The 57671-nt window shown below is 45.8% G+C and carries 39 protein-coding genes (1 of these 39 running past the window's edge); 15 read left to right on the plus strand and 24 right to left on the minus strand.

Features of this window, described 5'->3' with window-relative positions; translation table 11 throughout:
• The 4 genes from ACRBG0_RS02805 to ACRBG0_RS02820 form a co-directional block, all read left to right on the plus strand.
• Positions 1–802 (plus strand): Wadjet anti-phage system protein JetD domain-containing protein (locus tag ACRBG0_RS02805; RefSeq protein WP_431485409.1); only part of this gene is annotated, 802 nt, incomplete at its 5' end.
• The gene (locus ACRBG0_RS02810; protein WP_431485410.1) at positions 799–2010 is read left to right on the plus strand and encodes a hypothetical protein; all 1212 of its coding nucleotides are present in this window, start codon (positions 799–801) and stop codon (positions 2008–2010) included. The genes ACRBG0_RS02805 and ACRBG0_RS02810, both read left to right, overlap by 4 nt.
• Positions 2007–2540: a condensin complex protein MksE gene (locus ACRBG0_RS02815; protein WP_431485411.1), complete on the plus strand. Its 534-nt coding sequence runs from the start codon at positions 2007–2009 to the stop codon at positions 2538–2540. Before ACRBG0_RS02810 ends, ACRBG0_RS02815 begins: the two co-directional genes overlap by 4 nt.
• A 13-nt stretch (positions 2541–2553) precedes the next feature.
• Complete coding sequence (locus ACRBG0_RS02820) at positions 2554–2859, plus strand: hypothetical protein (protein ID WP_431485412.1); 306 nt, start codon at positions 2554–2556, stop codon at positions 2857–2859.
• Between the two features lie 58 nt (positions 2860–2917).
• Here ACRBG0_RS02820 and ACRBG0_RS02825 read toward each other — a convergent pair whose 3' ends face one another.
• Positions 2918–4090: a metallophosphoesterase gene (locus tag ACRBG0_RS02825; RefSeq protein WP_431485413.1), complete on the minus strand. Its 1173-nt coding sequence runs from the start codon at positions 4088–4090 to the stop codon at positions 2918–2920.
• A gap of 209 nt (positions 4091–4299) precedes the next feature.
• On the opposite strand from ACRBG0_RS02825, the gene ACRBG0_RS02830 reads away from it, so the two are divergent.
• The 3 genes from ACRBG0_RS02830 (at position 4300) to ACRBG0_RS02840 (ending at position 6795) form a co-directional block, all read left to right on the plus strand.
• Positions 4300–5463 (plus strand): sensor histidine kinase, encoded by a 1164-nt coding sequence (locus ACRBG0_RS02830; RefSeq protein ID WP_431485414.1) that lies wholly within the window; start codon positions 4300–4302, stop codon positions 5461–5463.
• Positions 5460–6155: a LytR/AlgR family response regulator transcription factor gene (locus ACRBG0_RS02835; RefSeq protein ID WP_431485415.1), complete on the plus strand. Its 696-nt coding sequence runs from the start codon at positions 5460–5462 to the stop codon at positions 6153–6155. The genes ACRBG0_RS02830 and ACRBG0_RS02835 overlap by 4 nt, the downstream gene beginning before the upstream one ends.
• Positions 6156–6567: 412 nt before the next feature.
• Positions 6568–6795, plus strand: coding sequence for a hypothetical protein (locus ACRBG0_RS02840; protein ID WP_431485416.1), 228 nt, complete (start codon positions 6568–6570; stop codon positions 6793–6795).
• Positions 6796–7117: 322 nt separating this feature from the next.
• Here ACRBG0_RS02840 and ACRBG0_RS02845 read toward each other — a convergent pair whose 3' ends face one another.
• The 4 genes from ACRBG0_RS02845 to ACRBG0_RS02860 all read right to left on the minus strand — a co-directional run bounded on the left by ACRBG0_RS02845 (position 7118) and on the right by ACRBG0_RS02860 (position 13816).
• Positions 7118–8704: a phytoene desaturase family protein gene (locus ACRBG0_RS02845; RefSeq protein WP_431485417.1), complete on the minus strand. Its 1587-nt coding sequence runs from the start codon at positions 8702–8704 to the stop codon at positions 7118–7120.
• Between the two features lie 422 nt (positions 8705–9126).
• On the minus strand, positions 9127–10596 hold the full coding sequence (locus tag ACRBG0_RS02850; protein WP_431485418.1) for a carbohydrate-binding protein: 1470 nt from the start codon (positions 10594–10596) through the stop codon (positions 9127–9129).
• A gap of 36 nt (positions 10597–10632) precedes the next feature.
• The gene (locus ACRBG0_RS02855; protein ID WP_431485419.1) at positions 10633–13044 is read right to left on the minus strand and encodes a TonB-dependent receptor; all 2412 of its coding nucleotides are present in this window, start codon (positions 13042–13044) and stop codon (positions 10633–10635) included.
• Positions 13045–13282: 238 nt separating this feature from the next.
• The gene (locus tag ACRBG0_RS02860; RefSeq protein ID WP_431485420.1) at positions 13283–13816 is read right to left on the minus strand and encodes a hypothetical protein; all 534 of its coding nucleotides are present in this window, start codon (positions 13814–13816) and stop codon (positions 13283–13285) included.
• Positions 13817–14101: 285 nt separating this feature from the next.
• On the opposite strand from ACRBG0_RS02860, the gene ACRBG0_RS02865 reads away from it, so the two are divergent.
• Both ACRBG0_RS02865 and ACRBG0_RS02870 read left to right on the plus strand, forming a co-directional pair.
• The gene (locus ACRBG0_RS02865) at positions 14102–16300 is read left to right on the plus strand and encodes a B12-binding domain-containing radical SAM protein (RefSeq protein ID WP_431485421.1); all 2199 of its coding nucleotides are present in this window, start codon (positions 14102–14104) and stop codon (positions 16298–16300) included.
• Between the two features lie 371 nt (positions 16301–16671).
• Positions 16672–17268: an FISUMP domain-containing protein gene (locus tag ACRBG0_RS02870; RefSeq protein WP_431485422.1), complete on the plus strand. Its 597-nt coding sequence runs from the start codon at positions 16672–16674 to the stop codon at positions 17266–17268.
• Between the two features lie 178 nt (positions 17269–17446).
• Here ACRBG0_RS02870 and ACRBG0_RS02875 read toward each other — a convergent pair whose 3' ends face one another.
• The 8 genes from ACRBG0_RS02875 to ACRBG0_RS02910 all read right to left on the minus strand — a co-directional run bounded on the left by ACRBG0_RS02875 (position 17447) and on the right by ACRBG0_RS02910 (position 24200).
• On the minus strand, positions 17447–17779 hold the full coding sequence (locus ACRBG0_RS02875; protein ID WP_431485423.1) for a low molecular weight protein tyrosine phosphatase family protein: 333 nt from the start codon (positions 17777–17779) through the stop codon (positions 17447–17449).
• Between the two features lie 13 nt (positions 17780–17792).
• The gene (locus ACRBG0_RS02880; protein ID WP_431485424.1) at positions 17793–18287 is read right to left on the minus strand and encodes a DUF4440 domain-containing protein; all 495 of its coding nucleotides are present in this window, start codon (positions 18285–18287) and stop codon (positions 17793–17795) included.
• Between the two features lie 112 nt (positions 18288–18399).
• The gene (locus ACRBG0_RS02885) at positions 18400–18699 is read right to left on the minus strand and encodes a hypothetical protein (RefSeq protein ID WP_431485425.1); all 300 of its coding nucleotides are present in this window, start codon (positions 18697–18699) and stop codon (positions 18400–18402) included.
• Between the two features lie 29 nt (positions 18700–18728).
• Positions 18729–19565 (minus strand): CvfB family protein, encoded by an 837-nt coding sequence (locus tag ACRBG0_RS02890; protein WP_431485426.1) that lies wholly within the window; start codon positions 19563–19565, stop codon positions 18729–18731.
• 123 nt (positions 19566–19688) lie between these two features.
• Positions 19689–21038, minus strand: coding sequence for a glycosyltransferase 87 family protein (locus ACRBG0_RS02895; RefSeq protein WP_431485427.1), 1350 nt, complete (start codon positions 21036–21038; stop codon positions 19689–19691).
• Positions 21039–21129: 91 nt separating this feature from the next.
• Positions 21130–21822 (minus strand): DUF4377 domain-containing protein, encoded by a 693-nt coding sequence (locus tag ACRBG0_RS02900; RefSeq protein WP_431485428.1) that lies wholly within the window; start codon positions 21820–21822, stop codon positions 21130–21132.
• Positions 21823–21897: 75 nt separating this feature from the next.
• On the minus strand, positions 21898–23472 hold the full coding sequence (locus ACRBG0_RS02905) for a cellulose synthase family protein (RefSeq protein WP_431485429.1): 1575 nt from the start codon (positions 23470–23472) through the stop codon (positions 21898–21900).
• Positions 23473–23501: 29 nt separating this feature from the next.
• Complete coding sequence (locus tag ACRBG0_RS02910) at positions 23502–24200, minus strand: glycosyltransferase family 2 protein (protein ID WP_431485430.1); 699 nt, start codon at positions 24198–24200, stop codon at positions 23502–23504.
• 357 nt (positions 24201–24557) lie between these two features.
• Here ACRBG0_RS02910 and ACRBG0_RS02915 point away from each other — a divergent pair, with 357 nt between their 5' ends.
• Positions 24558–24863: a hypothetical protein gene (locus tag ACRBG0_RS02915; RefSeq protein ID WP_431485431.1), complete on the plus strand. Its 306-nt coding sequence runs from the start codon at positions 24558–24560 to the stop codon at positions 24861–24863.
• A 203-nt stretch (positions 24864–25066) separates the two neighbouring features.
• Here the strand turns inward: ACRBG0_RS02915 and ACRBG0_RS02920 are convergent, their stop codons facing one another.
• A complete protein-coding gene (locus tag ACRBG0_RS02920; RefSeq protein ID WP_431485432.1) occupies positions 25067–25582 on the minus strand; it encodes a TrmH family RNA methyltransferase in 516 nt (171 codons plus the stop codon).
• Between the two features lie 10 nt (positions 25583–25592).
• Positions 25593–25793 carry a dodecin family protein gene (locus tag ACRBG0_RS02925; protein ID WP_044085587.1) on the minus strand — a complete coding sequence of 67 codons (201 nt, stop codon included), beginning with the start codon at positions 25791–25793 and terminating at the stop codon, positions 25593–25595.
• A 272-nt stretch (positions 25794–26065) separates the two neighbouring features.
• Here ACRBG0_RS02925 and ACRBG0_RS02930 point away from each other — a divergent pair, with 272 nt between their 5' ends.
• Positions 26066–32995, plus strand: a complete 6930-nt coding sequence (locus ACRBG0_RS02930) for a gliding motility-associated C-terminal domain-containing protein (protein WP_431485433.1) — start codon at positions 26066–26068, stop codon at positions 32993–32995.
• A gap of 114 nt (positions 32996–33109) precedes the next feature.
• Here ACRBG0_RS02930 and ACRBG0_RS02935 read toward each other — a convergent pair whose 3' ends face one another.
• The 4 genes from ACRBG0_RS02935 to ACRBG0_RS02950 form a co-directional block, all read right to left on the minus strand.
• Positions 33110–33955, minus strand: coding sequence for a hypothetical protein (locus ACRBG0_RS02935; RefSeq protein WP_431485434.1), 846 nt, complete (start codon positions 33953–33955; stop codon positions 33110–33112).
• Positions 33956–33986: 31 nt separating this feature from the next.
• Positions 33987–34562 (minus strand): methyltransferase domain-containing protein, encoded by a 576-nt coding sequence (locus ACRBG0_RS02940; protein ID WP_431485435.1) that lies wholly within the window; start codon positions 34560–34562, stop codon positions 33987–33989.
• Between the two features lie 29 nt (positions 34563–34591).
• Positions 34592–35482, minus strand: a complete 891-nt coding sequence (locus tag ACRBG0_RS02945; protein WP_431485436.1) for a DUF6175 family protein — start codon at positions 35480–35482, stop codon at positions 34592–34594.
• Between the two features lie 128 nt (positions 35483–35610).
• Positions 35611–36540, minus strand: coding sequence for a hypothetical protein (locus ACRBG0_RS02950; protein ID WP_431485437.1), 930 nt, complete (start codon positions 36538–36540; stop codon positions 35611–35613).
• A gap of 173 nt (positions 36541–36713) precedes the next feature.
• On the opposite strand from ACRBG0_RS02950, the gene msrA reads away from it, so the two are divergent.
• Entirely contained in the window at positions 36714–37430 is a 717-nt protein-coding gene (gene msrA / locus ACRBG0_RS02955; protein WP_431485438.1) for a peptide-methionine (S)-S-oxide reductase MsrA, read from the plus strand.
• A gap of 72 nt (positions 37431–37502) precedes the next feature.
• On the opposite strand, the gene ACRBG0_RS02960 is transcribed toward msrA, so the two are convergent.
• Together ACRBG0_RS02960 and ACRBG0_RS02965 are read right to left on the minus strand one after the other, a co-directional pair.
• Positions 37503–42110 (minus strand): S8 family serine peptidase, encoded by a 4608-nt coding sequence (locus tag ACRBG0_RS02960; RefSeq protein ID WP_431485439.1) that lies wholly within the window; start codon positions 42108–42110, stop codon positions 37503–37505.
• Positions 42111–42461: 351 nt separating this feature from the next.
• The gene (locus tag ACRBG0_RS02965) at positions 42462–43376 is read right to left on the minus strand and encodes a M23 family metallopeptidase (protein WP_431485440.1); all 915 of its coding nucleotides are present in this window, start codon (positions 43374–43376) and stop codon (positions 42462–42464) included.
• Between the two features lie 205 nt (positions 43377–43581).
• On the opposite strand from ACRBG0_RS02965, the gene ACRBG0_RS02970 reads away from it, so the two are divergent.
• Positions 43582–46548, plus strand: a complete 2967-nt coding sequence (locus tag ACRBG0_RS02970; protein WP_431485441.1) for a tetratricopeptide repeat protein — start codon at positions 43582–43584, stop codon at positions 46546–46548.
• Positions 46549–46582: 34 nt separating this feature from the next.
• On the opposite strand, the gene ACRBG0_RS02975 is transcribed toward ACRBG0_RS02970, so the two are convergent.
• Genes ACRBG0_RS02975 through ACRBG0_RS02985 form a run of 3 tightly spaced genes read right to left on the minus strand, consistent with a single transcriptional unit; the run spans position 46583 to position 55042 of the window.
• Entirely contained in the window at positions 46583–52036 is a 5454-nt protein-coding gene (locus ACRBG0_RS02975) for a hypothetical protein (protein WP_431485442.1), read from the minus strand.
• Positions 52027–53859, minus strand: coding sequence for a hypothetical protein (locus tag ACRBG0_RS02980; protein WP_431485443.1), 1833 nt, complete (start codon positions 53857–53859; stop codon positions 52027–52029). Before ACRBG0_RS02980 ends, ACRBG0_RS02975 begins: the two co-directional genes overlap by 10 nt.
• Positions 53852–55042 (minus strand): hypothetical protein, encoded by a 1191-nt coding sequence (locus tag ACRBG0_RS02985; RefSeq protein ID WP_431485444.1) that lies wholly within the window; start codon positions 55040–55042, stop codon positions 53852–53854. The genes ACRBG0_RS02980 and ACRBG0_RS02985 overlap by 8 nt, the downstream gene beginning before the upstream one ends.
• A 147-nt stretch (positions 55043–55189) precedes the next feature.
• Between ACRBG0_RS02985 and ACRBG0_RS02990 the strand changes: the two genes are divergently transcribed.
• Both ACRBG0_RS02990 and ACRBG0_RS02995 read left to right on the plus strand, forming a co-directional pair.
• Positions 55190–55837: a phosphatase PAP2 family protein gene (locus tag ACRBG0_RS02990; protein WP_431485445.1), complete on the plus strand. Its 648-nt coding sequence runs from the start codon at positions 55190–55192 to the stop codon at positions 55835–55837.
• Between the two features lie 234 nt (positions 55838–56071).
• Positions 56072–57671 carry the 5' portion of an ArnT family glycosyltransferase gene (locus ACRBG0_RS02995; RefSeq protein ID WP_431485446.1) on the plus strand. It continues 26 nt past the right edge of the window, so the window shows 1600 of its 1626 coding nt (coding positions 1–1600); it begins with the start codon at positions 56072–56074; the stop codon falls past the right edge of the window.

Consider the following 57671-nt stretch of genomic DNA (forward strand, 5'->3'; position numbering starts at 1 on the left):
TGAGCTCCGCACCTTTAGCCGATTGGCCGCTGGCGAGCAGTTGGCCTGGGGCAATGTGCCCAAATCGGTCAAAAATGGCAATTCCTTGAGCGAATTGCTGGCGACAGGTGTATTGACGAAAGTGAGACGCGGCGCCGGACAAGTACTGATGCCCGCCGACTTGGCTGCGTTGGAACGCTTTCTGGACAATCGTTTCCCTGGACGACACATCGCCACCGCCGGAGACGGTATTGCCAATGTAAAACGCTATCGCGACAGCAAAGGCGGCAAAAAAGAAAGTATTGGCGTGGTGCTGCTGCGCGGCTGGCAGGTGATCTCCGTCAATGGAGAACAGGTAGATTTGGCTTACTTCACGGAGCATTTTTCTAGCTTTTCGGTGGTAAAACCACAGTTGAAAGTGGAAAAATTATGCCTCGTTGAAAACCTTGACACCTTTGTAAAAGCAGAGCGACTATTGGGTAAAGAATGGATTTTCGCACACACCTACGGGCGCCTTGGTCTCAAAACCCTAGCAGGTTTGGATGCCAAAGAAATACTGCATTTCGGCGATTGGGATTTTACCGGACTGGATGAATATTTGCGTTTCCGCGAACAGTTTCCACAAACAAGGCTCTACCTCCCGGAAGATTTAGACACGCTGTGGGCAACCAAATCCAAACCTTTGAAAAAAGGAGCCGTGATCACCAAACGCCTGCAAGATAGTGATGATCCTGATGCACTTCGCATCTTGTCTTTATTGAGTAGAACCAACAAGTTTTTGGAGCAGCAAGCCGTATTTTCAATACAAAAACCAGCGCTATGATCTTGAAAGCAGAACCAAGGACGATCATGCGCTTTATCGAAGACAACTTCGAATCGTTGAGCCAATTGTACCGTATTCAACTGAAAAAAAACCTTATCCCCACCGAAAGTTTCGAGGAGATTACGCGCCACAAGGGAGATATTGTGACGCGACGATTATCGGCCTTCAAAATCCTGCGCCCAGTGGGTGACGACTACCGACTGGCAGAAGAAGTAGGTGCTTATTTGGGTTTCCTGATGCAAGAGTTTAAACCACTGCTGCCGGAACAGTTGCGGCGCTACCATACTTCGATTCAGGATGTTTATGAACTGCTGACCATTCGCCCAGATTTGGAGGACAAAACCCGCAGCTTGCGGCTCGAACACCTCTATAACGAGGTGCAGAGTTTTCTGGACAATGTGACCAACAACACCTACACCCTACTCAAACGGAGCCAGCGACTGAAGGTAAACCGCCAGCAGATGACCTACGCTGAGCGAGTCAAGGAAGCACGCTTGTTGATAGAGCAATACATCGACCCACTCAACCGGATTGTGAACCTCAATGATGCCAACTCCATTGCGTCGTTGCTACAAAACATCGGTCGCGATATCAACCTGGACCGGATGGCCAACTACCCACCCTCCGTTATTGAACGCTACGAGCAGCTGGACAACCTCTTGCGGCAAGTAAACACCCGCCTGCAACGCGAAAGCGATGTCATCCGCCGAGAGCTTACGCCCCTCATTGAGCGAATCAAGCGCGAGAGTGAAGTCCTGGGCGGTTGGCTGGTATTTTTAGAGCGTCCGCTCTTGCTTTCTGTTCCTGATTTCGCGAAACGGAACCCGCAAAACATCTTCGGTGACCAAACGGCTGCCGACCTCAAAATCTACATGGAGCAGTTTCAGCAACAACGGCAGGCTGCCCGTATCAAGTTATCGGACGGGCCTGTGGTGCAGGAAACACCCTTGCTGGATCGCCAACTGTACCGCAAGCGAATGAAAGCAGCCCTACCCATCAGCGACTTTTTCACCTGGTGCTTGAAGGCTATAGCAGACCATCCTGCCAGTCGGCAAGAAAGCGATCTTTTTGAACTAACCAGCCTCCTTTTTAGCGCTGAGGAACAGTACGAGTTGGTGTTTAGCGGCCAGCGGCAGCGCGTGAAACTCAATGAGCAACATTATATCCTACCGCTTTTCCAAGTGACGATAAAACCAGAAGAACAATGACCTATCCACCAGCACATTACGAGATTGTCAAGGCCTTACTCTCCGAGGGGCGTTTCCTGCTGGAGGGCGAAGCCGCTTTTTTGTCTTTGCGGGAAAACAAGGATTTTTACACCAAATTTTTCCACGAATCCTTCCGACTAGACGTGAGTATCACTGCCGACTATGCCCTATTGAAGAGCAGCAAAGACTCGGATAATGTCGCGCGTTCGATCTGTGTCTACCTCGCCATCCTCTGCTATGAATTGGATCATCAAGATGGCAACCTGTTGGAGATTTTGTCTTTCAACACCTTTTCCATCACCGAATGGGAAGACCGTTTTGAGCAATCATCCTACTACAATGTCATGGAAGCTACCGACCGCTTGCGCAATGCCAATCAGCGGCAGAAGTTTTACCAGCTGCTAGCCCGCCGTGGCCTCATCAAGCGTATTGATGACGATCAGTTTCAGTTTACACCAGCGCATAGGTATTTCCTGGAGTACGCGCGGGAGCTGAATATGCGGGAGATGATGGCGCAAAAGGAAGGGTAAAAAACAGCTGGACATGGACAAAAACGATGTTTTAGACGAGGACTTAAATGCAAAAAATGCAAGAATTATCCGTAAAGACCTTTATGTCGTCATTTTATCAGCAATTATTCTAGTGGCTAGTTTTTCATTGAGTGGATACACCTTTTTTTGCGGCCTCCATCCAGTGGATGTATTAATAGTTCTATTAAGTACAGGGGGATTTATTGTAATTCAATACCTACTGAGGAAGCAGCAGCGTATTTTAAGGTGGTTAGTAGCAATAACTTTAGCTGCTGTTGATATTTTCCTTGCGGTTATGTTTTACCATACTATTTGCTAGTAATAGCAATGGGGTTTAAACCCAACGTTCGGCCGGGCTGAAGCCCAGTCCACCCCCATCAAATCTCCTCCCTCTCCCCATCGTGTAAAAGACGGTAGTACTTTCCTCCTTTAATCAGCAGGCCTTCTGATTGTTTATTGGGCCAGTTTTTGTGGTAATCTTTAGGATGACTGACGTCGATACCGATCACCCGGCCAGCGAAGCTACGATTGACTTTAGATTGGATCGTGTGGCCTACGACTACAGCTTTCGCATTGAATTTATCCAGCGGCGCATCCACCTGCTCCTGGGTCAGATCTTCCCGAAAGTAGCCGCGATACCAGCAGACGCCCGTCCGGTTGGAGAGCACTAATTGCTCGGCATTCTTTTCGGTTTTAGGGAAATAAGGCAAGTAGTAATTGGCACGATTGATGGCATTGATCTCAGATAAGCTTACCTCGGTGGTAGCCAAATCGGGGTGCAGGCCACCGTGTACAAAAAGGTGACCATTGATCAGTTCAACCGTATTTTTGCTGGCCATCCAACGGCCCAAAAAGGAATTGGCATCAAGCAAATGATGTATTTGCTTGCCTAATATGGCTGCTACACCAAAGTACTTGGGCGAGGCTGATTCAAACTTGCCCTGCATATTTTTCAGTTCGTGGTTGCCTATTATATAGTGTACCTTGCCACCTTGCTTTGTGGCCTCCTGTTCCAGTTTATAAATAAACCAAAGCACTTGGGTTGTAGAATAGCCCCGGTCGACAAAGTCTCCAACCAAAACCAGGTGCCCTTTGCCAAATATCCAGTTTAAACCGGCATCAATTACTTGTTGTTGGATCAGAAAATCACGGAACGTTTTGTAACCACTCTCTATATCAGAAATCGCCACGATGGGTTGCTCGTCCTCGAAGATAGTAGGTGGTATTTCGTGTTTCGTGTTGATGACCATCTCAAAACTGCTGCTATCCAGCGGAAATGGACACGCAAGTGAAAAGGAAGAGTCCGCTGGGTAAAGCTGTTGATCGACATAAAACCCATCGTCTTTATTTCCTTTTATGTAATGGACCGTCAGTGTCGTATCATTTTCATAAAAGAGGTAAGGCCCCTCCCCATCCAAGTTTTTCATCAACGGATTATCGCCGTAATGGACCGCGCCATTTTCTTTAAGGAGGATAACCACCCCGATGGCGAGTAATACCAAAATCGTGAGTCCAATATGCTTGAGATAGCGTAAGATTTGTTTTTTCATCGTGCTTTTAATGTTGAATTAATAGCCTCAAGGTAAAGGTAGAATTAGCGGTGCGACTAACAACAGGGACCAACAATCACCCAACAGTGACGCAATTATCAACACGGGTGACGAAGTGACTTCCTACCACTTTTACGCACATTCGGCTATCGTTGCCGGTCGTTCATCAAATAGTTTGTGAGGGTGATTTTATCCGGCTACATTTGAGTATGACAACGACAACCGTAAACAAAAATCGGCCCTTACTTGGGCTAGGGCTCGCCTTTCTACTCCTCGTCAGTGCGCTAATGCTAACAGAGTTTGACATAGCATCCGGGGCGCTCTTTGCTATTGCTGCCATCGGCACAGTGCTCTACTTACCCCTTATTTGGTTAATCAACAAGCGAAAAAAAAGGACAATTACCCCCTCATGGTGGCACAAAGAAATTCGGGTAACCATCCTTGTACTTGGTGTCCTGTGCTTGATCGCCGCCATTGAATCCTGTTTCCACTCCATCGTTTTTGTGATCATTTTTGCAGAGTTGCTTTTCTTGCTATCTGTATTTGGATACGCGTATTTTTTCCCACAAACCAATACAACATACGGCACCGTGGAGAGCGAAAAATCACGGTTTTCTCCCTGGATGTACTGGCTGTTCATTGTCGGCAATGGCCTTTTGCTGATCATTGGAGAAGACTACTTTAGTGATCACGACCAGTTCGGCGTTGCCATCCTATTGTATTTCTGTTCGCTGTTTTTTCTGTTTACGCGTTGGGTATTTAAGCAGATAAGCTTCCTGCTTAATTTAAGAACTGAAAAGAACAAAACCGAGTTACAACATTTGCAAAGTCAGATCAACCCCCACTTCTTTTTCAACATCCTCAACAACCTCTACGGTCTCGTAGACAAGGATTCAAAAAAGGCGCAGCAGCTCATTTTAAAGCTGTCGGACATGATGCGCTACAGTATTTATGATGGCCAAAAAGAAACCGTCTCGCTGGCTGAAGAAGTCGACTACATCAGAAATTACCTTGACCTCCATCAGATGCGTTACCACAAGAAAATCGACTTGGATTTTGTAACAGAAATAGAAGACGATCAACTCCAACTCATGCCACTCCTGTTTATCATCCTGGTGGAGAATGCCTTTAAACATGGCGTAGAACACCTTCGCGCAGATGCCTACGTACACCTCACGCTCAAAGCCACCGCCAATAGTGTGTCTTTACGTGTAGAAAACAACTTTGATGACGAAGAAGTAAGCACCCAACCGGGCCTGGGCCTTAGCAACCTTAAAAGAAGGTTGGAGCTCGTTTATCCAAAAAAGCATAACTTATCCACCATAAAAACAGGCACCACCTTTACTGCGCAGCTAAGTATTGACCAATTATGATCAAGTACCTCATTGTCGATGACGAACACATTGCCCACGATATCATCAAGGGCTATTGTGATTTGTTGCCTCATTTGGAACTTGTCAAAAATTGCTACGATGCGGTCGAAGCCCTCGAATGCCTCCGGCAACAACCTGTTGACCTCATCTTTCTCGACCTCAATATGCCCAAGCTGAAGGGGTTCGAATTCTTGCGTACTTTGCCCGTTCGCCCCAAGGTCATTGTTACCACCGCCTATCGGGAATACGCCCTCGAAGGCTTCGAGCTCAACGTCGTCGACTACTTACTAAAGCCTTTTAGCTTTGAACGTTTTCTCAAAGCATTGAACAAGGTGGTCAATACTACACCGACTGCTTCCCCTACCCTGGCATCGGAAACCACTGTGGAAAACAGCGTCTTTTTGCGCAGCAATAAAAAATACTTACAAGTTACGCTCAGCGACATTCTCTACCTGGAAGCTTCAGGTAACTATACCAAAATCATTACCACAGAAAACACTATCTCCGTCCGTCAGAAAATATCGGAATTGCTGGCCACCCTCCAATTTGACCAACTCGTTCAGGTACACAAATCGTTTGCGGTCGCTAAAAACAGGATCAATAGTATTGAAGGAAACCGCATATTCATCCAGGAATTTGTGATCCCCATTGGGAAGATTTACAAATTGAATGTGGACAGGATGTTGGAATAAGGAACCAAATATCGTGCTTCCGCATAAATTCTTATTCTAGTTTATTTGGGGCCATGCCAGTAGTGGCCTTGCGGAGCAAACGCCACTACTGGCACCGGGCTGTTCGCTCTCATGCAATGCTGCGCATCGCATACCGCTGCCATCCCTTGTCCTGCTCTCCCGAAAAATCGGGATGCGCCGGGCTCCAGGTTCCACCTTGCGCCGATTTTTGCGCCAATCGTACCAGTGCGATCATGCGATCAACACCCCAGTCGTACTATTGCGATCATACGATTACGCTAGGCTCCTGCCCATCCCTTGTCCTGTTCGTTCCTGCGTTCGGGCTCCAGGCTACGCCTTACGCCCCTATTTTTTTTGCCCCAAACGACCAGTTCGATCTACGGTTGGGTCCTTAAAAAACACGAATAAAATCATGAAACCTATCTGTGTATGTGTATTTGTTGTTTTTTCAAAAATTGAACTTAAAATCATATCCGGGCATAGCCAACCCGATTATCAAAGTTGCTATCCCAATTATTATCGTAATTACTCCTATCACCTTACAACACACTCCTATTCTACCAATTATCTCCTTAACTTTGGTTTCATCGAATTCTTCACTTATAGGCTTTCTTACTATCATGGTAATGAAAGACTCTAAATGATTTGATAATATTTCTCCAATGCTATAGAACATTACTCCATATAGAACCGAAGACAAAAACGAAAAAAACATTAAAAAGCCCATCTTAGGTTAATTTAGGTTTACACAATTTTCTTTCTTCATTATACTGACTTAAATTCATTGCTTGCGTTAAAAATATCGTGCATGTTAGCTTCCGAACTAACATGTGATATCCCGTTGGTCTCCCGACCAGCAGCTAGGGGCTTGATAGAACGCCGATTTTTGCGCCAATCGTACCAGTGCGATCATACGATCAACACCCCTGTGTTTGTCTTGACCTCGGCTAGGAGACGTGTTTCTACTTCATCACCTTATCCAACACATTCACGCCCGTCATAGCCGTAGCTGTGAGTACACCTGAAAAGAGAGCACCCCCTACCCCAGCAGTCACGATATCTTGCCCCGTAAGGTAGAAATTCTTAATAGGCGTTCGAGGCTGAAGGAAACGTTGCCGAAAACGCTGCGGACTGTGGTCCAAACCATAAATTTCTCCTTTATCGTAGTTGACAAAGTGCTGCGTCGTTAGCGGTGTCGACAATTCGTAACAGTCTATTTTGCCTTCCACCTGTGGCATTTGCTTGTACAATACCGCCAATAGGCGCTGCGCAATACGCTCCTTGAAGGCCTCGTAATCTTCTCCCCTTTTCATCCAGCGGCTGCCTTCCCAATTGGCAAAAGCCTCGTAAGGGACCAGCGTGATAATATCAATGGTACTTCTCCCCGGATAGCGGCGATCCCAATCGGGGTCTTTGGCCGAGGGGAACGAAACATACACCACCGGGAAGGGCTGATCCATATCTTCCAAATAGCGATCCACACAAGCATCATGATCAAGATCGCCAGGGTAGATCCAAAGATTGGTCTTGGGCAACTGTAATTCCTCCGGACTGCCGTGCAATCCGATATACAAGCAAGCATGAGCTACCGAACGCTCTACCTTCTGCAAAGGTTTCAGCAATTGGTGATCAGCCACCACGGCAGCGGGCAAGAGCTTCTGATAAGTTGTCATCACCCCCGCGCCGCTGACGATATTTTCGGCCGTGAATACCTTCCCATCGGCCATGCGAACACCCGTGGCGGTGTTGCCTTCTACCACAATTTCCGCTACCTCGGCACTGATAAGGATGGTTCCGCCAGCGGCTTCAATGACAGGGTCGACAGTATCCACTATTCGCGACGAACCTCCCACCGGAAAGCTCCCACCACCAAAGTAATGCCTTGCCACCGAGGCGTGCATCACAAAACTACTCCTCTTCGGCGGCAAACCATAGTCACCATATTGCCCACTGAGCACGCGAATTAGTTCTTCGTTATCCGTAAGCGAACGCAAAACCTCATAGGTCGTCTGATCCGAAAACTTCAAAAAAGGCCGCCGCATAAACGGCCCCGACAGCTTGCTTAGCAGCGGCGACATCGCCTTGTCCATATAAAACCAGCGACTGGTCTTGTTGGCTTCAAACACCAGGTCGACGTATTTTTCAATGGCTGCTGCTTCCCCTGGAAAATAGGCAGAAAGTTGGGCAATAAAGTTTTTCACGCCCTTTACCAAGTCATAATGCCGGTCGCCCAGAATGATACGGTCGTATACCTCCCCCATATCCGCCCATTGCAATTGGCCGTTGCTGATGTAATCAAACAAACGCTTAATCACACTATTAGGCCGCTGTACCTCTCCGATGTAGTGAATCCCCACATCCCACTCGTAGCCCTTGCGCTTGAATACGTGTGTAAACCCACCGGGCGTGTAATGCCGCTCCAAAACCAGTACTTTTTGACCTTCTTTTGCCAAAATAGCAGCCGTCGTCAAGCTCCCCATTCCTGAACCGATAAGAATGGTATCGTAGTGGTCGGCAAGTTCATGGCGCTTTTTATAGGATTGGATCATGAGAAGCGGTTGTTGGTTAGATGGTTGTTGGTTCGATAGTTGGAAGTAATCTGGGCTTTAGCCCGGACGTCTAACACACAAATTTCAAAAGATTGTGCTACAAATCAATGGCTTTTATAGTTATTAGTGGTTCCTCCTCATTTATAGCGGGCATCATCCACTAGCCCTAAAACACAAAGAACCTTAAGTTAACGAACTAATAAACCATTAATTTAAAAACTGTTGGTCCGAAGACCAACGTGATATTTCCAGGTTAGTCTGGAAACTAACCTGCGCGATCTGGGGTGTGATTTTCATGGTTCCTTTTGATTTATCGCGAGTAGCCCCGTCACACAGGCTTTAGAACACTGTGCGACAGGGCGGAATGTATTACTATTGAAAATAGAAATTCTATGTGTCTATTGTGGTAAAAAACACCCCCTCTACTCTTTCAGCACCTTGCAAGACTGCAACAACCGTCCAGTTGCTTGTTCATGCATGGTCACCAAATAGATACCACTAGGCAACCCCGACAAATCAAAAGAAAGTTCCTCAGAAGAGGCCTGCTTTACTGCCAATTCCCGGCCGGTTAAATCTTTGAGGGATACGGTCACCGAGGTAGGGTTTCCACCAATAGTTACCCGCACCTGATCTTTGGCAGGATTGGGATAAACAGACAGCAAAGGTGATTCTTCCAGGGTTATTGTTGATGTTGGTTGCTCGTCTTTGTAGACGCGTACCCAATCGACCTCCACAGTGTGAGGATAGAGACTGTTATCAGGTGTACCCCCCCAGGCACCACCTACCGCGTGGTTGAGGATGATAAAGAAAGGTTGATCAAAAGGCCACTGGCCCTCACTATCGCCAATAGAGGATTTTCTGACCTTCATGTAAACCTCTCCATCTACGCTGAAGCTCATCTCCTCCGTATCCCACACCAGGCCGTAGGTATGAAAGCCGGTGTCGTAATCATCAATTTGGTAAGTCCCCGTAATTTGGGTACCAATGGTGTGATTATAAGCCTGGGTGTGAATAGCCGCACCTAGATGGTCAAAATCCTGGCCGTGCTCCATGATGTCGATCTCACCACAACGTGGCCAGCCGATACCTGCATCGAAGATATTTTCGCCCAGCATCCAGAATGCCGGCCAAGTACCACGACCGCGAGGGAGTTTCATACTGGCTTCGATCTTACCATACTGAAAAGTGATTTTCCCCAGGGTCTCGATCTTACCCGAGGTATAGTTGCGGGTGGAGGGAGAACTCATAGCCGGCCCCTGCCCCGTATAGGTTTCCTGACGAGCAATGAGTTTTAAGGTTCCGTCAGATACGACAATGTTTTCTGGCCGTGGCGTATAAAACTGCAGCTCTCCATTGTCGGGATTACCATGATGGACTTTTGACCAGTAGGTTTCATCAACTGCGTTACCGTTGAATTCGTCGGCCCAGTCCAGCACCCAATTGGGTTCATAGACTTCTTCTTCCGAAAGGACGAAAAAATCAAGGTTACAGACGCCTATTTCTCCCCGGCCAACGAGGTAGAGGTCGTGGGTACCCGTCACCGCTTCGATACCTGTCAGTTGTGCTTCAAAAGTTGCCCAATCCAAGGTATTCTGCGGATAAAAGGTGCCGATTAAAGGACCATTGAGGTTATCCAATCGGATTTCTACGCTTCCACCGTTGTTGCCTTTCGCTGTTTGAAAGGTGATGTTATTGTAGCCGCCATCAAAATTGATTGCTGCATATCGTAGCCAATCGCCATCATCAAAATAGCCGATGTTGGTGCCGCCGTTTTCCAGTTCAATGCCTTGCATGGCATCATAGTCTTCAGCTTCTACCTGTACGGGCGTAGCGCCGAGTGCTACTGGTAAAAGGAATACCAGTAGCACGAAAAATTGATAATTGTTTTTCATTTGAAAGTTTACTTAAAGATTGTTGCACTTGATAAATCAAAAATTAGCACTCAAAGAAAGGATAAAATTCCTTCCGGGAGCAGAAATACCTGCACTGTAAGGTCGGTAACGCTGATCGGTCAGATTCTCCATTCCTGCGCTGATCGTAAATATAGTTGACAGATCGTACAATGCCTTAACATTTAAGGTATACCATGCTGGGGAATAGTTATTTCCATTGATATCCTTGGCGTATATTTCGTCCTTGCCTTGCTCCTCTTTGGCCAAATCTTCAAATTTGCGTTCCCCTTGGTAGTTGGCATAAAACTGCAAGTTCAACTTCTTTGCTTTGTAAATCAAGCGGCTTACGCCAAACAAAGGGGCAGCATGGCGGGAAGCACTGGTGGTTCCATCATCCAATTCTTCTTCCCCAACCTGATAGTTTATGGATGATGAAAAACTGAAACCTGCGGGTAGCTCCCACTCCAAGCCTGCTTGAATACCATACACTTTGGTCGTTCCGGCATTCTGAATGGCCTGTACCTGGCTAAGTGTTCCATCATACAAAATACTATCCTCACCGTTGAGTTGAAAATTCCTACGCACCAAGGTATTCTGCAAGATGGTATAATAACCAGTGAGGTCGATCTTGACAACTTCATGAAATACTTTGGCTATTCCTACATCTAAATTGGAAGCATATTCGGCTTCGAGATTAGGATTCGGGATGGTTACTGCACCTGGCTCAGAATCGAAAATCTTTCCCAAATCATCCACGTTTGGTGAACGGAAGGCTGTTCCGATATTAGCACTAATTACGTAGCCTTTTAAAGCGCGATAAACAGCACCAATACTGCCGGTCAAAGCCCCCTCGTTCATCTCAGCCCTTGAAAACGGAAAAGGATAGAAATCCAGATTATTTGTGAAGTCCGCATTAATAGCATATTGGTTATATCGAAAGCCTAGCTGCACGGTGAGGTCTTCTCTAAATCGGAATTCATCATTTACATAAATAGCCGCAGAATTCCAGTCAGACACTGGATATCGCGACGGCCCTTGCTGAGCTTCACCACTGGTGATATTCGTTATAATACCTTTCGACTTGATGTTATTCAAAACATACTCGGCCCCATAAAAGAGGGTATGCTTACGCCCCCAAGTCTTCGTGAAATCGAGGTTAATCGAATAGGCTTCGACGTTTTCGATTTGCGTATTGCGATCATTTTGGTTTAAAGACCGGTCAATACGGCTTTCTTCAAAAGACTGTTGTGCCAAACGTAGGGTCATTTTGTCATAGACCGCATTTCTCCCTTCGTGAGCAACGTTCACATTGTTCATCATCCACTTTTGTGGGCCGTAGTTCCACTCGGCATAGCGGGCTGTCCCATTGCGTACCCGATTGTGGCGATCATACCGACCGTAGGGAGAGGTGGCTGAATAGTGAAACCCAAACTGAAAATCCCAATGTTCATTTGGTTTGAAACGCACCTTCTGCATGATGTTTATTTGTGAATAAGCCGTCGGAATCTGCAAAAGCGGATCGTCCTGAATAACCACGACATCGGTGCTGTCTTGACGCTGTGCAAAATAGTCTTTGAGGTAATCTTCAGGCCCATTGCTCCCCTGCCGCAAGTGGTCGTAATCCCAGGTACTGAAGCTAGTCACCAAGGCCCATTTTTCCCAACCAATATTTACATCAAAATGACCTGTTTTTTCCTTGTTGGCCGAAGCATATCGAGTTAGGGCTTTCCCTGTAACCAGAGGTTTATCACCTCCGAATAATTGAGGCGTAAGCGTCTGAAAACTCATCACCCCACCAATGGCATCACTACCATAAATAACGGAGCCTGGGCCAAAGAGTACTTCGGTATTACTTATCGCAAAAGGATCAAGGCTGATCACATTTTGCAAATTCCCGCCCCTGAAAATGGCCGTATTCATCCGTACACCATCAATGGTGTATAAAAGGCGGTTGGTGGCAAAGCCCCGAATCATTGGGCTACCACCACCCTGCTGACTTTTCTGAATATATACTTTTCCAGAAATCCCCAGCAAATCTGCTGCGGTTTGTGGATTCTGGAGCGCAACATCTTTGGGAGAGATCGAAATGATCTTCATCGGCACATTACCTGATGACTGTTGCCAGCGCGTAGCAGAAACCACAATCTCTTCTAAGTTCAGGTTAGACAGTTCCAAGGCTATTTTAAAACCCACCAACTCAAGATCAGCATAGCTTTTAGTTAACACTTTATAGCCAAGCATCCTGATCTCAATCTTATCGGCATCCTTAAAACTGGAGACATCTGCTTGTCCATTCACATCAGTCACCGCATACGCTTCGGGGTTTGTACTCAAGAGCGTTACAAACTCCAGCGGTTTATTCGATGCTTGATCTTTAATGGTTATTGTTTGGGCATGCGACCAAAGGACACCCCCCAGCAAGAACCATAGTGATAAATATTTTTTCATAATGACCATATAAGACTTGTTTTCTGACGACAGAAATAGCCCGAAAACAATTATAATTAATAATACAGGCATAGCCCATCACCTCATTGAGGTGATAGACAACCAATCGAAAAGATAAATGTGAATGAGATGCTATTGTAGCCAGGTGTAACCTCTCCCAGGTCGAATTAATGCGTACATCCTTATTCCGCGCCTGTTAGTTTGGAGACTACGATGCGCCAATGATCACAATAACATTTTAGACAAGCGCCTTCGGCGGCGGCACAGGAGGTGGATGAGTAATAGAGCGATAACGACACTCGTAACTATAAGGAATTCGTACGGACTGAAACGTCCGTGCCCCCCAGGTCAGAGGGTAAATACAGTACAGCGATTTAAAAAAATCTATAAGCTTTTCTTGCTGGGAATGCTGACTAGGTTGTTGATTTCTTGAACTTACAAGTAGCTCTTCCAGTTGCTGGTTCAATTTGGTTTCGGCTTCATCCCACCAGCACCAATAATAGGTCGTATCCCCTTTTTCTTCGGTCTTGACAATATCATACATCTGACCATCAAACTCAAACTCTCGGGAATGTTCCCAGCGGAGCAGTGTCTGTGATTCTTTTTCGGTAAACTTTAGCAATACGAGGCCGTTTTCGTCGCCACTATTAATGATTTCTCGCTCGACTTTTCGACGGGTTTGTTCCTTTTGGTAATGCAAATAGCCAAAGGTCAGCACAATGGGTGCTACCAAACAGAAGAATAGAAATATGCTAGCGGCTTTACCTTTCAAAAACAGGAGATTTAGAAACCGAAGTTAATCAATAATGGCTGGGTTTTTCCTAAAATTACACTTCATGTAAAGCAGCCAACTTTTATAAGCTATTGAATCATACAAGAGACGACAAGGCCATTTAAAGCTTAAAAAAATAGCGTCTTCTATGTTCTTACATTTCTTATATGGCTCCAATTATCTTTCTTAAAAGCACTTTCGAGCATTATCCCTCATCACAAGAGAGTATCACAAATACATTGTCAATGTTTACCTTTGCGGGGTAACTTTCAAACTCATTCCCTCTTGGCAGACCTTCTCCTTCTTACGCCCCCCTTTACCCAGCTGAATACGCCCTATCCGGCGACGGCCTACCTGAAGGGGTTTCTGAATACGAAGAATATCTCTTCCTACCAGATGGACTTAGGCATTGAGGTCATGTTGGCGCTGTTTACCCGCGAAAGCCTCGAGTTGCTCTTTGAGGCGGCCTACGAGCACGAACGCCTGGAGACGCCGAATACCCAGCGGATGTATGCCCTGCGGCATGCTTACCTTCGGACGATAGAGCCTGTCATCGCTTTTCTTCAAGGGCATCAGCCGACGCTGGCACGGCATATTTGTAGTGATAATTACCTGCCTCAGGCCAGTCGCTTCGAACAGCTGGACGATATGGAATGGGCGTTTGGCAATATGGGCATGCAAGACAAAGCCAAGCATTTTGCGACCCTCTACCTGGAGGATTTGTCTGACTTTATGGTGGAGTGCATTGATGAGCATTTTGGCTTTAGTCGCTATGCCGAGCGGCTGGGGAGATCAGCCAACAGTTTTGATGAACTTTACAGTGAGTTAGAGGAAGAGCTTTCTTACGTAGATCAATTGACGATAGATATCCTGGCGGAGCGCATCGCCGAAGTACAACCTAAACTGGTGTGTATTTCGGTACCATTTCCCGGTAATTTGTTCAGTGCTTTTCGTTGTGCCCAATACCTGAAAGCACATCATCCCGAGATAGAAACAGCCATGGGCGGTGGGTTTCCCAATACGGAATTGCGCTCGCTCAAGGAACCGCGCGTCTTCGAGTTTTTCGATTATATCACCCTCGATGATGGGGAACTGCCGATTGAGTTACTAGCCAACAATGTGCTGCTGCCCGCAGATAAAAATCCAGACTTCCAACTCTTCAAGCGCACCTTTCTGCTTGACGAAAAGGGCGAGGTGCTTTACAATAACTTCTCGCTGCGACAGGATTACAAGCAGAGCGCCGTGGGCACGCCTGATTATTCCGACTTGCTGCTGGACCAGTACATCTCTGTCATTGAGATTGCCAATCCGATGCACAGCTTGTGGAGTGATGGCCGCTGGAACAAGCTGACGATGGCGCACGGTTGCTACTGGGGCAAATGCACCTTTTGCGATATTTCTTTGGATTATATCAAGCTCTATGAGCCTGTGGCTGCGCGCTTGCTGGTAGACCGCATAGAAGAACTGATTGCCCAAACCGGTGAGCGTGGTTTCCACTTTGTGGACGAGGCCGCGCCGCCGGCCCTCATGCGGGCGGTAGCCCTGGAGATCATCCGGCGCGGCTTGACCGTAACGTGGTGGACGAATATCCGCTTTGAGAAAAGCTTCACCAGGGACTTGTGCCGACTGCTGGCCGCCTCGGGTTGTATTGCCGTTTCAGGAGGCCTGGAGGTCGCATCCGACCGCCTGCTGGACTTGATTCAAAAAGGGGTGACCGTGGCGCAGGTGGCTCGTGTAACTCGCTATTTTACGGAAAACGGAATCATGGTACACGCCTACCTCATGTATGGCTACCCTACTCAGACGATGCAAGAAACGGTTGATAGCCTGGAAATGGTACGACAATTGTTTGAAGTGGGTGTGCTACAATCGGGTTTCTGGCACCAGTTTGCCCTCACGGCGCACAGTCCAGTGGGCTTGGAGCCGGAAGCTTACGGGGTAGTGCCTCATCTCGCAGACATTACTTTCGCCAATAACGATATTCAGTTCACTGACAAAACCGGCATCAACCACGACCAGTTTAGCTTTGGTCTCAAAAAGTCATTGTTCAACTATATGCATGGCATTGGTTTTGAATTCGAACTACAAGAGTGGTTTGATTTTCCTCTGCCTAACACCACGATTGCAGAAGACTACATCGTCCGTAGTTTGGAAGATGCTCCCTATCCCATTACCAAACCCTCGGCCAAGATTGTTTGGTTGGGCAGTGTACCCAGCGTCACGCCCACTGGCAAGAGCAAGAAAGGTAAAACCTTGGTGGAGCTCACTTTTCATGACCAGCGCGACACCGTTTCCGTAAACCTCACGGAACCGCAATCTGAGTGGCTACTAGCCATACTCGAAAAAGCAGCGCCGCAGCAGGAGAAGCCCCTTGTGTTCAATCAATTGAAAGCAGACTATCTCCTTCATCTCGACAACTTTGATGCTTTTTGGTATTCTGATGAAATGGAGGTGGTGCGGGAAATTGGGTTGGTGGCAGTTTAGCAGGGAGGGAATCTTGGGAGTATCCCAAATAGTGTATCTCGCGCAGAGACGCAGAGGCGCAGAGGTTTTTTATTACTGGTTAAGTATCCCGACAACAAAGCTTTTGGGGCTTGTGCCCAAACTACTTTAAGGTCGGTAGAGATACATTTCGACTATTTTAGTTAGACACAGTTGACTGGATACTCTCGGGATCTTGAGAACAGGTGATATTTTGACAATTTTACGGCCACAACTGGCCTAGCGATGTGCAGCAGCTGCCCGGCACGGGCAGGCCCGAAGGGCTGAGTGAATAACGAACTGCGTAACGTAGCGCCCACGCGAATGCGGGGGAGGCCCCATAAAAAATTTAGTCCTTGCTTGAAAAACAAAAAATGAGAATATTATCCTGCATTATTACAGCATTTTTTCTCCAATGCAGTTGTTCTCCTACTCAACCTGCTCGTGCTAATCAATTTGTAGACAGCAGGGATCAGCAGGTCTATGAGGTCATTACCATTGGTGACCAAGACTGGTTGGGCGGCGATTTGAAATATCAAACACCTGCTTCCTTTTGCTATAAGAACGAGGAAGAAAATTGTCAGAAATATGGACGATTGTATTCCTTCTCCGAAGCCCAAATAGCTTGTCCCTCGGGCTGGCGACTACCCACGGAGATGGATTGGAGAACACTGGAACAAACGCTGGGCATGAAGCCTGCTGAAGCGGAGGCCATAAGGGTATGGCGAGGAGACCAGGAAGGTGCTTTGCTAGCGCAAAGGCTAGGGCTAGCATTTTCGGGCATGGGAAGATTTAGAGGTCGTGATTTTCTGGGCAAAGATCAATTTGTCTATTATTGGGTAGATGAACCGGGCCCATCAGGCGAGCAATTCTCGCTTTACCGAATGATTAGCAAAAAAGAAAGTAGAATCTATAGTGACCAAGTACCCAAAATGGACCTTTGCTGTGTGCGTTGTGTGAGGGATGACTAGGGGTACAGAATTTTCACCACAGAGGTATGTGGTCTTTTATTTATGCCTGTGTGTTTTATTCACCACATAGGTACAGAAGAGTACGGGGTGCGTTCAAAAAAAATGTAGAAAGGTGTAAAAAGAAGATGTATACTTGATCATTAAAGGCTCTCTATAAATTAGAGTTTGTTCGGAAATTTCATTCCAGATAGTACACTACACTATCGCGCAATTCGCTGATCAGCTCTTCGTCCATGTAGGGGTATTCGTCAGGGATATCCAGGACGATCACCGTTTTATCCTCTAACAGATCGCCAAAGTCAGCAGTGATACGTTGTTTGTGGGAATCCTCCATGACGAAGATGAGTTCTGCCCAATTGACCAGGCTGCCATTGACCCGGATACGGGCTGTTTTAGAAGTGCCGGCAGACTTTACGTTGATCCCCTCTGTATTACGAAAGATGGTCTCGGCAGTGCGGCTGCGCCATTCGTTTTTGCTACAAATGAAGAGGAGGTTTTTAGTTTTAGTCATGCATTAGATACGCTTACTTCTGAACCCGGGTAGAATGTAACATTTTCAGTTTCCAACCTTCGGAGGTCTTCACTGCTACGGCGCTTTCGAGCCAGTGGGCTTGCCCAGTGGTGTCTTTTCCGACGGTCCAGGTGCCATAGTTGTGGTAAGTTGTCCAAGCTAGTTCGCCATTGGCCCCTGTAGTCAGGAATTCCATATGATTGGTGCGTACGTATCCTTGCTCGATCATGCCTGCCATTGCGTTGCGTTGGTAGTTGATAATGGTGTCATTGGTCCATACTTCACCATGTTCTAGCAGCAGGAAGTCTTCGGTATGCAAGCGCGCCAAACTGTTGGTATCGAGGGCCGACCATACTTCGTCGAAAGCATCGATCACCAGTTGCTGGATGGCTTCTTCGGGGGTGATTTCGTCCACAGCCGTTTCGATTACGGTATCAGTTGGAGGGGTAGCTTGCTGACAGCCGTACATGGCGAGTAAAAAGAGGAGGTAAAGGCTTGTGGTTCTCATGATGAAATGTTGTTGTTTTTGTGATTTTTGGCGCTAAATGTATGATCGCACTGGTACGATTGGGTGCTGTTTACGTGTAATCGCAATCATACGATTACCGTCCCAGTTAGACCTACTTTTTTAAATTCTTCTCTCGTTCAAGTAATAGCATTTTCTGCCGCCCCAAGTCATTAAGCTGATTACCTAGATTGATGTACTTTTCGTAAATGAAAACGCCTCGCTCAGAAGACGCTTCAGGTACAATCATATACAAACACTCTCCAGGTTTGATTACAAAATAATTCATCCTCAGTTTAGCAGGAATCGTCATAACCAATGAGCTTTGATCAAAAACATCTTCCACCAGGTATTCGAGTTTATTTAACTCTTCTGCGACGATTACCTTTTTCAGGATAGGGTTCTCAATATGCACAATTGGATACTTACGTTAAATCATCACGTTTATTCCGCAATCCGAATCCCTCCATCTTCCAAGGTGATCTTCCGCTGACGGTACAGATCACCGATGGCTTTTTTGAAAGCTTTCTTACTGATATGAAAACGATGATAAATCACCTCTGGATCACTTTTATCCGTGATAGGCAGGAAGCCCCTGTTTTGCTCCAGGGCGTGGTAGATGTCCTCGCTGTTTTTGCTATTGAAGTTTTCATAGCCAATAGGGTGGAGTGAAATATCGATCTTGTTGCCTTCGCGGATTTTCTTGACGTAGGCAGTCATTTTATCACCGATGCGCAGGTCTTTGAAAATTTCATTTTTATAGGCCAATCCCCGATGTTGGTTATTCACGGTCACAGAGTAGCCAATTTCTGTTTCGCGATAAACAAGGATTTCAACTTCATCACCTTCTTCTACAGTTAGCTCGTCATTGACAAGCCATTTTTCCAATTTATTACTGGCGTAGAGGCGATCGGTTTCTTCATCCAGGGCTAGATACACCACGTACCAACGGCCTTCTTCCATTTTTACACGTTGCTCGCTGTAGGGCACCATCAGGTGTTTTTCCATTCCCCAATCCAGGAAGGTACCTACATCAGCGACATCTACGACCTCAAGTAAGGCAAACTCATTAAGTAATATACCCGGTGTGAGTGTAGTAGCAACCTTGCGCTCATCGTAATCGAGGTAAACAAAAACCCTGATTTGATCGCCAATATCGTAGTGTTCTGGCACATATTTATTGGGAAGTAGCACATCTTCGCCTTCTCCATCACCTAGGAAAAGACCTACACTGGTTTCTCTTAATATCTCTAAATCGTTGTATTGTCCGATGGCTATCACTTGCGCTAAATTTTACTTATTATTCTTGTTACCAACTTTTTCTTGCCGCAGAGGTACTGAGGCACGGAGGTTTTAGTTACTCTGCTTAGATATTTTCCTTACAGAAAGAAGAGGATGAATACACTAGTTAACAGTACGATTTGCTTCCTTTTTTGTCCACACCTCCCAACTTCCCCACAAAAGTACAACTATATATTCCAATCCTACGATCCAAAGATTTTCGTAGTATTCCGGATAGCTATAATTGATGTACGTCAGCAAAATCATTCCTGACCATACGACTGGCCAACGGTATGGTGTAAACAGGCATAACACCAGTGGCAGGGCCGTGTACCAAGGGTGAACCGTAGTGGCACAAAACAGATAAATACCGATAGCAAACAACCACCGCCCGGGCAGCTCAGCCCATACTTCGCTCGCGCGTTCTTGTATTGCCCGGCCGGTTATGGTCACAAAAACCAAAACCGCAAGAATGGGCCCTACAAAACGAATGAGGTTGAATCCACTGATCTGGTACCCCAGCCAACGGACAAAATAGTACAGCGATCCATTGAATTCAAATTGCTGAAAATAGAGATTGACGCTACTCCCGAAGTTCTTTAGGAATGTACTACTCAGTAGTGGCCACCAGCTAAGCATCAAGACCACGCCCAGAATGGTGAAGTACCCCAAGCTGCGCTTCCAACCCAAGCGCCGAATAAGAAATGGGAAAAACAACAATGGAAGCAGTTTGCTGGCTACGGCCAAAGCCATCGCCCCGGCTGATGCGACAAAAGTCCAACCTTTCCCTTCACGCCGCCACCGCAACAAGAGCCACAAACCCAAAAGCAAGAAAAAGATCATCGCTCCTTCAAAGTGTAAATTACCCACTACTTCGACAATAATCAACGGGTTGAGCGCGTACCACAGCACCCTCTTTGCTGGCAACCCCCATTCCCGCAACAGGGCCAACAAGAGGAAGATCGTTCCTACTTCCATCAACAGCAAAAACACCTGCATTACAAGCGCTGCGCCCCATACACTATTGGGCGAAAGCCAACAGGAAAAGGCAAATAAGCCCTGCGCTACTGGTGGGTAAATGGTATAATATTCCGGAGAATTGAGTTCATTAAAGAGTGCCTGGCCCAAGCCGGGCAACTGATGCCCTTGTTCCAAGTACCAGACCGGCAAATGATCAAAGGGGTTTTGCCCAGCCAGCCACAATCGGCCATCCCACACGAAGCGGTAAATATCATCAGATAATGCAGGAAATGCACCTACTAGCGCCAGGCGCAACAATATCGCTATCCCCAACCAGAAGGTAAGATCAGTAGACCTTGCGGTGCGCGTTTGCCAAACGTAGACAAAGAAAAACACCCCGTAACAAGAGAGAATTCGCACAAATGAAGACTGCTCTACCCCGTAACCTAAGCCTAAGGTTGCCAAAAGCATAACGAGGCCGGCAAGCAGTTGATGGAATCTTGGAAATTGCATGTCGGCAAAAATAACAAAGTGGTTAAGGATTCTTGCAATAACAGAATTCCTTAACCACTTTAAATACGTTTTCGTTGCGACAATTCTTGTACTATTCTGCCTTAATAAAAGATACTATTGTTGCTCCGTCTTTGCCCATAAAGGCCAGTTCGCCGTCAGTCATCTTGTAAGTAGCAGTATTATTTAAAGCCTGGTCATAGCTGTCGGGAATACTCATGTCCATGCACATTTTTTTTGTGCTGGCGATGTTACCTAACTCAATGGCAGATTCAGTAAGGGTATTAATCCCTCCATTGTAATTGTTACAACCATTGGAGCCAGCTATCATCATCTTTGCCAAGTCAACCTGTAGAACAGGCATCGTCGTTTCGTCAGTAAGTTCCTTTCCGGCAATACTCGTAGCCATCCACTTACCGTCCAGTGCAAACAAAGGATCTTCCATCTTTTTCAATACTTTTATCAAAGTATATTCCAGCGTGGATGCATCCATTGGGACTTTACCTTTTTCCCGAGTTGTTTTCTTTACTTCCAGCTTTTGAAAATAACCAGATTCAAATTCAAATCCTTTGATTTCTTCGTAAAAGAACTCCCACTCTCCCGAGGAAGGATCATCTCCTTTATAAACCTGTAAGCATTGCTTCAGTCCTGCGCCAGCGGAACACTCTGCTCTCGAACTATTGACCCAGAATGTTACAACATCATCACTATTCTTATTTTCCGTACAAGAGGAAAAGAACAACACAAAAAACAGACTAAATAGTGTGAAAGCAAATTCCTTTTTCATGGTTTTTCGTTTAGATTTCTTCTAAAACAACAAATGAAAAATATTTGTTCTCTCACTGACAAGGTCGATAAAAAACTACAGCCTTAAATGCTTTACAGAATACACGAAGATCGCGCCAAAACCGAGGGCAAGCATCAAGTGAAACATGACGAATGTTGTATTCTGTATATAGAATGCTCCACCTACTGCGGCAATGAAATACAGCGAAAGCAGCCCCTCTCCAATGGTTGTCCAAGTAAGTTTCTTGGTAAGGTAATTCTGCTTTTTAAAGCTATCCGTGATATTCTTGATATTGAACTTCGGCGTACGAATAAAAGGCGATTTCTTACCTCGGTAACCTTGCAATACAGCAACCGAGTTGTGCAATGAAAGCCCCATCGACAATGCCAAGAACAAAGGAAAGAGCAGGATAAACTTGGTTACTGCCTTTCCAAAATCTTTTTCCTGATTGGCCGGACTTTGAATATTCGCCACGTAGTAGATAGCGATAATCGACAACAAACCTACGAGGAAGTAAGCAAAGAAGTTTTTGCTGAAGCCCATTTCGATTAAATCGCCCATAAAGAACAATAACGGCACGCTCGATATTCCTGCCAGAAACACGAACAAGAAGACCGAACTTGCCAACAAGTGGCTGGTAGCGTGAACCTTCTGATTCAAGCTGAGATCTGAACGCCAAACGGTAGGCAGCATTTTTTTAGCGGTTTCCGCGCCACCTTTCATCCAGCGAAACTGCTGCGATTTGAAGCTATTCATTTCAGCAGGTAATTCGGCTGGAGAGCCAATGTTCTCCAAAAAGCGAATCTTATATCCCTTCAATTGAGAACGGATACTCAAATCCAAATCTTCGGTAAGGGTATCAGCTTCCCAACCGCCAGCATCTTCGATGGTTTTGCGGCGCCAAACACCAGCAGTACCATTAAATTGAAGCATGTATTCGCCGTTCATACGGCCCACTTGCTCTACTGTAAAATGCACATTCAGCTGTAAAGCCTGCAAGCGGGTAATGAGAGAATAATCTTCATTGATGTGCTCCCAACGAGTTTGTACTACGCCCACTTTTTCGTCCTGAAAGAACGGAAGGGTACGCAATAAAAAGTCTTTCTTAGGAAGAAAATCCGCATCGAAGATGGCCATAAATTCACCCTTCGCGGCAGACATGCCATCACGCAATGCGCCGGCCTTGAATCCTTGGCGAATTTCACGTGTCACCTGCTCGATATTATAGCCTTTGGCTTTATATTCCGCCACTTTAGCCGCGACAATATCGAGGGTTTCGTCGGTAGAATCATCCAGAATATGGATCTCGTATCGATCCTTCGGATAATCAAATTCTGCGACCGCATCGATCAGTCGTTCGATGACGTACATCTCGTTGTAAATCGGTAGTTGTACCGTAACAAACGGGTAAGCATCGGTATCTTCTTCGGCAAAAGCCGTCATCTGACCAGCGCCTGAACTCCAGCTATCACCACCAGCAGCTACTGCAACCTGTACAGGTTGCTCGTGCTCTGCCATGATCATTTCCGGCGTATTGCGGCGACCGCGCTTATAATAATACAACAAGTTGAACTGCATCACACAATAAATGGTGATGTACAACAAGGCGAGAGTATATACTCCCAACACGAAAAAAGCAAGTGTAGTCATGCTTATTGACTTTTACCTAGCTACTGAAACTACAGCAGCTTAAAAATGGTCCACAAAATTTTATATCCAGCCATTATCGTTCCACGAATGGTTCCAGAAACTTTTGACACCCCCACTCGGCGGCGGTAAGTAACGGAAACCTCCGTACAGCGTAATTTCTTTTTAGCAGCTTTAACCTGCATCTCTACAGTCCACCCAAAGTCAGGATCCTGCATTTCCAACGCTTGCAGTTTATCCCAACGGATTGCCCGAAAAGGGCCAAGGTCTGTAAAGTGATAGTTGTAAAACAGTCGGATCAAATTTGTGGCCAGCCAGTTGCCAAAAATTTGTTGGGGTTGCATCGCACCGCTCTCCATCGCTCCTGTGGCCCGAGAGCCAATCACCATGTCCATCTCCTCTTCGAGTATCGGTTTGATCAACAAAGGTAACTCTTCTGGATGATCCGAGTAGTCTCCATCCAAAAAAACCACAATGTCAGGCTGTTCTGATAGCTTTTTAGCTGTAATATGGGCCATGCCAGCCAAACAAGCACTTCCATACCCCGGCCTTGGCTGGTCAACAACTGTAGCACCTCCTGCCGCAGCTACTTCAGCCGTTTTATCAGTACTTGCATTGTTACAAACAATAATATCTCGTACCCAATCCCGGGGAATATCTGCTACAACCAGCCCAATAGAAGCTTCTTCATTGTAAGCAGGAATAATAAGATCAATAACAGGTTTGCTCAAAGTTGATGCTTTACTAGAAGCAGAGATGCCCCATTCTACTTAAGATTTCGGCGCAAAGGTACACCAAATGAATAGATTCTGCTTGTCCCAATGGCTACATATTCAGTACTTAAGCACTTTGCTATAAAAAAAGAACATTATTTTTCTTCAATTCGTAACCTTCACCGCTGTCCACCGTACAATAGCGACAAATGGGTAGACTTCGGTTTGCCTAGGCACAAATAACAATAATGAGTGAAACCATATAGCTTCGGCCTTCCTACGGGTTGCTGAAGCACAAATCGGCTTTTGTATTAACCCTCCGAAAAAATCGGGCAAAAGTCGTGCTAATTTACTTGCGGATAAATCATTTCACTCATGCGTAACGGAAATACTCTTTTACCGACGACACAGCTGGACCTTGCACTAGAGCGCCTGGAATTACTTCTGGAGCCTGGCTCACAGGAGTTGTTTGAAAAATTACAGACCCAAAAGGATATCCATCTTCCCTACTTGAGCCAAGAACTCAGAGCATCTCCTGGGAAACTAAAACGGCAGCTTGATAAACTCAAAGCTACCGGGCTGGTCTACAGCTCTAAACGATATCCTAAAAGTTATTCTCTTAATCACTTACGGTGTTTAAAAATCAGGCTTCAGGTAGAAGCGGTTGTCGAAGCCTTGTAATAATGGCTGTTCAATATGCTACGAAGAGATTAACAAGACAATGCACTTGGCATCCCCGCCACCTGCGGGGCGGCCGGGCTGTCCGTTCGCTATCGCTACCTTCTATCCCTGGCTGTGCTCTCCCGATGGAAGATCGAGATGCGCCGAGTTCACCTGTTCGGTTCGCTGGTAGATAGAGCTCTGAGCTTCTTTCTCTATCCTATCTACTGCCACCGACTCACCCAGGCACTGAGTGCTATGGCCAATGCTGTAGCTACATTTAAACTGGAATTGCGGCCGTACATAGAAATGTGTACACAATCATCTAACACCTCCAACACCTCTTTACTAATACCGGATTGTTCAGCACCTAGTACCAATACCGTAGGCTGCTGAACTTCGGTGCTTAAGTATTCATCCAAAGCCTTGCTTTGATTGGTAATCTCTACCCCTATCAGGGTATATTTTTTTGCTCTTAGCTCTACTAATGCCTCTGCTAAATTGTGCTGATGCACAAAAGGCACCCAGCTCTCCGTACTACGGGCGGTCTTACTGATTTTGCGGTTGGGTGGCACCGGTGTCGTTCCTCCCAACCAAATAGCTTCCACGCCGAAGGCATCCGCCAGACGAAAAGCCATCCCCACATTCCGGGGGTCCTGCCAATTATCACAGGCCAGAATGAGGGGAAATGTTCGTGTCATCCAACGGGTCTCCCCGTGGCTCAATTGTTGTTGTTCCAACAGCTAAGTTTTAGTCATTAACTCGGAAAGAGATGTTGCAAATCACACCATAGGTGGAAATCTTGCCATCCTGAACGTGGGCCTTGATATCTTTTACGTATACCGAATCCACATTACGGACGGTTTTGCTTACTTCTGTTACTGCTTTTTGGATAGCGTCTTCAATGCCCTTTTCAGACGAGGCGATTACTTCAATTACTTTGACAATCATAGTTTTCTTGTTTTTGTTAATAGATGAAAGTAAGATAAGGATTTTAGACGTAGTGATTTAATAACCTTGTACCTGCTGCCTATGTTCGAACGAGATGAGCACCTAAAGCAGCATTTCCTCCTTTCGTCGTATCTTTACCTTGAGGCTTGGGCAAAAATCGTATTTTCTGGTCCAACCTTCACAATATTATCCCAAGAACAGCAGTCTATAAAGCGCTTAGGAACAGTACGAAAATACTTAGACGTTTTATCAACTGCAAGAACATTCACCCCATGCGCCAACCGCTTGTGCGCCTTTTGCTGCTTTCCATTTTCACCGTGATAGCTCTATCGCGGGGCTTTGCCCAGAATTGTGGACAAAGAGATACCATCATTTTCACCGCTAATACTACGAGTTCCGTATCCCTTGATATAAGTGATTACTTTAATGACGACCTCAGCGATCCAATGCAGGGTTTATGTGGTATAGAACTGGGATTTGTCCATCAGTTTGTAGAAAATTTTGAACTTTCACTTACTTCTCCAGGTGGCCAAACTGTTGGCCTTCTCGGGCCAAATAGTGATGACCCTTTTGCTTTCACCCCTGGTACGCAATGGCAGATCAACTTGGTCAACTGTGGCTCTGTCGCCCAACCCGATAGTGCTTTCGCCGATCAGTGGAACAACGACCAGGTCGAAAACTGGGTGCCTTTTGGTTTTTACAATGGCTCTTACTACCCTTATGGCGGTTGTCTCGAAGATTTCAATACTGGCCCCGTCAATGGAACCTGGACGTTCAACATTACCAACAATCCCTCCAATAACCCCGGTGCAATCACCTACCTCCGGCTCATTTTTTGCGATAGTCGAGGTGTAGAATGCTGCTTTGCCCAAGCGGGTGAGTGGCAGAACGAAGATATCCTGGCTTGTATAGGTGCCGACACCTTGGCAATCACACCAGATATCAATTTTTTTCTTGGCGAAGCGGATACGCTGGAATACAGCTACGCCTATCTTATTGGTCTGGATGGCATATACCAACAACTTGATTCTGTACTCGACCTACGAACAGCGGCCGCTGGGGAATATGATATTTGTGGCTTCTCGTACCGCAGCAATCAACTCGATAGCCTCCCTCTCCCTGACGGCGTGCTTACCCTCGACAGTATCCGTACCAACCTCGAAGGGCTTGAACCCTGGCTATGTGGTGTACTTACGCCCGAGTGCCTCCATGTTTCTATCGTTGCCCCACCCGATACCACCCGGCTCAATGAACGCATTTGTCGAGGAGACAGTATCGTCGTTGGGACACAAAGCTTTCATGATGGTGGTTTTTACACCGTAGACCTTGAAAATTATGCCGGCTGTGACAGCATCGTCACCCTTGACCTTTTTGTTCAAGAGGTACAATTTACCAGTATAGATACGACCCTCTGCCCTGGAGATACTGTATTCGTAGGTAATGAATTTTATTTCGAAACCGGCGTTTACAGTGACACGCTCGCCAGCGTTGAACTGGGCTGCGATAGCATTGTCAACCTCAATCTGATCGTATTGGCCGAACAGATTACACCAATTACACCGGTTATTTGTGCTGGCGAAAACTTTGCGGTGGGTGATAGTTTGTTGACCAATACAGGCAACTACCAAATTTTACTAACCTCCGTAGCCGGTTGTGATAGTTTGGTAATCGTAGACTTATTGGTACTTGAACCCCAGGCCGCTATTACTGGCCCGCCAGAAATAGATTGTGCTCAACCGGAAGTTACTTTGAATAGTAGCGGATCGTCTCCTGCTGGGGAACTTAGTTTTCAATGGTTCGCCATTGATGAGACAATATTAGGCAACACCCCTACCCTGCTAGTCGATGCTGAAGATGCCTATATTTTAGAAGTAAGCCAGGAAGTTTCAGGAACCGTCTGTACTGCCCGTGACACCTTTGCCTTAAGTGCAAATTTTGATACGCCTATCGCCGATGCCGGACCAGCAACCAGCGTCACCTGTGCCCAACCAAGTGTACAAATTGGTGGGCCTACAACGAGTATTGGTAATGCCTACACTTACCAGTGGCAAACCACCAACGGCAGCATTACTGGGCCCCTAGACAGTCTATTCACTACCGTCAACATTGCGGGTGACTACCAACTTATCGTCCAGGATACCTTTAGTTTCTGTACCGACACCAGTACGGTTAGCGTCGTGGCAGATCAACTTCCACCAGATGTTTTTACGGGTCCGGGGTTCACGCTCAATTGTCTCCTCCTTGCGGATACCCTTGATGGTTCCGCCTCTTTAGGCCAAGGGATTTCGGCCAGCTGGTCTGGGCCTTGTATTACAGAAACACCCGGCTCTGGTTTGGCCATTATTGACTGCCCAGGGTGGTACTACCTGGAAGTTGTTAATGCCAACAATGGTTGTAGTGCCCTGGATTCCTTATTGATTGAAGAAGATCTAACACCGGCATTTGCGGTGATTGCTCCCGCCGATACGCTCACTTGCGTAGAGGAGACCGTAGTACTCGATGGTACGCTATCAACTCCTAACGGTATCATTGATTTCACATGGACAGGCCCTTCTGGGCAAAACGCCAATACCCCCACATTTCCGGTGGCAGAAACGGGCAATTATGAATTGATTATCATTCGGCAGGATAATTTTTGCCGGGATACTTCTACTATTTTCGTAGAACAAGATACCCTGGCGCCGACTGCCGACGCTGGGCCTGATACTACCTTGAATTGTTACTCAGCGATGTTCCTTTTGCAAGGCAATACTACCTCAACCGGCCCTTTTTACAGTTATCAGTGGTACAGTAGTGGCACCCCCATCCCCAACGCCACCAACGACAGCTTACTGATTACAGAAGCAGGCACCTATTCCCTCGAAGTCACTGACATCCGTAATGGTTGCACCGCCCTAGATACTGCTGAAGTCGACGAAGACTTTATTACTCCTGAAGATGTCATCGCAGGGCCAGGCCAACTGTTGACTTGTGGTGGAGACATTGTTCAACTCCAACCAGACAGTACTATTTTTTCCAGGCCCGTCACTTGGGAATGGACAGCCGACTGTATCACCCCTCAATCAGACAGTTGGGCTATTTTTACGGATTGCCCCGGACTTTATACCCTTACGGTAACCAATATTGACAATGGATGTAGTGGGAGTGATACCACCAGGGTTAACCTGGCTCCTAATTTCAGTATCTCCATTTTGCCAGACACTGCTTACCTCTCTTGTGAAACAGGGTCGGTAGTTTTAGACAACAACGGTAGCATTGGCAGTGTATTTCAATGGTTTTTAGATGACGTAGCCATTAGTTTGCCTAATAATCAGCCTAGTGTTCAAGAACCCGGCATTTATTCCCTGGTCACCAGTGACATTAACCAATCCTGTTCTGATACAGCCTTCGTAGAAGTACTGATAGACTGTACTCCCGTAGCGGTTATTGATCCCGCTGAAGTGCTTACTTGCGCTCAGCAGTCCATCTTTTTAGATGGGTCAAATAGCCAAGTTATCGGCCCACAGACTTATGCCTGGACAGGGCCATCTGCGGGGTGCCTAATATCTCCTGCTGATTCGCCAACCATTGAGGTGGTTTGCCCTGGGGAATATCAGCTCATTGTTGAGCACAGTATCTTCAATTTACGAGACACCGCAACGATAACTGTCTTAATCGACACTGTCGCACCCATCGTCGAAGCTGGCCCCAACCAACAAATAACGTGTAATAATACCCTCGCTGACTTACAGGGGTCTGTGATAGGTGATGTCAATGATTATACTTTTGCATGGACTACTTTTTTCGCCCCTGATGACACCCTTACTCAAAACATCAACTATGCTACCAATACTGCCGGTACTTATGTATTCATGGCGCAGGACACAGACAATGGTTGTATTCGTACAGATGTTGTACAGGTTACGCTCAACAACAACCCACCAACGATTGCTTTTGGTAGCTCCGTTTTCCCTTGCCAGGTGGATACTTTCCGTTTACAAGCTTTTGTCAATCCGCCCGCAGGAGATTACACCTACACCTGGAATGGCCTGGGGATAGAGCAAGATGCTGATAGTCTAGCTGTTTTAATCAACCAGCCCGGCGACTATACTTTTTCTGTCATCAATAATCAGACAGGTTGTTCAGACAATGACCTCGTTACTGTTACAGAACAAACCTGCGTCCCCTGTCTGGATTTAGCTTCTGTAGATACCCTTGATTGCATTACCTCCATTGTCAATCTCGAGGTAGAATTTTGCCGCGAATGTGAAGGTTGTGTTCTTCAGTGGTCAGATGAAACCGGTGACATAGCCGGTGAAGACAGTCTATTCTTAGCTGTCAACCAGCCCGGTAATTATACACTCACCGCAACCGATACACTCGGGTTCAGCACTATCGTTACAGCTACCGTCCTGCAATTGACAAATACGCCACTCGTTGATCTTGGACCAGATCGAATGATCACCTGTGATAGTACCAACATTCTTTTGCAAAACTTATCCAACAATGAAGATTTTGAGTACAGCTATCGCTGGGAAGAAACAACGTTGGGCAACCTGCCTGAATCCTCTCCCACACTAACAGTTACTAGTCCCGGAGAATACGTATTGGAGTTAACAAATCTACTCACTGGCTGTAGCCAAACGGATACCGTTTTAGTAATAGAAAACCTGGTCTTACCTGTCGCCGAGGCTGGGCCGGATATGGACCTCACCTGCCAAGACAATGTAACACCTCTTGATGGTACTGGCTCCACTCTTAGTGGCGTAAGCTATCAATGGACGGGCCCAAATGCTGCGTGTATCTCTGGTGAAGACAACACCACGCCGCTGGTCACCTGTCCCGGATTGTATACCCTGGAGGTGACCAACCTACTAAACGGCTGCTCTACTACCGACACGGTACGCGTAAGACTCAATGAAGAGATACCCGAACTGACTAGCTTCCCGGATACCGTGCTTACCTGCACACAAAGCAGCGTTACCCTGACCTCCTCGCCGCCAACGACAGGGAGCTTTACTACCCGCTGGTGCCCCCTTGATGAATTTGGCGACGAGGTTACTTCTATGTGTACTCAAAACACAACGGACTTCGTAGTGACTATGCCCGGCCAATATCAATACACCGCAGAAAATGATGCTACTGGTTGTAGCAATAGCTTCATAGTTACCGTAGGTATTGACACCCTTCCCCCTGTCATTGATGCAGGGATAGCAGACACGCTCTATTGTACGCTAAACAGTCTCCAACTAGCAGGCACAGCCCCTGGTGATGCGACCTATTTATGGAGCAATCCGGAAATGGCACAAATAGACAACCCTACTTCGTTGCAACCAACCATCTATGCAACCGGCTGGTATTTTCTCGATGTACAATCACAAGCCAATGGTTGCGTTGCCAGTGATAGTGTTTTTATCGCCGAAGACGCCAACCAACCGGTACTTACAGCTGGCAATGACACCCTCATTAACTGTTTCCAACCAGAAATACGATTGTCGGCAACAGGGTCAACTTTTAATGGTGGAAGTAGCTGGCTTTGGAGTACGTCTACAGGTAATTTGATTGAGGATGAAGATACTCCTACCCCACTCATAGGTGCCAGTGCTTGGTACTTCGTAACATTGACAGATACAGGTAATGGTTGCTTCGTTACCGACAGCTTATTGGTGGATGAAGATTTCATAACGCCCCAAGCTGTCGTGGATAATCTTGGAAACTTACAACTCAGCTGTGCACAAGACACCTTATTACTGGATGGTACTAACTCTTTAAGCAACACAAGCAACGGGCTGTTTTACTCTTGGCAAACTACCCCTGCTGGTAATTTATTTCCCGACCTCGCTGCCCCACAGGTGTTTACCGATCGCCCTGGTAATTATGCGCTCATTGTTACAGATAGTGAAAATGGCTGTACAGACACGCTAGACTTTAATGTAAGCAGTGATTTCACCCTTCCATTATTGACTTTAGCACCAGCTGATACGATCACTTGTAGTAATTCAAACAGTACTTTAAGCACCTCCACACCTACAGATCCTGATGGTTTTCAATTTTTGTGGACCAATGAAAACGGAGAAACAATAAGCACTACCCCCACCGCTGAAGCAACAGCTAGTGGCTGGTATACCTTGGTATTAACAGCTGACGAAAATGGATGTAGTAGCTTTCCTGATTCTGTTTTTGTTGGTAGTAATTTCACCCTACCTGAAGTAGAAGCCAACACCGATGGTGATATAGATTGTAATAATATTTTGATTCATCTAAATGGTACTGGTTCTTCTCAAGGAGCCAACTATAGCTATCAATGGTCCAGCACCAATGGTACACTACTTGGAGATGGTACAAACCTATTAGATTCGGCGATAGTAGCAGGAATTTATACCTTAATGGTCACCGATATTTCTACGGGCTGTACTGCATCCGATAGTATTGAAATAATACTACAAGGTGCCCCCATTGATAGCCTGGACATAGAAATTGTATCGCCGCTTTGTGTCGGAGAACTTTCCGGCAGTATTAGTGTCAATGCTGTCTTTGGAGGGACCCCTCCTTATCTTTATCAAATAAACAATCAGGGATTCAACAGCTTATCTTTCTTTGAAGACCTCCCTCCCGGCGCGTACCAGCTACAAGTTTTGGACAGCCAGGGTTGTGATTGGGAAGAAACGGCCACCTTGATGGTTCCTCTCCCGCTAGGTCTAGAACTGGGGCCTGATCAAGAGGTCTCGCTAGGTGACAGCCTTCAGCTTGAACCTGAATTAACTCGCCCTATTATTGATTGGAAGTGGAATGCTCCGGGCTTGCTTCAAGAAAATGCCCCTTTCCTACCATTTATCACACCGCAAGAAACTCAATATATTCTTCTGACTGTCATCGACGAAAACGGTTGTACGGCTAGTGATACAATGCGTGTTTTTGTCAATAACCGCACTAGGGTTTTTATTCCGACGATCTTCTCTCCGAATGGAGATGACAACAATGATCTATTTACTATTTACGCTGGTGATGAAGTCGTAGAAATCGAAAGCCTACGCATCTTTAGCCGCTGGGGAAACATGGTCTTTGAGAGAGACAACTTCCCACCTAATGACGCTACGCTAGGCTGGGATGGCACCCTCTGGGGCGAGCCGCTCAACCCAGCCGTTTTTGTCTATTACGCCCAAGTCCGCTATACCGATGGCAGTACGGAATTGATCACAGGCGATGTGGTGCTGATGAAATAGTGTTTTTTTTAACCTCCCAAGGGCACCAGCGTCGGGTAAATTCGTGAATTTACCTTGTTTGGCTAGGTCCTTATATGGTTTTAAAAATCCTTCGGTGCCTTTGGTGGTTTAAAACTATTCCCTTACCAAATCGGAAATAATGGTGTTGCGTGCTTGTTCTATTTGCACCTGATTTTGATAAACCTGTCTTAGGAATTGTGCCTTTCGCGATTGCTGATCCTTCAATTGAGCTGCCGCTTTTCCTACCAGTTGCCGAGCTTCTCCGCCACAATCTGAAGAAGGGTCTATTTTGCCAATTTCGTCAAGCGCAGCCTTGGGCATTTCCAAGGCCAACTGCTGGTGAGCCATTTCCAGATGTTGCCGGCAAGACGCTGCCTGATAATCCAGGTAGTAAGCCTGGCGCTTATCTCGGGCCTGAGCATAACAGGGAGAGGCCATTGGGATCGCATCCGTGATGGCGAGGGCGGTGAGCAGGTTGCCTCGCTCTGCTTGTTGGGCAGCTGTAGCTAATAAGTCATTACAGTTGGCTGTAAACGTCTTTTGATAATCCGCCTTCAGTGTTTCCCATAGGCGATTGACGGAGGTGCCGCCGTTCGTCAATTGCCGGAGAGCATTCCGACGAGCATCGGCCTGAGAACTCCCTGTTGCTTGTAGCGAAGTACTGGCGGTGCTTATCACCTGGTCGCTACCGCTCAATCTCAAATTAACCAGGAGGTCATAGGCCGCTACAAAACGGTTACGCATTCCCTCAATTTGCCCTTCACGGGCGAGTACCAAGTCGGCTTCCAACAATACACCGGAGAGACTGTCTAATAGTGCACCATTACGCTGCAAAGCTGGCGTGAGCCGTTGTACAACATCCTCCTCCACACTTTTTGCAAAGCGTAATTGCAGGGGAAGGTCCTGTGCTATTCCGTTAAGGAAACCAGAGAGGAGCAAAATCAATGAAAATAATCGCATAATTAGCTAGTTAAGGAAGTGTGTGCCGTGTTCATTTGTTCATCTTTCTTATCGAAACCATTTCATACTTTGTTTCTGAATGGTGATTTGATTCTTCATCATGATAAATGTAAATTAATTCGATTTGATGAATGATTTCCAAGTCACTCCTATTTGAAATTATCGAATTAAGTATTTCCAATTTCTTACCCGTTTTTTGAATACAAATGGTGATTAATGTATTTGGCTTTGATTCGGCTATAACTCGATTTAAAAATTCCGTTTCCTTTACCCTTTCTTTTTTACCAAAATGAAACATGCTATCCAAAAGAATAAATTCAAATTCTCCAAAATTCGAGTAATTGAAAATATCATCAACAATTCCGAGCAATGGCAAATTTTCTTTTTTCGCAATTTCATTTAACTGCTCAATTCCAACCTTGGAATTATCTATTCCTGTTACAACAAACCCCAATTTTGCCAAAGCAATTGAGTCTCTTCCTTGTCCACAACCAAGATCCAATAGTTTGCTTTTGACTTTTATTCTCGAATAAAAGTCTATCAATTCGGGATATGGATTTCCAAATAAGTTTTCTGTTTGATAGTATTTATCGTATTCAACTTTCATTGTTTACTGTTTTCTTCATCGCAGGCAACCTAGTTAAGCGTAATGAATATTTTGTTTCCTTGCACATCACGTTCACAGTCGTACCCCAACTCGCGGAGGAAGTTCCTAAGTTTCACAGCAAAACGATAAGCCCGGTAAGGCTGGCCATTTGTGGGATGCAAATAGGGTACTCTCAACTGGTCGACGATCATCTTGGTGGCCGTCATCCCTTGCAGGTGGTACTGGCCTCGAAGGGTATTTTCGCCCAACCAATTGGCAATGACTTCTGCCAGTAGCAGGTCACTACCTGTTACTGGGCTATCCAGGTCGTAGCTTACCGAAGGGTCCAAGGTTATGTTCAGCGCCAGCACACGCCCAGCCATGAGCATATCATGAAAACTTGACGTTATCTGCGGGATAAACTCGGGGAGCCCTTCTTCGGCTGCTCTTTGTACCAAACGCTCATACTGTTTGGTATAAAAACTAGGGGAATGCGACGTATGATTGGCTAACGACACCCCCGAAACAGCATCATAGGCCGTCATGATAAGGCCACCTGTACTGCCGTTATAAGAGTTATTGATAATAGGCTCTACCTCCACATAGATATCTGCACCAGACAATTCGATCACTTCTTGTTTGACACTCGTGAGGTTGCCCCACTCAATGGTCTGATCGTTGGCCAACTGCCGTAACCGCGCACGTAGGTCAACAGTACTGTAACCCGCTGCTGCGAAGCCTTCGCGTACCGCAGTCACAGCGGTCAGCATTACTTTATCTTGTTCCAGTTGCTGCCGCCAGTCTTCCCCTTGTTTCGCAAAGGGAATAACCATAATGGTAGGCTGATACCCAGGCATACTATCTAATCGGGGTTCTGTTTGGGCCCTAACCAGCTGGATACAGCTATAGAAAAACAATAGTAATAGGGTATATTTTCTCATTTCTTTATCGTTTTAGTGTTCGTTCCGAGGTGTCGGAACTCACGGAGACTCGTGCCTCGTGGAAGTGTTCGCTTCGCTCACGGGTACTCATTATACACAATCCCGCGAACGCCAGTGAGCACTTTCATCTAATCCACCAGTCCCAAAAACATCATTTTCATTAACCAATGCGACTTTTGATCACCGGGAACAGCATAAAGGACGTGCCCTTCTTCGCGGGCATCATACAACTGGGTGGAACCTTTCAATATTTTACATTCCAGTAAACGATCTTCTTGCCGCTGAATACGTGCTTCTGCCAAGACAATCGGCCGTGCAAGCGTATCGCCGCTGATCACATAATATTCATTGAAGTAAATTTTCAGTTCCTGCCCAGAAAAATTTGGCATTGTGGTTGCCACCAAAACCTCATTGATTTTATTTCGGCTTTCATGTAAAATATCCACAACCTGCATTCCGCCCTGAAAGGTTCGTAAAACAAACCTCCTCACTTTTTTCGACAGTTGGGCAGCAGCCTTGCGTTCAACCTGAGCAATCAAGCTCTCAAGCGGCGCATCCATTTCTGGTTCACCGACCTGGGTGCTTAGAAAACCTTCCAAATGGCTAGTTTCAGCTTTCATTAATTGGCCTGTGCGTACATCCAGCAGACTTAGCTTTAATTGGTAACGCAAGCTTACTGTTTTCGTAGGCAGACCGTCTGGCGAGGTCGATTGGCGAGGGGCTAACTTACGGCTTAGTATCCGACCGACCAGTAAGTAATCAGCACCCAGTGCAGCAATGCTTTCCCGGTCGCTGGCCAGGTAATCTTCGTGGCGGACTTCTTCTCGCGCCATAAAAACCGCATCAAGGCGACGGCGGTCTACTATCCGGAAACCTTCGTTTTCGGTCAAACCTCGTTCAGCAGCTTCTCCAAGCAGGAGCAGGCTACCCTCCCCCATCTCTACATCACTGACAAAGGTCGGTACTCCAATCGTAGGTACTACGGATTGGCCTTCAACACCCAGCGAAAAGACAAGGAGCAAGAACAGCAGACAGAAATTTATAGATAAATTTTTCATAGGGAAGAGTAAGCTCATAACAACTTCATTGCACTTAAATCACAAAGGTAACCCTATTCCAGAAAAAATGCTGACAGCCTCTAAACTGTCCTTGTGCGGTCATTATTATCAAAAAGGTTGATCTTTACGAATCAGATTATTGTTACAGTGGCGTTCCTTTAAAAACTACAATTATGAAACCTACGTATTGTTTATTCCTCTTTTCGCTAATTTTCCTGGCCTGCAATCCTTCTACATCACAAACGACAACAGCCCAGGAAGTACCACCACCTACAGAAGAACCTGCGCCATCTTATTCCGCTTCTGACACACCTACACTCGCAGAAGCCCAACTCGATCGTGCATTGGAAGATTACAGCCAGGCCATTTTTGCCAGTGGTTGTTTTTGGTGTACCGAAGAGGTATTTGAACGCGTAAAAGGCGTAAAAGGCGTTTATTCCGGCTATATTGGTGGTGAGGAAGGAATGCGGCCGACTTACAGTTCAATCGGAACCGGCAGAACGGGTTATGCAGAGGCTGTCGTAGTCTATTTTGATCCTGCTATTGTATCTTATGATTTATTGTTAGAATTCTTCTATGCCAGCCATGATCCTACCCAACTCAATCGGCAAGGGCCGGACGTAGGCACCCAGTACCGTTCTGGTGTTTTTTATCTCAATGATGAACAAGCCAGCAAAGCCCGTGCCTACCAAGACAAGCTCAACAGCACTGGCAAATATGATCAAGCTATAGCCACAGAAATCACTGCCGCCAGCACCTTCTACCTGGCAGAGGAATACCACCAAAACTATTATCCTCAGCATCCTGAAAATCCTTACATTCAGCGGATCAGCCGCCCAAAAGTGGAAAAATTCGCAAAGGAATACGCTCAATATTTAGAGAAGGCTTAAAAAATACAGAGGGATGCGGGACGTTTCTATCGTCCCACATCCCTCTACAACAACTCTGCCATTAAAGGCTTGCTAATATTTAAACAAACGTAGCGTTTCCTGCCAAGTGGCTCCTTGAATTACTACCTGGTAGTTACCCGGTGGCAGGTAATCCATTTTCACTGGCATTGTGAAGTCACCGCCATCTAACTGGATATAATCTTTCTTGATGATACGCCCATGCGCATCCTGCAAGAACATTTCTACATCTTCCTCCGTCTTGGTCCAACCGCTCAATTGAGCATCATTCGCTGTTGGGTTTGGATAAACAGACCATAAACCTACACCAGAGGTATTCTGCGAAATACTCGGCCAAGTCTGCAGGTTCATATTTCCATTATTGGCATTATCACCTTCTATCCATTCGATGGTATAGTCCTCTACTTCACCGTAACTGATATTCGCACAATAAGAAGCAGGACTGCCATAACGCATAGAAATTCGCATACGAGTAGTACCCTGAGCATTTTCCGGAGGTGTAAATTGAGTGTTGACGGAACCTGCCCGAGGGCCGATTGATGTGACCTCTTCTCCTGGGTCCGCAAAATCTCCGTCGCGGTTATAATCAATCCATACCCTCCAGAACTCGTTATAATTCGTGCTGGTATAGCCTGGCACCAACTTCAGGTTGTGTGTAGCATCTTTTTGCAGGTGCAAAACAATGGAAGTATAATCTCCATAACCATCATCGTTACCGCTGGCATAATTGTTGCCATTGACAAAAATTGCGCTTATCCACTCATAGTTCGTGTTTGCTCCCTGAGACTCACAATACACTAGGCCTGGGCCATCCGTACTTTCATCATTAACCCAAACTTCGGTACTGGTCTGGCAACCGTTTTGATCCGTAACATGAGCGATATATTGCCCTGGCGAAAGATTCGATATCTGCTGCCCTTGGCCACCATGCTCCCAATCGACGGCATAAGGGCCTACTCCTCCGTTGACGGTAATTTCAATAGCGCCATTATCTCCGGTAGTAGCATGGGTAACGCTTACGCCTAACTCCAATTCCTGAGGATTTCCCAGCGGAAAACCACGCACAGCACTACAGCCAGCAGCATCTGTAATCGTTACCAAATACACGCCACTATTCAATCCTGAACGGATAGCGTCCTGACTTCCATCTGCCCAAAAATAAGAGAAGGGAGCAGTACCTGAATTTACCTCAAGGGCAATCCAACCATCTTGACCATTGAAACAAAGTGGATCAACACTGGTTCCTGATACAGAAAGGCCAACAGGGCTCACCAACTGGATAGACGCCACCATTGAACAGTTGCCGTCTGTAACCGTAAGAGAATAATTTCCAGCCGGAAGCCCGCCAATAAAGTTACTGCCAGTAGCACCGTTACTCCAGAGGTAGGAATAATTCCCACTTCCACCAGAAACCGTAGCGCTAATACTGCCACTATTTGCAAATTGACAATTAGGTGATTGACCATTTAACGAAACGGCCAAAGGTGGAGCACCCCCAACCGAAATATTAGCGGTGGTAAAACACCCCTTGGCATCCGTAATCATTGCATAGTAATCACCGGCAACAAGTCCGGTTCGAATACCTCCTACTGCTCCATCAGCCCAGTCAATTTGATAAGGACTTGTACCTCCATCAGGCAGAAGTGTAATACTTCCTTGTGCACAAATGGCAGGCATTACAGAATAGTTATAATGCAAAGGTTCTGGCTCTGTCAGCATAACAGAACGAGTAATTGTTTGGGTACCATCATTAATCTGGACAGTATAAGAGCCAGCGCCAAGGCCTGTAATCGTTGTTTGCTGACTTCCTGTACTCCACATATAAGTGTAACTACCACTTCCTCCGGTAGCGGTTACGCCCAGCGCTCCTGTGAGATCACCTGAACAATCAATTCGATTGATAATCGTAGTCGTTGCTTGAAGTGGTGGAGTACCATTTTCTTCCACACAGAAAAGATCGTAACTAATAGCATCAAATTCACCGCCAGCGACCAGTTCATTGTCGAAACCATCTGTAAGGCGGAACCAGCCATCACCATTGGTACAACACATTCCATCACTATAAGCGTCCGTAACGACTAACGTAAAACAGCCAGGCGGTAGGCAAATCGTCTCCTCTTGGTAACTAAAGGCAGGCACCCCAGTGTAGGGGCCTCCTGAATTTCTTATTGCTCCAGTAGCATCCAGGATATACCAAGAGGTTTCTCCAGGATAAAGGTCAAATTGTAAGGCGAGCGTTACCACCGTTTCACAACCAAAGTGCTCGTATTCCTGTGCATTCGCACGACGACCACTCAAGCCATTAGGGAAAACCGGGCTTACTGAATGCCAATATTTTTCGCCAATGACGGCATCTAATTCAAAACTCAAGGCGGTAGTATTTCCAACAACTTCCATGTATTGATCTCCAAGCCGAAAGACTTCATAAGCAACCGCACCAGGTACCGGTTCCCAACTAGCCAGCGCCGTGCTGGCATCCTGATAGTCTACCGTAAATTCTGGAACCGAAGATATAACACCCCGCTGCTGCGAAACCAAAGTCGTGCTTCCCCGGCGGAGGCGAAACTTCAACTGGCTGGTCGCGTTATTCGGTACTGACCATACATAAGAACGGGTCGTTGGTGCCAAGTTGGTCGCCAGATTAGACCAGCTTTGACCATTGTTGTACGAAACATCAAGGGAAAATGATTGACCAGTGGTCACTGCATCCCAAACAATCATCGTCTCTTCACCAGGTACATACGTCTCCCCTACCTGAGGACTAAGCAGCTCCATAGGAGACATTTCTATTTCATATACCACATAGTAATTCTGTGGTCCTTCAGGTACTTCAAATCCCTCTACGATGAGGTTGTAATAACCAGCAGCAGGTTGATCAATTACTACCTGCTCAACGTTATTGAGGCGATCTAGACCAGGAAGCGCAGCTCTTCCCAAGCTATCAAGGTGGGGGAATGCACTCGGTATCCAAGGCAATTGCTGTTGACCATTCGGCTTTTCTACCCGCAAATCCAGATCATTCACTAAAGCCTTGGCACTCAACACACTGCCCGCAGGATCATGCCAGTACAACATGACTTTTACGCGTTGAGCACCACTGGGGATCGCCAACTGAAAAGACTGCGTTTGTTGGTGTGAAATTGTTCCTTGAAGGTAGTTTTCAGCTTGCAAACTAGCCAGCGCCTTACGAGCATTCATACGCCCCCAGCCATAATGAAAATCGGGGCCAGCAACTCCTAGGTCATCCGCAGTATTCAAGGCAAGTGCCTTGATTAACGCAGAGGAAGGGTAAGCATTATTGTGGGTTTCCCGGTAGTAACCGTAGAGTATAGCAAAAGCTCCGACAGTATTAGGTGCTGCTGCTGAGGTTCCAGAACTATAGCGGTAAGAATTATTAGGGCCAGTAGTGTAATCATTTTGCCCTAAAGCACTAAGGTCAGGCTTAATTCTACCATCAGGTGTTGGGCCTCGGCTGCTACTGGACAATAATTCATCGTTCCAATCAATATTTCCTATCGCAAGAACATTCTTTCCAGCCTTACGGCCGCCCGTAATCGTAGCGTAATAGTTACCCGACTCATTGGCACCCAACCAACTGTAGGGGTTATAACAAGGATCGGTGCCATGATTTCCCGCAGAAAACACATGTAATAAATGTGGGTTATTGAATACCTGCTCGTCAATCGTAACGGTTGACTGTTCGTATACTTCCCCACATCCTTCTCCAAATGAAGTGGAAGTGATTGCTGTGCCAAAATCTTCAAAATGAAGTGGTGCAAGATCTACATGGGTGTAGGAGCTTATGTCAAAAAGGTGAATCATTGCTCCCGGGGCACTTCCCGCTGTAGCAGGATTGATATTCCCTGCTCCAGCGGCCATACCACTGGTCATCTCCGCATGACTGCCCGTATCGTACTGGGTGTGATCAACAAGCCGGCCATGGAAATCAAGATGTACCACACCTCCGTCGTCACCGATAGCAATTGCCATTCCCTCTCCAGTATAAGGTAAACCGGTAAAAGAACGGATAATCCTACTACTGAGACGCCCAATATTCCCTTCCGGAATAGGGGCAACAGGAGCAGCTTCCGTATACTTCAAAAGTGGACAGGACAATGCTAGAGACAAGTCATCAATAGCAATTTCATAAGTCAGCCATTTCTCTTGGAACGATAAAATAGAAGCCCCTTCGTTTTCAAGTGCTTGTGCTAACTGCAAAAGACTGACCCCAGGAAACGGTACGCCAATGAGATGATAGGTGGTAGTATTCTCTTCGCCGCTGCCAAAATTAAGGGGAGCATTTGGCCTTTTATGTTGGGCCTCTAGCGGAACAACCTGAATCATATCTTCCTGTAGAAGAAAGTCATCCGGCTGTGTATTGCTCACCAGGTAAGCGTAGTTATTCAAGTATTTATGAAAGGAAAGGCCAATTTCGGCTAATTCAATTTTTCGTTCATCTGAAGCTATTCCTTCAAATTGAACAATAGCATAACAGCCATTAAGTGGGTCACAATTATTTTCCGGCCAATATGTCGGGAGTGTGTTCCTTTGAACAGAGGGTGTCGCAATGAGTTCATTATTCAATAATATCCCATTTCCATTCTGACTATATCCTGCTCTAGATAGTACGCACACCAAACTCAGCCATACCAGGTATCGCATAGTTCTGTGTTTAAAAAATGTTTGGACGGATAGGTTGAACATTCAATTGCTCATCCTCACCTTTGCATCAGATGGAAAAACCGACGAGTAGTTGCGCCGGCTATGTTTTACGGTAAATACAGTGTTTCAAAGCATAAAAAAGCAAAATAAGACATTACTGGGGACAGCTTTGAATTACAAATATAAGTAAAAAAATAATGTTTAATACACTAAGGGCTTGCGCCTTCCTTGAATTAGGCTTGAAACAAAAAGTAAAATTTCGGCTCAAAAAGGAAATAGCTGTCTTTTTACTACCACTCCTTACTCTAAAGCAACCGTTTACTCAATCGCTGCATTAATTCAATATAATTACTAAAATCTAATATAATCAACCGGATCGACGGGAATTCCGTGCCACCATAGTTCAAAATGTAAGTGTGGGCCTGTTGTCTGATGCCCCGTGTTTCCGATGATTGCTATCGCTTCACCGCCTTTTACAAAGCTCCCTACTTCTTTGAGTAACTCTTGGTTGTGCTTGTAAAAAGAAATCACGCCATTTTGATGTTGAATTCCTATAGTATACCCCGTATCATAAGTATAATCAGAAAGAATAACAAAGCCATCCATTGCAGCCTTGACAGCTGTTCCTTTAGCTGCAATAATATCGACCCCATTGTGGTTTTCATCCAACTCAAAGCCACCGATAATTTCGCCCCGTATCGGGGCAACAAAAAACAATTGCTCCAACGGAATATCACGACTACCTGAGATAGGTTGCTGGCGGGCATTACGTGCAGCTGCACCTACAGATTCCAGCTCCATCTCTCGGCGCAGCTGCATTTCTTCTGCTGAGATGGTGACTTCTTCAATATTATCCAGGTTCTCTAAAGCGGCAGAATCAATCCCTTGCTGTGATTCTAATACCGATTGGTATTTCCCCAATAAGAGGTTGCGAAAATTATCAGCGTAGGCTGTTTGAGCTTCTAATTCCCTTTCAAGGGAAGTAATTTCAGAGGATAGCTCCATCAATTCTTCGCGAGCAACCACATCACCAAAACCGGGCAAGTATTTTTTCAATGGCGTGAAGGCGATCAGCACAACGACGATTAATGCCACCAATACCACAATACTGCTCAGTGCCAGATAAACATTCATCAAACTAAGCTGAAAAGAACGCACCTCTTCAAAAGTATCTTCGTTCATTACCGACATTCGGTAACGGTTGTTGAGGCTAGCTCTCCAGCGCTGCCAGGCGCTACTTCCTTGTTTTCCCTCTAAATCTTCCATAGTATTCTATACTTCTACCTGCTTTTCCACGTTTACTAAGGTGGATTAAATTGGACACATTCTTCATTCAGTCGTTAAAATCAATGATTTGGAGACTTAAACGACTTTCTTTAGGGTTTGAAGTATGGACAATTAAAAATACCTTTGTTAGAATTTCGGCAAAGATAAGTGAATAATTCTTTGCTCATCACAAAAATCACTTGGCTTGAGACAGATTAACAAGCTCTTTTGGATTGCAATCAGCATGGTAGTACTTACGGCTTGTACTACCCAAAAGAAGAAAGGAGAGCTAACGACCGTAGGTAAGTTATGGCACAATACCACTGCTCACTATAATGGCTATTTCAATGCCAATGAAATCATTGAAGCTTCGAAATTGCAACTGGCAGAGCAGCATCAGGATAATTATCTTGAGTTGCTGGATATTTACGAATACACGGAAGTAGACAACCCCAAGGTCATTGCAGAGCAAGTCGACGAGGCCCTCAAGAAGGTAACCGTCGTTATCAACCTTCATCCTTATAGCCAATGGTCTGATGATTGTTATCTTTTGGCAGGGAAAGCGCTTTACCTCAAACAGGATTACGAAAGTGCTGAAAAAGCTTTCCGGTTTCTCCTAAACGAATATCCGCCTGAGGATAAAGCTGCTAAAGTCGAGCAAGAAAAAAATAGCCGCCGCAAAGGAAAATCTGGCGCTAGCAGAAACTCGGGAAGAAGCAAAAACACCAGTACGTCTGCTGGTTTGGAAGGCGAAAAGCCTTTGACGACTAAGCAACGTCAGAGAGCTCGTAAAAAATACAACAGGGAGGTTCAAAAACGTAAAAAGCAAAGGCAGAAGGCACGCCGCCAGGGCAAGACCCCACCCAAGGACCCCGAAGTTCCTGATGAAACACCAAAGCCTACCCCTACTACCGATGAGCCCGCCGCGACAGAAACCGACGAATTGCCTCCAGTAGGTATGGTCCGCCTTTCGAAAGATCCTGTTACAGGAGGTGTCGATGGAGATACCGACCAATACCGCCTCAAACACCGCCCAGCTTATCAGGAAGGGCAATTGTGGCTAGCAAGAACCTACATCGAAAGAGACAACTACAATGCAGCTCGTCGCATTCTTAACCAGATGGAGAAAAACCCGGCTACTTTCAACGATTTGCGTAGTGAAATAGCTGTTGCCATGGCACACCTGGCAATTAAAGAAGGGGATTACGATATAGCAGCTCAAGCCTTGGATGAAGCTGTTGATCGTGCAGAAAACAAAGAGGACAAAGCTCGCTTTTCCTTTATTCAGGCGCAGCTTTATCAACAGCTAGGTAATAGTGAAGGCGCTTATACTGCTTACCAAAAAGTAGTGAGATACAAGCCAGCTTACGCAATGGAGTTTGCTGCTCGCCTAAACATGTCGCAAAACGCTTACCTATCAGGCAAGGGTTCTGCCGAAGAAGCAATCGCCAACCTGGAGCGCATGCTCAAAGACGAGAAAAATGAACTTTATCAAGATCAGATTTACTTTGCAATGGCTGGCATTCAGCTTGCCCAGGGCAATGAGGCAGAAGGTATCGTCTTACTTGAACAGAGCCTGAGTGTAGGCAGCTCTAACGCTGCTCAACAAGCCGAAGCCTACTATATCCTTGGAAGCCTTTATTATGCCAAGGAGGATTACCTTGCTGCTAAGACCTATTTCGATAGTGCACTTAGCGTAATGAATCCCGGTGATGAACGCTTTCCTGCAACAGAACGCTTGCGCGATAACCTGGTAGATATTGCTCGCAATCTGGAAACGATTACCCTACAGGATAGTCTTCTGAGAATTGCAGAAATGACCCCGGAAGAACAAGCCGAGCTTGCGAAGAAGCTCTATGAAGCTAAAGGCGTTGGTAAAATAGATGATGCCAATACTGGCCGCGATAAATTTAACTCGTCGACTGCTCGGGTAGCGATGTCTGGAGGACCTTCTGCTGGCCCTTCCTTGCGTACAGAATCTAGCTTCTTCGCTTACGATGATCGCGTGATGAAGCGTGGTGCTCGGGAATTCGATCGCCGCTGGGGAGACCGCCCACTGGAAGACAACTGGCGACGTAGTAACCGTGCAGACGCTGGCTTTGACACCGTAGAAGAAGCTGAAGAAATCGATCTCAACCTGCTAACCCAGGAACAAATCGATAAGATTCTTTCTGATGTTCCCAAGGATAATGGTGCTCAGGAAGGTGCTCGCCTACAAATTAAAAAGGCCATGTTTGAACTGGGTCGACTCTATCGTGACCGACTCGAAAATAACCAGAAGTGTGTAGATATTCTGGAAGAACTCAACGAACGTTTCCCTGGGCACATCCACGAATTGGACAGTTGGTACTACCTCTACCTTGCTCATTCCGACCTTAACAACGCTAGCGAGGCTCAAGTCTACAAGGATAAGATTTTGCAGAAATACCCTACCTCTACGTTTGGGCAAATTCTAATAAACCCCAACTATGCACAAGAGTTCATGGATGGAGAACGGCAGCTTAATCGTACTTACGATGAAGTCTACCAGCTTTTTGAACAAGGACAGTTTGAGCAGGTAATCACCCAATCCAAAACCAATGCTGGTCGCTTGATTGGGCAGCACCCTTTAAAACCTCGCTATGCACTACTCACAGCCATGAGTACCGGTAGTACAGAAGGGAAGGAAGCCTATATCAGTGAACTACAAAAGGTCATTGCGACTTACCCCAGTTCTCCGGAAGAAACGCGTGCGAAGGAAATCTTACGCCTTTTAGGGGGCGCAGGAGCCAGTTTACCTGGTAATACCCAGGAAACCAGCGGTGCTTTCCAGGTTGCAGACAATGAGCTTCACTACGTGATCATCGTCTTTGAATCAGATGACATTGACCTTAACGCTAATAAGATCAAGGTTTCTGACTACAACCGTAAATACCACAACTTGGATAAACTGCGAATCTCCAATGTTTACCTCGGCCAGAGCAATGACGTTCCTGTGCTGGTATTACGCCGTTTCAAGGACAAAGATGCCGCCATGTCTTATTACGATGGTGTTCAAAAGAATGGAGCAGACTTCATCAATCCCGGTGAGGTTCCTTTCCAAATCTTACCAATCACCCAGAGTAATTACCGCGAGGTGTTGAGAAATCGTTCTGTCGATGGCTATCCTGCTTTCTTTCAGGAGAGTTACTAGAAAAAAAGCTGCTGGGAAACCCCAGCAGCTTTTTTTAATTCCTTAGTTGATTATTCCACTGCTCGCTTCGCTTCTGGAAGTTGAGATGTTGCTGCACTCCTGGCGGGAGGTTAAGTAAAAACTCTCGCAAAGTAGGGTAGGCATCTTGCCGAATCCCGTCGTTAGGGAGCTTAGCGACTTGATTTAACCGATTACGAGTCGTGGACCAATCGTCTTTGAGAACAGCCAAAACAGCTTCTACTGCTGTTGGCCAACGATACTGCGAGAGGTACTCTTGCATATCCTTGACGGGTTGCTGCGCGTCTTCCCAACTACCTGTGTATAGCAAAATGTATACATAGTCTCCGGCCGTATGGTTAAACTCCAAACTATGACTCAGCAAAGAGTCTTTTGGGAGCATGCCTACCTCATTGAGTGCCATTGAAGATTCATACCATTCTTTGGCACTTTGGTACGCCGACCAATAGGTCTCGTTGAGAAAGTCTGTATTGCCTTCTAAATCAGTTTCCTCAAAATAAACAACACTCTCTCTGAAGTCTTGCTTGTCTGTTCGATAGGTATTATACAGCTGTAGCGCAGCTTGAGTCTGGGCAACTTCCCCGCGAGCCAAGGCCCCTACTTCTTCTAAAATGAGATTTTCAACGCCGCTGTATCCATAGGTTTCCAAGAGAGAATAATAATCGAGGTACGCTTCTTTTCTCTCCCCTAGTATCAATTTGGCATTCGCCAGTTCCATCGTTAGATAAGGAGACTCTACTGTGGCGTATCTCTGTTTAGCAGCAGTCAACTCTGCCTTGACATCACTTGCATTACGAGCATTCAACTTTAATTTGACCAAAGCTTCTTCGGCCAAGATATTGAGGTATGTTTCCTGATAACCGATATTTTCAGGACTAATAACAAGTAATTGCTCTGCTCCTTTTCGACCTCGACCAACACTTGCTGCTGCTTTTGTTGTCTTGTCTTTACGCAATTCTAATTGCTGCAAATAGTAGTTGAAAAGAATATAATCCTCCAGACTGCTTTCTTCTTGCTGTGTTTTCTCCCAACGATCACCATAAAAGCGGACCGCTTCATCGTAGAATGCCTGCCGCTTGCCATCGGTATCCAATGCTGGATGCTCTGTATTTACCCGATAATACATCAAAAGCAATTCTTCCTGGACAGGAGCTGAAAAACCTTGTATTTCATCGGCAAAACGAGGTGCCGATGCAGGCGACAACGGATCGGGCAAGGATTGCATAAGGGCTGTAAGACGTTGAAAAAGAATTTCATCCTGAAGATGAATATCCCGCCGATCCCAATTTGCATATTCTTCGAGCAAGGCTAAAACTTCGCCATTAAGCAGGGCTCCAACAACCTTTTCTCTCTGCCCTTCTTGCCAATCGAGTAGCAGGTGTAACATTTCCAGGCGCTTCAACTGGGGTTGTAATCGCGTTGCTTTACGTAAGGCCACCTCTGCAGCCTGGTCATCTTTCTGCCCTAACCTAAAATAGGTTTGCTCAATCCAAATATTAATCATTGCGAGCGTATCAGAGGAAACAGGACGAATCTGGCTGGTTCCCTTCCGAAAATGCAAAGAACTGGCTTTATCAAAAAGTGCGGTAGCTACCTGTTTGTCACTACTTAGCCAAGCCTGATCCACGTAATATTCACCCCAATTCTGGCGGATTCTCGCGATTTCTCGTGTTTTGAGTAACTCGAAATTGGCTTCTTCCTGAAAATTGACCCCTTTTTCCAGCTCCCATTCTTCAATACGATTACGAAATGGTTGATTATCTTTTGAAGAAAGTTGTTCGAGGTAACGGTCTTTTCCCGAATTGGCGAAATAGTAATTGATTTCTGGCGTAAACAATGGCCATATTCCTACCTGCCCATTCGCAAAGTAGGTATACAGGTAGTTGCCTTTCGGCGAAAAAGCCATTTGCCTGATCCCTCCAATGGAAAGCTCAAAAATCTCACTTTGAGTTCTCAAATCCCATATACTTACAGAGGAACTTCCCCTTTCGTATTTTCCTTCTGATGGAATTAAATCTTCCCCCATTGCTGCCAGGTAATGGCCATCAGAAGACAGTTTCATTTCTCTGACTACTTGCTTCCGGACACCTCTCAGTATAGAAATTGGCTTACCTGTATCAATGTCCCAAGCACGAGCGTATTCCAACTCATTGCCATTAAAGAAGTACTCACCATCATCCATAAGGTGAATTTCATACAATAGGTTTGCGTCCCCTCCTGTCCATGCATAATAATTTTCGGGGTCACCCATCGTGTATTTCAAAGCTGCATTGCCGGCCGTAACCTCTAACAGCTGAGGAGCAGCTCCTTTTTGTACATACAGTAGTTCATCTCCTCCATTGATCCAGGTTCCGCGGGCAGCACCTACACCAGTTTCATTAAGAGAAAAAGTGGTCGACTGGTAAATGCTTCTTGCCTCAGTATCTCGATTAGTCCGAACCTCATAGACGCCCTGGTGGCTAAGAATATACAGCAATTGATCATTTGTTGGATGAAAAAGAACAGTGCCAAGGTCATAATCACTGATACTACTAGCGTATTTTTTTAGTGTTTGAGTAGTGACATCATAAAGGTTTACGTCGTATTCTCGGTCGAGAATAGCCAAATAACGACTATTGGCGGACCATGCCCAATCCATAATTTCCCCCTCTATTTCCATGTTAATGGTATCCGTTGATGCGGCTAGAGGAAACAACGTAAACCTATCCTGAGCGGGAGCAATCGCCAAGTACTTCTCGTTTGGAGAAAAAAGAACATGGGCAATATCTTCTTCTGAAAAGGCAAATTCAAATAATAATTCCCTGCCTTTCATGTCATGCACCATCAGATGGTTATACAGATCATGTGCACCTCCTTCTTCAACCACAGCAAGGATCCTTTCGCTATCCGACCAGGCTAATTGGTCATAACGATTGGGGGCCACCTTAACCTTAGGCAAGTAAAAATAAGATGCCAAGCCCCCTCCTTCCGGATTTAACGCTTCACTTAAGTTCTTAAAAATGACTTCCTTTAATTCGGCATCGTAGGCAGGCTGTAGATTCAAGTACCGATCAAGCTCTTGGGGAATCGCTGAATAAGTAGAAAGTGCCAAACTACCAGAACGTGGGTGCCAGTCCAGATCGTGAATTTGAGACTCCATCGTTAGCAAGGTGTCAAATTGGGCATTCATGGTGGCATTCAATCGCCAAAACCCAACTTCATTGTTTGTATTACCAACGGCCAAAAAACCACCACTAGTTCCCCCAGAATAAGCAAGACTAAGATGAAAACCTTTCACGCGGTCAAGTATCTGTAAAGGCTGATATTTTCCTTCTCGCCCGGAGAGCTCCCATACAATGGTTTTACTATCATCACCAGCAGAAGCAAAATGAGTATCATCAAGCCATAGCACATCTCGTATCCAGTCCGTATGATTAGATAAGCGTTCGGTAACTCTTTTCCTCTCCCAATCATATACCACTAAGCTATTGTCATCTGACCCTACAACTAAAAACCGTCCATTCGATGACCAATCAACGGCACGTAGATAATCATTGGTAATTTTTATTTCAAAGAGTTTATTCAACTCAATATCATAAACGATGAGTTGGCCAATATCATTAACGATTGCCAAGAGTTTACCATCTGGCGACCAAACCAAATCGCGGGAGGTTTCCCCTAGGTCTTCACTTTGAACAATGGTCATCGTAGACACATCCCAGATCAACAACTGATTATCAGAACCTACTGTCGCCAGAAAATTGCTATTAGGTAAAGCCTCAGAAAGGCCGGGGTGCCAGGCAATACTGAATATCTCTATCCCAGAAAGGTCGAAACTGGTTATTTTTTCCTCATCTACTATCTCCAGTTTGGTGCCTTTTACGTAAGCCAAGAAATTACCATCCGGCGACCAATCAGTTTGCGTGATACTTCCTTCTTCCAGTGCTGAGTTCCCCGGAGCCAGGCGCCCCATTTGGAGGTCTTGTTCTTCCGGAACGATATAGTTAGCAGGAGGCTCTTTCGCCAAAACCATGTGGTCATTCCCCTCTACTGTATTATAATTACCGCGCCAAGCAAAGCGGTCGACCCCATTGGGTAAGGTCGTTGGTATCCGCTCATCAGCAGTAATGCGATAAAAAGTATTGCTATTCGTAACGAGACCTATCTCTTCTCCAGAATCGGTATAACGCACTTGATAGACCCAATCGTCAAAAGTCAACCTGTTGACCACTTGCCCTGTGGTATCCCAGAAAACCAACTGATTGTCATCTCCTCCACTGATAATAGTATGCCCTTCAGGGTGCCAATCTACCGTGCGAACATAATCAGTATGTCCCCTCCGACGATGGGCAATCTCGCCGGTATTTACTTGCCATATAACCACGTACCCTTGATCGTCACAAGACACGAAACGAGTAGCATCCGGCGACCACGCCAAATCTCTGATCCAATCATCATGCCCGCCTGAATAGGTACGCCTAGGCGAAACCTCTTCTTTTGCATACAGATAGATAACATTGTCAAAAGTAGACACCATTAGCTCATCTGCTACCACAGGCGACCACCGTACTGTACTTGCCGTATTCAATAAACTTAGGCTTCGATCTGTTAAGGTCCATCCTTGAGGTGAAGCCTTAAGGAAATTCACGGAGGTTCCCCCATTGATAAAGGCCAAAATATTGCTTTCTAAATTCCAGTTTAAATCGGAAATATCATATTCTGAAATATCTTCGTCGAAAACGACCTCTCCACTTTCCTGAAAGATAACTATACGGCCATTGTCCATTCCTACAGCTAACCATTGACCATCTGGCGACCAGTCTACAGTTACAATTCGGGAATAAGCCAATTGTTCTTCGTCATAGCTGTAATCGTACAGCCCTTCGTCAGGGTCATAATCGATATATTCCAGCAATTGATTATTCAACAGACGATGCATCATTTTCCGAACCTCATGATGCGTACTATCTACATAATTGTAAACAAAATCTGTTAGCCACCGTGCTTCTTCAAGACCGATCTCAGTGCCTTGATTGTAATAGTTATTCGCCAAGCGCAAGTAATTAGTCACCAGTGCGTCCCTTGTCATTCTTTCGTTGATGACAAGTTGCTGGTTTACTTTCTTGCGTTCTCTGCGTAGATCATCTGTTCGTTTTTGCAGTGCATTAAGGGTTGCTTGTTGTTCTACTACCAGTTCATTGAGGCTTTCGTTTTGTTCTCCAAATATTTTAATAATCTGATCACTTAAAGCATCAAGATCATCTTGATGTTCCGGGCATTTATCACAAGCTTCCAATGCTTTCAGTTGCCTGTAGGCCAATCCACCTTTTTCTATGGATAAATAATACCTAGTACTATCGAGAATTTTCAGAAAATCCTGGCAAAGTAATTCTTCGTCACAAGGCTCAAATGCTCCGTAAGCTTCGTTTTGACTATAAGAAAACAAGCCCGCGCTCAAGAAGCCGATAAACAGGATTATTTTCAGTTGCATGTTCCTTGGATTTTCTTGTTTTTCACTTGCGCATTCAATCGCTCAAGTGTTTTATTTTCCCTTGTGTAAGCTCTCGACACCTCTTCCTTTCCATCGGTACCATAAGCTTCAATGAGGAATTTCGCTTTATCCAAATTGTCCTCTGCTGAATCGCAATAATTGGCGATGATAAGGCGGCGGGCATCCACGAGATACTCTTTACAAAGAATCAGGTTTTTCTCTGCCCTTTCACTTTGTGCTGTTCTCAAGCTAGTCACGGCCCATACTCCTGTAGCGACGGCGAGCACCATCAAGACCGCTGATATCCAGGCCAGTCGTTTGGCTTTAAGCTCATTGCGTTCTGCTATATTTTTAGCTTCCAGTGCTTGTTGTCGCTGATCTTCTGCTTTAGTTCGGGCCTCATCTGCTATTTTCTGGGCTTTTTTGGCTTCTCCTTCAGCTACTTGCGCCCGTGCCCTCTCCTCTTCGGCTTCCGCCATGGCAGCTTCTGCTTTGTACTGTAGCCCTTCTGCTATTTTTCTTTTACGCTCCTCTTCTTCCAGTTGTTCTTTTAGCCGGTCTGCTTCTCCGGCATCAAAGACTGCTTTGGATTTCAATACAGGGGTAATGAGACGGTCGTGGGTCAACTCATAAGTTACGCCACCACGAAGGAAAGGCTCCGTGCGCAATAGGCCATTAAAAACCAATGCATTCAAGGTTTCTGCCTCAATACCAAATCGTTCTTTGATCTGGGCTTGGTGCATACTCAGGCGCATCCCTCCGTTCCCAACTTTTTGCACCAGATTGTCTTCAATAAAACGCTTAACGGTCTCTTCCTGCTCATCTGGTAAATCATCAATACGGTCGCGGTAATAGATGTCGACGATCTCCTCCATCCCATTACCAAACTCATCATTCTTAGCTGTAGAAACCAAGAGGTCGGATATTTCTATCGACTTCTTCTGCGGGTCTTTAATAATGAGTCGTTCGAAATAAGAACACAGCATTTGGAGAAGAATACCTTCTATTTTTCCCTCTTGGGTTAGAAAGTCAAGAATTTCTTCCTGGATTTCCGGGGCATAAGAAAAAGGAGGGGTGTCGTAATCACCTTCTTTTTCTGCTGCTGGCCCTACGATAGCACTGCGGGCGCCTTCCCGTTCGAGCGCATCCAGTTCCAGCGTATTTTGCAAAATATCGGGCAAAGCTGGAGACAAGCGCTCCAATAAATGGAAACGGTTGGAACGTATAGCAATGACAATTTTGATATCCAGTCTTTGGAAGACCGAATCTCGTTGCGCGTGCCCCTCTAACTCCTTCTTTTGTTTAAGTTGATCGCGATATCGTTGTGGCAAACTGGTTTTCAACAACTCTGCCAAGCTATTTTCATACAGTTCGATTTCCTTTTTTGGGTACGTAAAAAGTTCTTCAAACTGGTCGAAAACAAAAAGCAGCTTGGGCCTTTTGGTATTGATAGAGAATGTCTTGGTGTAGTACCACAAGGAATTATCCCACTGAACCAAATCATCAAGAATGGTCTTGTCCAGATTGGTCGGGTTTTCTGCGATGGCCTGTACGGTACTCCGCAGCGGCGTATTGGTGCTTTGTGGGGTCCAGGCTCCAAGGCGGACATTGATCAGATGGTAGCCCTGCTCCTCCATTTTGGGCAATACCGCTGCGTTAAGCAAACTACTTTTTCCGTACCCGGAACGGCCGTACAAAACGGTCAGTTGTTTGTCTTCAATCAACCTGCGTAAGCGATGAGCTTCGGATTTCCGCCCATAAAACAAGTGGGCCTGATCAGCGGAAAAAGGTTTTGGCCCTGGGTAACGTTTACTTTTACTCATCGACCAAGGCTTTAAGGTTAGCAAACTGCATATTCAGAAAAGAAGTCAGCTTGGCTTCTTCTACCTGAAATTTATCATAGGTAATCAGGTTGATATTGTAGTTGCGGTGAGCCGAGCGGTAGTTACTGGCTCCAAGCGTCAGGTCTCCAAAATATTCACTGTACTTTGCAGGTTCTGACAGGTATTTCACCGAAAGCTCCTCCAGAACACTCAGGCTTTGTTCATGATGTCCTGCCTTCAACAGGGTTAAAAATTGCTCGGCATCGCGATCAAAGTTAGCCGTTGCAGCCCCTCCTGTCACCTCTTTCAATAAGTTGGCATCCTCACAACGCTGGTGCAATTGATCAATAAAATCCAGGCTCTTACTATCGTAAAACTTAAGTTTATAAAGGTCTTCGTAAACTGTTTTCTGGTCCCAAAAACGCTCTGGAAATCTTTTAAGCGCTAAAACCCGAGGAGTGTCTACGTGAAAATCAAACATCCTTACCAACAGTTGCATATACCAGGATTCCAATGGCAAGCCAAGGAAAATGTAGTACTTAGAGTTTTTTAGCAGGTTTTTTAAATCCGCATCCATACTCTTGGCCTCATAGATGGACTCCAGGTAATCAAAAAGGTCATTATGCGAAATAACCATGCTTTCATCAGCCGTCATTTTGCCTCGCATATAATAAACCAAAGGGTCATCTTTTCGACCCGGCACAAAATCCTTCGGTTTCTTCTTTTTATTATAAAAATCGGTATGAAAAGCAAAGTCTTCACCATAAGCCTCCTCAATCAAGGTATTGGGGCTAAGGGTTACAATGGTAGAAAAAGGGATTTCTGCCAATTTGCGTAAAACACTTTTGGCTTCAGCCAACTCTTCCTTATGCTCTTTGAAGAAGTCGCGGTAATACGACATAAAATTCCATAAGCTCTCATTCTTATCCCGGTCATTGAGCATAAAGAACTTATCGTCCCTGTAGAATTTATCAATGAAAGGTGCCATTTCTTCACCGCTCTTATCTTGAAGGTATTTGCACAAGGCATCCTCCAGAGAATCGTAGCCAGGAAAGGGTAATATCCCTGGACCGACAAAAAGCAAGGTCTCTTCCTTATTCAATCGGTCTAACAAATACTCCCACTGCCTATCAGGCAAATTAAAGGTGGGGCTTTTGGCATTATCGACATTAGTATCCCCCATTAGCTATTTTCTGATTCATTAATACGGGTCATAAAAGGTAAACTTAAGCACAGTGCGGATAGCAAAATAAGGATAAGTTAACGATTCCCAAAAATTGAGTCAGTCTTTCCTTAATTTGGCAGCTGCAAACTAACTTAACCGTACCCATTGAAAGCTTTAAATCACCGCAGTGCTCCATTTTTAGGATTTTACCTGATGGTACTCTTGCCAGTGCTATTCATTTGGTTGTATTTTGGAAAGGGGCAAATCCACTTGTTCATCAACCATTATCATTCTCCTTTTTTTGATCACTTTTTCTATTGGATCACTAAATTAGGTGAACCTCTAGTTGCTTGTACGGTAATAATAGGCTTATTGTTCTTCAAATATCGCTATAGTCTGATATTGGGGCTGAATATTGGCATTTGTGCACTGACGGTAAGCATCCTCAAAGCTATTGTAGTGAATGATATGCGTCCTTTCAAATTTTTTCAATACTTCAACGCGCCGCTTCATTTTGTAGAAGGCGTGAGGTTGCACGAATACAATACCTTTCCTTCCGGCCATACCACACTGGCTTTTAGTTTCTTTTTTCTGCTCAGTGTATTTTGTAAAAAGCCGTGGCTATCTATCGTATTTTTTGTACTGGCGCTACTGGTTGGTTATTCTCGGATGTACTTGTCGATGCATTTCCTGGCGGATGTGTGGGTGGGGTCTGTTTTAGGGATAAGCATCGCTATTGGCGTGTATCAGTTGGTGACGTACCATCGGTGGTTTACGAGTAGAAAATGGTGGGATGGGAGGTTGAAAGTGTGAGAAATTTGCTGGTAAGGCAAAACTTCTCAGCGACTAATATGACCTAATAGAACACGGATTTGACGGATTTAACGGGATTATCACGGCCTATTCAATAAAAAAATAAAAAATCTGTTTTGATCCGTTTCATCCGTTAGATCAGTGTTCTATCCTATTTTTTTTTAGTAAATTCTTCATTGGATGTGTTTGCTCTAGGGCAAGTAGAACCACTCTTAAAGAATAAATAACTTCCAATTGCATCTTTCTAATTCGACTAAAAGTTTACTCCTCCTGGCGCTACTGGCGGCTGTGATCTTCCTGCCCTACCTGGGTAGTGTGCATCTTTTTGACTGGGACGAGATCAACTTTGCGGAAGCGGCGCGTGAAATGCTGGCTACAGGCGAGTACTCTTACGTACAAATCAACTACCAGCCTTTTCAAGAGAAGCCCCCTTTGTTTTTCTGGATGCAGGCCCTGAGTATGAAAGCCTTTGGCGTGAATGAATTTGCTGCCCGCCTGCCCAATGCGCTTTGTGGTATACTGAGCCTTATGACCTTGTTTTTGATGGGTACCCGCTGGCATGATCGGCGCTTTGGCTGGTGGTGGGCTGGGCTATATGCGGCCTCGCTCCTCCCTCATTTTTACTTCAAGTCGGGGATCATTGACCCTTGGTTCAACTTCTTCATTTTCACGGGCATCTATTTCCTCATTCGGACGCATCAGGAGCCGCTCCGTGGGGTGCGCCTGATGGCCCTGAGTGGGTTATTTATCGGCTTGGGGATCATGACGAAAGGGCCGGTGGCTTTGCTTATTTTCGGGCTCGTTTACTTCATTTATTGGGGCCGTAATCGGTTTAAGGGCTTGCTGCATTGGTCACATATCATGAGCTTTACGGGTAGCCTTCTGGCGGTAGGTGCCTCCTGGTTTTTAGTTGAAGTAGCCAGGGGCCGCGGCGAAGTCGTCCTTGATTTTATCGTCTATCAGATTCGCTTGTTACAAACACAGGATGCAGGCCACGGTGGGCCTTTCTATTACCATTTTATCGTCCTGCTTTTGGGGTGTTTCCCCGCCTCACTTTTCTTCTTGTATGCTTATCGCAAACCAGTAGCCAAGGAAGAAGTAGGCAAGTGGATGAAAATCCTGTTTTGGGTGGTGCTCTTGCTGTTTTCGCTGGTTCGTACCAAGATTGTTCATTATTCTTCGTTGTGCTATTTTCCCCTCACCTATCTGGGCGCATTGGGCCTGTGGCACTGGCAGAAAAGCGACGCCTCTTTCCCCGCTTGGCTCAAGTGGAGCATTGGATTGATCGGTACGGTCTTGGGGCTTCTCTTCACTGCCTTGCCGCTGGTGGATCGTTACAAAACGACTATCATAGAAAGCGGCATGATCAAAGACCGCTTTGCGGTAGCCAACCTCCAATCCGACGTTTATTGGGGTGGATGGGAGTGGTTGCTAGGGATTTTGTTCTGGTTGGGAATAATGGTCAGTCTATGGTTGCTTGGCCGTTCACGAAAGGCCATCTTCGGGCTTTTAGCCACCTGTTTGCTGGGGTTAGAGCTACTCAGCCTGGTTTACATCCCCAAAGTAGAACAGTATAGCCAGGGAGCTGCCATTCGTTTTTACGAAAGTAAGCAACAGGAAGATTGTTACTTGCTGACCGTCGGTTTCAAAAGTTACGCCCACTTGTTTTATGGTCGCAAGCAGCCTCCCACCCACCCTCAACACGCCGACAGGGAATGGTTACTTTCGGGCAAAGCGGACAAAACCGTTTATGTTGTCACTAAAAATATTCGCAAGGAAGAACAATTAAGTTGGCACCCACAGCTGCGGGTGCTTTACGAGCAAAATGGCTTTG

The organism is Lewinella sp., assembly GCF_050633125.1.
Taxonomy (GTDB): Bacteria; Bacteroidota; Bacteroidia; order Chitinophagales; family Saprospiraceae; genus Lewinella.

What these genes read in the sequence shown, in the direction of transcription:
- ACRBG0_RS02810 (WP_431485410.1), top strand. Translation starts at nt 799, where the DNA reads ATGATCTTGAAAGCAGAACCAAGGACGATCATGCGCTTTATCGAAGAC.
- ACRBG0_RS02815 (WP_431485411.1), top strand. Translation starts at nt 2,007, where the DNA reads ATGACCTATCCACCAGCACATTACGAGATTGTCAAGGCCTTACTCTCC.
- ACRBG0_RS02820 (WP_431485412.1), top strand. Translation starts at nt 2,554, where the DNA reads ATGGACAAAAACGATGTTTTAGACGAGGACTTAAATGCAAAAAATGCA.
- ACRBG0_RS02825 (WP_431485413.1), bottom strand. Translation starts at nt 4,090, where the DNA reads ATGAAAAAACAAATCTTACGCTATCTCAAGCATATTGGACTCACGATT.
- ACRBG0_RS02830 (WP_431485414.1), top strand. Translation starts at nt 4,300, where the DNA reads ATGACAACGACAACCGTAAACAAAAATCGGCCCTTACTTGGGCTAGGG.
- ACRBG0_RS02835 (WP_431485415.1), top strand. Translation starts at nt 5,460, where the DNA reads ATGATCAAGTACCTCATTGTCGATGACGAACACATTGCCCACGATATC.
- ACRBG0_RS02840 (WP_431485416.1), top strand. Translation starts at nt 6,568, where the DNA reads ATGAAACCTATCTGTGTATGTGTATTTGTTGTTTTTTCAAAAATTGAA.
- ACRBG0_RS02845 (WP_431485417.1), bottom strand. Translation starts at nt 8,704, where the DNA reads ATGATCCAATCCTATAAAAAGCGCCATGAACTTGCCGACCACTACGAT.
- ACRBG0_RS02850 (WP_431485418.1), bottom strand. Translation starts at nt 10,596, where the DNA reads ATGAAAAACAATTATCAATTTTTCGTGCTACTGGTATTCCTTTTACCA.
- ACRBG0_RS02855 (WP_431485419.1), bottom strand. Translation starts at nt 13,044, where the DNA reads ATGAAAAAATATTTATCACTATGGTTCTTGCTGGGGGGTGTCCTTTGG.
- ACRBG0_RS02870 (WP_431485422.1), top strand. Translation starts at nt 16,672, where the DNA reads ATGAGAATATTATCCTGCATTATTACAGCATTTTTTCTCCAATGCAGT.
- ACRBG0_RS02875 (WP_431485423.1), bottom strand. Translation starts at nt 17,779, where the DNA reads ATGACTAAAACTAAAAACCTCCTCTTCATTTGTAGCAAAAACGAATGG.
- ACRBG0_RS02880 (WP_431485424.1), bottom strand. Translation starts at nt 18,287, where the DNA reads ATGAGAACCACAAGCCTTTACCTCCTCTTTTTACTCGCCATGTACGGC.
- ACRBG0_RS02895 (WP_431485427.1), bottom strand. Translation starts at nt 21,038, where the DNA reads ATGCAATTTCCAAGATTCCATCAACTGCTTGCCGGCCTCGTTATGCTT.
- ACRBG0_RS02900 (WP_431485428.1), bottom strand. Translation starts at nt 21,822, where the DNA reads ATGAAAAAGGAATTTGCTTTCACACTATTTAGTCTGTTTTTTGTGTTG.
- ACRBG0_RS02905 (WP_431485429.1), bottom strand. Translation starts at nt 23,472, where the DNA reads ATGACTACACTTGCTTTTTTCGTGTTGGGAGTATATACTCTCGCCTTG.
- ACRBG0_RS02915 (WP_431485431.1), top strand. Translation starts at nt 24,558, where the DNA reads ATGCGTAACGGAAATACTCTTTTACCGACGACACAGCTGGACCTTGCA.
- ACRBG0_RS02925 (WP_044085587.1), bottom strand. Translation starts at nt 25,793, where the DNA reads ATGATTGTCAAAGTAATTGAAGTAATCGCCTCGTCTGAAAAGGGCATT.
- ACRBG0_RS02930 (WP_431485433.1), top strand. Translation starts at nt 26,066, where the DNA reads ATGCGCCAACCGCTTGTGCGCCTTTTGCTGCTTTCCATTTTCACCGTG.
- ACRBG0_RS02935 (WP_431485434.1), bottom strand. Translation starts at nt 33,955, where the DNA reads ATGCGATTATTTTCATTGATTTTGCTCCTCTCTGGTTTCCTTAACGGA.
- ACRBG0_RS02940 (WP_431485435.1), bottom strand. Translation starts at nt 34,562, where the DNA reads ATGAAAGTTGAATACGATAAATACTATCAAACAGAAAACTTATTTGGA.
- ACRBG0_RS02945 (WP_431485436.1), bottom strand. Translation starts at nt 35,482, where the DNA reads ATGAGAAAATATACCCTATTACTATTGTTTTTCTATAGCTGTATCCAG.
- ACRBG0_RS02950 (WP_431485437.1), bottom strand. Translation starts at nt 36,540, where the DNA reads ATGAAAAATTTATCTATAAATTTCTGTCTGCTGTTCTTGCTCCTTGTC.
- msrA (WP_431485438.1), top strand. Translation starts at nt 36,714, where the DNA reads ATGAAACCTACGTATTGTTTATTCCTCTTTTCGCTAATTTTCCTGGCC.
- ACRBG0_RS02960 (WP_431485439.1), bottom strand. Translation starts at nt 42,110, where the DNA reads ATGCGATACCTGGTATGGCTGAGTTTGGTGTGCGTACTATCTAGAGCA.
- ACRBG0_RS02965 (WP_431485440.1), bottom strand. Translation starts at nt 43,376, where the DNA reads ATGGAAGATTTAGAGGGAAAACAAGGAAGTAGCGCCTGGCAGCGCTGG.
- ACRBG0_RS02975 (WP_431485442.1), bottom strand. Translation starts at nt 52,036, where the DNA reads ATGCAACTGAAAATAATCCTGTTTATCGGCTTCTTGAGCGCGGGCTTG.
- ACRBG0_RS02980 (WP_431485443.1), bottom strand. Translation starts at nt 53,859, where the DNA reads ATGAGTAAAAGTAAACGTTACCCAGGGCCAAAACCTTTTTCCGCTGAT.
- ACRBG0_RS02985 (WP_431485444.1), bottom strand. Translation starts at nt 55,042, where the DNA reads ATGGGGGATACTAATGTCGATAATGCCAAAAGCCCCACCTTTAATTTG.